The organism is Streptomyces luteolus, assembly GCF_029968015.1.
In the GTDB taxonomy this organism is placed as follows: domain Bacteria; phylum Actinomycetota; class Actinomycetes; order Streptomycetales; family Streptomycetaceae; genus Streptomyces; species Streptomyces luteolus.
This window is the reverse complement of record NZ_JASCIS010000023.1, coordinates 1-55,642: the sequence shown is the minus strand read 5'-3', so window position 1 is coordinate 55,642 and position 55,642 is coordinate 1. Positions and strand designations below refer to the sequence as shown.

Here is a 55,642-nt window from a genome sequence, read left to right as displayed (position 1 = left end):
TCAAGGCGTTCGAGGACGATGTGACCGGGCAGGCGGTGAATCCCGGGGTGCTCGGTGGTGTGGTGGTCGGTCTGATCACGGCGAAGGTGTGGGAGAAGTACCACCGCACGCGGCTGCCGGACTGGCTGGGCTTCTTCAGCGGGCGGCGGTTCATTCCGGTGCTGATGTCGTTCATCTGCGTCGGGCTCGCGGTGGTCTTCGGGTACGGCTGGCAGCCGATCGGTGATGCGTTCAACGCGTTCGCGGAGACGTTGTCGAGTTGGGGTGCTTGGGGTTCGGGCATTTTCGGGGTGATCAACCGGGCTTTGATCCCGTTCGGTATGCACATGCTGTTGAACACGTTCGCCTGGTACCAGTTCGGGAGTTTCACGCCGCCGGACGGCGAGGAGGTGCACGGTGACGTGTTCCGGTTCCTCGCGGGCGACCCGGACGCCGGCATGTTCACCACCGGCTTCTACCCGATCATGATGTTCGCGCTGCCGGCGGCTTGTCTGGCGATGGCGCACTGCGCCCGCCCGGAGCGCCGGAAGGTCACGTTCGGGATGATGATGTCGCTGGCTCTGACGTCGTTCGTGACGGGTGTGACGGAGCCGATCGAGTTCTCGTTCGTCTATCTCGCTCCGGCGCTGTACGCGATCCACGCGCTGCTCACGGGTGTGTCGATGGCGGTGACGTGGGCGCTGGGGATCCGTGAGGGGTTCACGTTCTCGGCGGGGTTGTTCGACTACGTACTGAACTGGAATCTCGCGACGAAGCCCGCGCTGCTCATCCCGGTGGGGCTGTGTTTCGCGGTGGTGTATTACGTGCTGTTCCGGGTCGTGATCACGAAGTTCGACCTGAAGACGCCGGGGCGCGAGTCGGACGAGGAGATCGCGGAGATGGACCGGGAGAACTACAAGTGAGGGGCCGGTAACGGGTCGTACTGGCCGTACGGCCGTGCGGTCGTGCGGTCGTGCGGTCGTGCGGACGTGCGGACGTGCGGACGTACGGCAGGCCCGGCTGAGCCCCAAGGGCCCGGATCGCGAGCGGCGATTCGGGCCCTTCGTCATGTATGCCCGTTCGTTATCGCAGTGCGGCCGGGAACGGGTTCCTTATCCCGCGCTCACCGTGTTACAACAGGTCTACACCACTATTGGTGTAGACCACGCGGCCTGTGGCCGCGTCCCCTGAGCGACGCCGCCGTCCCCACATGTCCCCTGGCGGCGCCATGCCCACTGGAGGAAGTTGTGTCCACGGCTGCCGCACCCGCGGCCGACAAGAAGAAGGGCGCGGGCCTGATGGCCGTGCTCCAGCGCATCGGCCGCAGCCTCATGCTCCCGGTCGCGGTCCTGCCGGCCGGCGCGCTGCTGATCCGCCTCGGCCAGGACGACATGCTGGGCCGGGCCTCGTTCCCCGACTTCATCACCAAGATCGCCGGTTACATGGCGGCGGGTGGTGGCGCCCTGATCGACAACATGCCGATGCTGTTCGCCGTGGGCATCGCCATCGGCTTCGCCAAGAAGTCGGACGGCTCCACCGCACTCGCGGCCGTCGCGGGCTACCTGGTCTTCTCCAAGGTCCTCGGCACCTTCACCGACCCGAACGCCAAGCAGGTCGCGGCCATCGCCGACAACGGCAAGGCGGTCCTGGTCGACGGCCCGGTCAACGCCGGAGTCCTCGGCGGTGTCGTCATGGGCATCGTCGTCGCCCTGCTCTACCAGCGCTTCTACCGTACGAAGCTGCCCGACTGGGCCGGCTTCTTCGGCGGCCGCCGCCTCGTCCCGATCCTGTCGTCGTTCGCGGGTCTGGTCATCGGCATCGTCTTCGGCCTGATCTGGCCGGTGCTCGGCGCCGGTCTGCACAACTTCGGTGAGTGGCTGGTCGGTTCGGGCGCGGTCGGCGCGGGCATCTTCGGTGTCGCCAACCGCGCGCTGATCCCGGTCGGCATGCACCACCTGCTCAACTCCTTCCCGTGGTTCCAGGCGGGCGAGTTCGAGGGCAAGCACGGCGACATCGCCCGCTTCCTCCAGGGCGACCCGACCGCCGGACAGTTCATGACCGGCTTCTTCCCGATCATGATGTTCGCCCTCCCGGCGGCCTGCCTCGCGATCGTGCACTGCGCCCGCCCGGAGCGCCGCAAGGTCGTCGGCGGCATGATGTTCTCGCTCGCGCTCACCGCGTTCGTCACCGGTGTCACCGAGCCGATCGAGTTCACGTTCATGTTCATCGCGCCGGTCCTGTACGCGATCCACGCGGTGCTCACCGGTGTCTCGATGGCGTTGACCTGGGCCCTCGGTATGAAGGACGGCTTCGGCTTCTCGGCCGGAGCGATCGACTTCTTCCTCAACCTGGGCATCGCGTCCAACCCGTGGGGTCTGGCCCTGGTCGGCCTCTGCTTCGCCGCCGTCTACTACTTCGTGTTCCGTTTCGCGATCACGAAGTTCAACCTCCCGACGCCGGGCCGCGAGTCCGACGAGGAGCTCGCCGAGCTGCAGAAGGCGGAGGCCAAGTAGGCCTCAGCCGCTCTCACCGGAAGCCGCTCTCGCCGAAAGCCGCTCTCACCGGAAGCCGCTCTCGCCGAACGGGACGAAGGGCCCGGCCGTAGTCGACCTACGGCCGGGCCCTTGCCGTTTTCGACCGGTTAGCGTCGAGACAGACCCGTACGCCCATCGCCTGGAGCGCCCCATGACCACCCGCATCCTCGACCTCGACCGCGAGCGGCTCGCCGCGCTGCGCGGCCGGGAGCTCACCGCGGCCGTCGCCGCCGCCGAGGGCCGCACGATGATCGGCGAGGTGTTCGCCGAGCGGGCCGCCCTGATCCCCGAGCCGGGCGGGCGCGGGGTGCACAACCTGGAGCTGGTGTCGGCGTTCGGCGCCGACATCGTCGTACTGAACCTGATCGAGCGGGCCTGGGACGGGGAGCGGTTCGAGCTGCCGGGGCTCGGCACGTTCGCCTCGCTCACGGAACTCGCCGCGTACGTGGGCCGGCCGGTCGGTGTGAACCTGGAGCCCGGGGACGTGCCGGAGATCCGGCGGGCCAGGCCGGAGCACGCCAAGCGCCTGGTCGACCTGGGCGCCGCGCTGCTGTGCATCACCGCCAACCCCGGCACCGGCGGCTCCTTCGACGGGATGGCCCGGGTGACGGAGGAGCTGCGCGCGGGCCTCGGGGACGACGTGGCGCTGTGGAGCGGCAAGATGCATCACGCCGGCCATCCGGAGCGGGTCACGAAGCAGCGGCTTGTGTCGCTGGTGGAGGCTGGCGCGGACGGTGTGGTCATGCCGCTGCCGGGCACCCTGCCCGGTGTCACGCGGGAGCTTGCGGCCGACGCGGTGGCGGCGGTGCAGCGGGCGGGCGCGGTGGTGATGGGCGCGATCGGTACGAGCCAGGAGGGCGCGCACCAGAATGTGGTGCCCCAACTCGCCCTGACCGCAAAGGAGGTGGGCGTCGACGCCCATCACTTCGGTGACTCGTTCATCCCGGGCATGTGCGACCCGGAGCTGCTCTACGCGTACTCGGTGGCGATCCGCGGCCGCCGCCACACCTGGAACCGGATGGCTCTGGGCGGCCGCGGCTTCCGCGCCTGACTTCTGGGGCCCGCGGGCTAGATCTCGTAGACCGCGCCCGCCCTGGCCACCTCGACCGGCCCGTCGAACACGGCACGGGCGTCCGTCAGGTTGATCCGCGGGTCGGTCCACGGCGGGATGTGGGTGAGGACGAGTCGGCCCGCGCCCGCGCGGCGTGCGGTCTCGCCGGCCTCGCGGCCGTTGAGGTGCAGGTCCGGGATGTCCTCCTTGCCGTGCGTGAACGAGGCCTCGCAGAGGAACAGGTCGGCGCCCTCGGCGAGTTCGTCGAGGCCGTCGCAGACGCCGGTGTCACCGGAGTACGTGAGCGTCTTCCCGCCGTGCTCGACCCGGATCGCGTACGCCTCCACGGGGTGGGCGACCTTCTCGGTGCGCACGGAGAACGGGCCGATCTCGAAGGCGGCCGGCTTCAGCGTGTGGAAGTCGAACACCTCGCTCATCGACGAGGCGGACGGGGTGTCCGCGTACGCCGTGGTCAGGCGCTGTTCCGTGCCCTCGGGACCGTAGACCGGGAGCGCGTCGCAGCGGCCGCCCTCGTGCCGGTAGTACCGGGCGACGAAGTAGCCGCACATGTCGATGCAGTGGTCGGCGTGCAGATGGCTGAGGAAGATCGCGTCGAGGTCGTAGAGACCGCAGTGGCGCTGCAGCTCGCCCAGGGCGCCATTGCCCATGTCGAGGAGCAGCCGGAAGCCGTCGGCCTCGACGAGGTAGCTCGAGCAGGCCGAGTCCGCGGACGGAAACGAGCCCGAGCAGCCGACGACGGTGAGCTTCATGGAGCGGGAACCTCCGTGCTGGCAGGAAGGACGGGGGTTGTGCGGTCAGTCGAGCGTAAGGCGCAAAAGCCCGCGTCACTCCTCCGTGCCGGGCTGTTGTGGGGGAACTCACCACCGTTGTCACCGGATCGGGCGGCGTGGGCCGGGTGGTGTGGGGGTGGGCGTCGCAGGGAGTGGGGGGCGCCGGTACGGTCGGGGCATGGACACGTCGTGGTGGCTCGCGCTCGCTGCTGTCGTGGCCGTCGCCCTCGTTGTCGCGGTCGCGGACGGGTGGGGGCGCTTCCGTACCAGGCCCGGGGGTCGTACGCGTCCGCCGGCCGGGCCGCGTGTGCTGCCGAAGCGGCGGCCGCAGCCGCGGGAGATCTGGTGGGCGACGGTGCCGTACGAGGACGGGCCCGGCGGAAAAGACAGGCCCTGTCTGGTGCTTTCGGTGCACGGTAAGCGGGCCGTCGTCGCGAAGATCACCAGCAAGTACCACGACGAGCGGGCCGGAGTGATCCCGCTGCCGCCGGGTTCGGTCGGCGACGCGCACGGGCGGCCGAGCTTCCTGGAGACGGACGAGTTGCGGGAAGTCCCGCTGTGGGACTTCCGGCGCCGGGTCGGGATCGTGGACCCGGCGCTGTGGGATCAGGTCGGGTATCTGGCGGAGTAAGTGACCGGGCGGATCCGGGACGACCCGGACCCGCCCGGCACTCAGAACCTCACGCCCACAGCTGGCCGTGCAGGGCCTCGACCGCGGCTTCCGTCGACTCGGCGGTGTAGATGCCGGTCGACAGGTACTTCCAGCCGCCGTCGGCGACGACGAACACGACGTCCGCCTGCTCCCCCGCGGTCTGCGCCTTGCGGGCGACGCCGATGGCCGCGTGCAGGGCCGCGCCGGTGGAGACGCCCGCGAAGATGCCTTCCTGCTGCAGGAGTTCACGTGTACGGGTCACCGCGTCCTGCGAGCCGACGGAGAACCGGGAGGTGAGGACCGACTCGTCGTAGAGCTCGGGGACGAAGCCCTCGTCGAGGTTGCGCAGGCCGTAGACCAGGTCGTCGTAGCGCGGTTCGGCGGCCACGATCTTGATGTCCGGCTTCTGCTCGCGGAGGTAGCGGCCGACGCCCATGAGGGTGCCGGTGGTGCCAAGGCCCGCCACGAAGTGGGTGATGGAGGGCAGGTCGGCGAAGATCTCGGGGCCCGTGCCGGCGTAGTGGGCGCCCGCGTTGTCCGGGTTGCCGTACTGGTAGAGCATCACCCAGTCCGGGTGCTCGGCGGAGAGCTCCTTGGCGACGCGTACGGCCGTGTTGGAGCCGCCCGCCGCGGGGCTGGAGATGATCTCCGCGCCCCACATGGCGAGCAGTTCGCGGCGCTCGGACGAGGTGTTCTCGGGCATGACGCAGACGATGCGGTAGCCCTTGAGCTTGGCCGCCATCGCGAGCGAGATGCCGGTGTTGCCGCTGGTGGGCTCCAGGATCGTGCAGCCGGGCGTCAACCGGCCGTTCTTCTCGGCCTGTTCGATCATGTGGAGCGCGGGGCGGTCCTTGATCGAGCCGGTCGGGTTGCGGTCCTCCAGCTTGGCCCAGATGCGGACGTCGTCGGAGGGCGAGAGCCGCGGCAGCCGTACGAGCGGGGTGTTGCCGACGGCGGCCAGGGGCGAGTCGTACCGCATCAGTGGCTTCCGCCGGCCACGGCCGGGAGGATCGTGATGCTGTCGCCGTCGGCGAGCTTGGTGGAGATGCCGTCCAGGAAGCGGACGTCCTCGTCGTTCAGGTACACGTTCACGAAGCGGCGCAGCTGGCCCTCGTCCACCAGGCGGGCCTGGATGCCCGAGTGGCGGGACTCGAGGTCGGTGAAGAGCTCGGCGAGGGTGTCCCCGCTGCCCTCGACGGCCTTCGAGCCGTCGGTGTACTGGCGGAGGATGGTGGGGATGCGGACCTCGATGGCCATGGCTGGGGCTCCTGTCGAAGGAAGTCAGGTCGGTGGGCGCGCGGCAGTACGCGCAAGAGCGGTGGTGGTGCGCTTCGGAGCGCCGCGGCCCGCGGCCGTGCGGCGGCAGGGTTCAGCGTGGACAGATGGCGCTGTTGAGCCTGCACAGGTCGACGTGAAGGCGCGCCACGAGCAGCATGCCCGGCGTCTTGTCACTCACGTCGTGGAAAACCATGCGGTCATCGTATCGATTCCCGGTCCGGGTTCTGGAATGTGATCTCGGATACTGGACGATTCTCGTTCACCACTCGGACAGCGTCGGGTGCCACGAGGGGCCCATGCGGGACCGTTCACGGCCCTGCAACCCCTGTGACCACGAAAGAAGCCGCACAGAAGCCGTACAGAAGCCGGTCAGTACGCCTCGACGACCTTGACCTCCTCCTCGCTGACTTCGCCGTCCACGATCCGGTACGAGCGGAACTGGAAGTCGCCGAGACCGTCGGCGTCGGCCGTCGAGACCAGGACGTAGTGGGCGCCGGGCTCGTTCGCGTACGAGATGTCGGTGCGGGAGGGGTAGGCCTCGGTGGCGGTGTGCGAGTGGTAGATGACGACGGGCTCCTCGTCCCGGTCGTCCATCTCGCGGTACAGCTTCAGCAGGTCGCCCGAGTCGAACTCGTAGAAGGTGGGCGAGCGGGCCGCGTTGAGCATCGGGATGAAGCGCTCGGGCCGGCCCTCGCCGACCGGGCCGGCGACCACGCCGCACGCCTCGTCGGGGTGGTCCTCGCGCGCGTGGGCGACGATCTGGTCGTGCAGGGCCTGGGTGATGGTCAGCATGCGCATGAGGATAGGCAGATGGGCCGCGGATCCGAGATCCACGGCCCATCTGGTGAGACGACCACTGAGACGAAGCTGAGATGAAGAGACGGCGGCTGAGACGGCGGCCGAAGGCGGCTGAGACGGCCGCCGGGCCGTCCGGCCGGTTCAGCTCTTGCTGTCCTCCAGGGCCGGGGCGGCCGCGCGCTTGCGGCGCTGGATGGCGAGGTAGCCGACGCCGAGGACGAGCGCCCAGACCGGGGCCGCGTAGAGCGAGATCCGGGCGTCCTTGTCGATGCCCATGAGCACGATGACCAGGCCGATGAAGGCCAGGGCGAACATGCTCGTGTACGGGGCGCCGGGGGCCTTGAAGCTGGACTGCGGGAGCTCGCCGCGGTCGGCCTTGCGGCGGTACTTGATCTGGCTGATCAGGATCATGATCCAGGCCCACATGCCGGAGATCGTGGCGAAGGAGACGACGTAGTTGAACGCCTCGCCCGGGTCCACGTAGTTGATCCAGACGCCGACCAGCATCAGCGTGGCCGAGAAGCTCGTGCCGACGAGCGGGAGGCCGTTTTTGGTCAGCTTGGTGAAGACCCTCGGCCCCTGGCCGTTGAGGGCGAGCTGGCGCAGCATGCGGCCGGTGGAGTACATGCCCGAGTTGCAGGAGGAGAGCGCGGCGGTGAGGACCACGAAGTTCACGATCGCGGCGCCGACGCCGAGGCCCATCTTCTCGAAGGCGGCCACGAACGGGCTGACGCCGGGCTGGAAATGCGACCACGGCACGACCGAGAGGATCATGATCAGGGCGCCGATGTAGAAGACGGCGATGCGCCACGGCACGGTGTTGATGGCCTTCGGCAGGACCTTCTTCGGGTCCTTCGACTCGCCCGCGGTGACGCCGACCAGCTCGACGGCGAGGAAGGCGAACATGACCATCTGCAGGGTCATGAGGGTGGAGCCGATGCCGTTGGGGAAGAAGCCGCCCTGGTTCCAGAGCATGCCGACGGAGGCGGTGTCGGCGGCGTCGGAGAAGCCGATGGTGAGGATGCCGGCGCAGATGAGGATCATGCCGATGATCGCGGTGACCTTGATCATCGAGAACCAGAACTCCAGCTCTCCGAAGAGCTTCACGGAGATCAGGTTCGCGCCGAACAGGATGACGGTGAATATCAGGGCGAACACCCACTGCGGCTGATCGAGCCAGCCGTCGGCGTTCCTCGTCCAGAACTGCATGTACTGGGCGGCGGCGGTGACCTCGGTCATGCCGGTGATGACCCAGAACAGCCAGTACGTCCAGCCGGTCACGAAGCCGGCGAAGGGGCCGATGAACTCCCGGGCGTACTCCGAGAAGGAGCCCGCGACCGGGCGGTACATGAGGAGCTCGCCGAGCGCCCGCATGATGAAGAAGATGACCAGGCCCGCGATGGCGTACGCGAGGATCAGGCTCGGGCCCGCCTTGTGGATGCCCTTGCCCGCGCCGAGGAACAGGCCGGTGCCGATGGCACCGCCGATCGCGATCATCTGGATCTGCCGGGCTCCGAGCCCGCGCTGGTATCCCTCGCCGCCCTCGGGCGACTCGTCGCCGTGCACGGCCTCATTGCCGTCGTGCTCTTTGTCGACCTGCACCGAGGTCATGATGTGCGCCTTTCTCCATCGATCCGTGCCGTACGTCGTACTGGCCCGGATCGGGTCCCGATCCCCCCGGATGTGGCTGGAGCTGTGCCTATCGGCGTTCGGCCGACGGGGCGCCCTCGCGGCGCATGGGTGGCGCACCGCGAGCGATCGTGAAGATTTACCACGTCGAACGACGACCTCCGTATCGCTCTAAGTGACCGACGCCACAGGCATTACGGGGCATAGCGCCCTTGCGGCGGCAATACCGGCCAGGCGCTTAACGGGATCGTTATCCGGTCTTGAGGGTCCGTTGAGCGAACACTTCTCGACGCGGCGGACGAGGCGGGAGAGGGCGGACATGCGACATGCGTACGGGCCCGCGCCCACCGCGAGCGGTGAGTGCGGGCCCGTACAAGGCGCGGGCAGGTCAGGGCTTCAGCGCGGCGGCCTCGGCGTCGACCTCGGGCTCCGGCTCCTCGATCCCGGCCTTGCGGCGCTTCACGTACTCCAGGAAGGAGTTCAGCTCCCGCTTGACCACGGGGACCAGGAGGTAGAGGCCGATGATGTTGAAGACGGCCAGCATGAACAGGACCGCGTCGGCCATGTCGATCAGCGCCTGCAGGGTGAGCAGCGCACCGGCCATCGTGAACAGGGTGTAGAGCACCTTGTAAGTGATCTCGCTGGCCCGGCTGCGCCCGAAGAGGTACGTCCACGCCTTGAGTCCGTAGTAGCCCCAGGTGAGCACGGTCGAGATGGCGAAGAGCAGCACCGCGAGCGTCAGGACGTACGGGAACCAGGGCAGTACGGTCGCGAAGGCGTCGGAGGTGATGGTGACGCCCTCGGCCTCCTCGTTGCCGACCTTCCAGCTGTCCGGTCGGGCGATGACGATGGTCAGGGCGGTCATGGTGCACACGACGACCGTGTCGATGAACGGTTCGAGGAGCGCCACCAGGCCCTCGCTCGCGGGGTGCTTGGTCTTCACCGCGGAGTGCGCGATGGGCGCGGAGCCGAGACCGGCCTCGTTGGAGAACGCGGCCCGCTTGAAGCCGACGATCAGGGCGCCGATCACACCACCGGCGACACCCTGGGGGTTGAAGGCGCCCTCGATGATCTCCGCGACGGCGGTCGGCACGGCGGAGACGTTGACCAGGATCACGACGAGGCAGGCCACGATGTAGAGCCCTGCCATGGCGGGGACCAGACGGCTGGTGACGGCGGCGATGGAGCGGATGCCGCCGAGCAGCACTATGCCGACGAGCGCGGCGATCAGGAGACCGAAGAACAGCGCGCCCGTGGAGGAGCCGAGGGCCCCGCTCTCGCCGCCGGTCACGGAGACCAGCTGGGCGTAGCCCTGGTTGACCTGGAAGAGGTTGCCGCCGAAGAGGCCGAAGAACAGGATGCCGAGCGAGGCGAGCACGGCGAGCACCTTGCCGAGCGCCTTGCCGCCGCGGCCGAACCGCTCGGCGAGCCCCTTGGGCAGGTAGTGCATCGGGCCGCCGGAGACGGTGCCGTCGGCGTGCACCTCGCGGTACTTCACGCCGAGGGTGACCTCGACGAACTTGGTGGCCATGCCGAGCAGACCGCAGAGGATCATCCAGAACGTGGCGCCCGCGCCGCCGATGCTGACGGCCACGGCGACACCGGCGATGTTGCCGAGGCCGACGGTGCCGGAGACGGCCGCGGTCAGCGCCTGGAAGTGGTTGACCTCACCGGCCGACCCCGCCTCGTCGTACTTCCCGCGCACCACGTCGACGGCGAGTCTGAACTTGCGCAGCTGTACGAAGCCGAACCAGGTGGTGAAGACCAGTCCGGCGACGACCAACCAGGCCACGATGAGCGGCAGTTCGGTGCCGCCCACCGGGACGGAGTAGAAGACGACCTCGCCCAGCCAGGCGGCTACGGGCTCGAAGAATCCGCTGACAGCCTTGTCGACGGATTCGGTCATGGAATCGAGTGACATGCGATACCTCGATGGCGCGGGCTGCTGCACGACAGAAGGGGCAGCAGGGCAGGAGTGCGGGCTTGAGCGAACGCCGTTGTCCGATCGGCGACTTGGGACGTGCCTGATCCGGACCGGAGCAGGTGGTGCCTGGGTCGTGCTCACGCCGCACGCATGCGCGGGGGCATGCGGCGTACGCGTTACGTGCGTCATGCGTTACTGGCGGTGCGCCAGCTCTTCGGTCCGGCCAGGGGTGGGGCCGAAAGGAAGTTGCGAATTCCTACCACGACTTGACGAGGTCTTTACGTGACGCACGTCACGCCCCAAAACGGGAAAAGACCCCCACCAGCCAGGGATGGGGGCACGCGTGACGGGATCGTTATTCGGACATCGCGTCCGGTAATCGATGCATCACCGCCAGCGATACGGGACGTACCCTCCCGGAACCTGCCGGGTCCGCCCGTTTCGCCGCGAGATCAGTGCATCTGCCATGTATGTCGGGGCGTCGCCCTGAGTCAGGACTTCAGGGCATCAGCGTCTCGACGAGCGTCTCCTGCAGCCCGCCGAGCCAGAGGTACGCCATCACCATCGGCTTGCGCGGATCGGTGTCCGGCAGCTGGTACAGCAGGTCCGTGTCCTCCTCGGCGATCACGTCGAGGCGGGCGGCAAGCGCGAGCCGCAGGTCGTTGAGCGAGCCGAGCCACTGCCGGGACTCGTCGGCCGACAGCTTCAGCACGGCGCCGCGCTCGCCGCCGACGGTGAGCGCGTCGAGGGAGCGCACCACCGCGAGGGCGTTCTCCCGCTTGCCCGCACGCAGGTCGTTCTCGGTGAAACGCCTGAACTCGGCGGAGTACTCCTTGTGTTGGTCGTCCGGGACGGACTCCGGGTCGCCGTACGCGTCGGGGAACAGGCGCTGCAGGACCGGGTCGGTCGGGGGTTCGCTCGGCCCCTCGGCGAAGAGGTCGGCGAGCGGGTCCCCCTCGCCGTCGGCGCCGCCGGGGCCCGGCCCGATCAGTTCGAGCAGCTGCACGGCGAGCGAGCGCAGGATGGAGATCTCGACCTCGTCGAGCGCGACGGCCGCGCCGCCGCCCGGGATCGGTTCGAAGTGGCCGGCCATCAGGTGCGGTCCTGACTCATCGTCGCCCACAGTCCGTAGCCGTGCATGGCCTGGACGTCGCGCTCCATCTCCTCGCGGGTGCCGCTGGAGACCACGGCGCGGCCCTTGTGGTGGACGTCGAGCATCAGTTTGTGCGCCTTGTCCTTCGAATAGCCGAAGTACGTCTGGAAGACATACGTCACGTAGCTCATGAGGTTCACGGGGTCGTTGTGGACGATCGTGACCCAGGGGACGTCGGGTTCCGCGACAGCGGAGACCTCCTCCGCCGATTCGGGGCGCTGGACCTCTACGGGAGACACATCAGGAGCCACACTCACCTGCCCCATGCTGCCACTTGGGCCCCCTCCCCGCACAAACGGCTCTGCCCTGGAGGGGTTACGGCACGGCGCGGCGGGGCCTGCGTCACCATCGGACGCCAGAAATCGTCAGAGTGACGAAATAGGGGTAGCATCCAGGTCCATGAACAGTGGGGCTACGGATGGTGGGGCCATGAACGCCATGAATTCTGCGGACCTCGGGCTGCCCGTGGACGTGCCGTCCACGGCGCTCTTCACGGACCACTACGAGCTGACGATGCTGCAGGCCGCCCTCAGGGCGGGCACGGCCGAGCGGCGCTCCGTCTTCGAGGTGTTCACGCGCAGACTCCCCGAGGGCCGCCGGTACGGGGTCGTCGCGGGTACCGGGCGCGTCCTGGACGCGGTGGAGAACTTCCGCTTCGACGAGGGCGTGCTCCGCTTCCTGCGCGAGCGCCGGGTCGTGGACGAGCCCACCCTGGAGTGGCTCGCGAACTACCGCTTCCAGGGCGACATCTGGGGCTACCCGGAAGGCGAGGTCTACTTCCCGGGCTCGCCGATCCTGCGGGTCGAGGGCTCCTTCGCGGAGTGCGTGCTCCTGGAGACCGTGATCCTGTCGATCCTCAACCACGACTCGGCGATCGCGGCGGCCGCCTCCCGGATGTCCGCCGCCGCGGGCGGGCGCGGCCTGATCGAGATGGGCGCCCGCCGCACCCACGAGCTGGCCGCGGTGGCCGCGTCCAGGGCCGCGTACGTCGGCGGCTTCGAGGCCACCTCGGACCTGGCCGCGGGATTCCGCTACGACATCCCGACCGTCGGCACCTCCGCGCACGCCTTCACGCTGCTCCACGACAGCGAGCGGGACGCCTTCACCGCCCAGGTGGACACGCTCGGCCGGGGCACGACCCTGCTCGTCGACACGTACGACGTCACCGAGGCGGTCCGCCTCGCCGTCGAGGTGGCCGGGCCCGAGCTCGGCGCCGTCCGGATCGACTCCGGCGACCTGCTGCTGGTCGCGCACCGGGTACGGCAGCAGCTGGACGAGCTCGGCGCCACGCACACCAAGATCGTGGTCACCTCCGACCTGGACGAGTACGCCATCGCCTCGCTCGGCGCCGCGCCCGTGGACGCGTACGGCGTGGGCACGCAGCTGGTCACCGGCTCCGGGCACCCGACCTGCTCGATGGTCTACAAACTGGTGGCGCGGGCCAGGTCCGCCGACCCGAAGGCGCCGCTCGAACCGGTCGCGAAGAAGTCGCTCGGGTCCAAGGCCTCGCGCGGCGGCCGCAAGTGGGCCGCGCGCCGCCTCGACGAGGACGGCGTCGCCGAGGCCGAGGTCGTCGGCACCGGGCCGATCCCCGCCGAGCTCGCCGACCGGCAGCTGCTCGTCGAGCTGGTCAAGGGCGGTGCGGTGGTGGCCCGCGAGCCGCTGGACGCGGTACGGGCCCGGCACAAGGCCGCCCGCGACCTGCTGCCGCTCTCGGCGACCCAGCTGTCGCGCGGCGAGGCGGTCATCCCCACGGAGCACGTCTCGCCCTGAGCGCCCGCATGAACCCCCAGAGAAGGGGAATGCAAGGGCCGTCCCCCCAGAACCATCCGAAGTACCGCAGAACCTGAGAACCCGAGAACCCGAGAACCCGAGAACCCGAGAACCCGAAGAATCCGAAGAACCCGAAGAATCCAGCCGAAGGACACCATCATGCGCCGCGCCCTGATTGTCGTGGATGTGCAGAACGACTTCTGCGAGGGCGGCAGCCTCGCGGTCGCCGGGGGCGCGGACGTCGCCGCGGCGGTCACGGATCTGATCGGCCAGGCGGCCGGTGCGGGCTACCAGCACGTGGTCGCCACCCGTGACCACCACATCGCCCCCGGCGACCACTTCTCCGACCACCCGGACTTCGCGCAGAGCTGGCCCGCGCACTGCGTGGCCGGCACCGAGGGCGTCGGCTTCCACCCGAACTTCGCCCCCGCGGTCGCCTCCGGGGCGGTCGACGCGGTCTTCGACAAGGGCGCGTACACGGCGGCGTACAGCGGCTTCGAGGGGGCCGACGAGAACGGGACCCCGCTCGCGCGGTGGCTGCGGTTGCGGGAGGTGACGGAGGTCGATGTGGTGGGGATCGCTACGGATCACTGCGTGCGGGCCACCGCGCTGGACGCTGCCCGCGAGGGGTTCCGTACGAAGGTCCTCCTGGACCTGACCGCGGGGGTCGCCGAGGCGAGTACGGAGCGGGCGCTGGGGGAGCTGCGCGAGGCGGGCGTGGAGCTGGCGGGCAAGCCGGTGGTTTGATCCCCTCCCCGCCCCTTCCCGAAAGCTTGCAGCGGCTGTCGTTCGGCTGACCCGCCGTCGTGGCTGGTCGCGCAGTTCCCCGCGCCCCTTTCGGGGCAGGGAATCAAGCCGCCCGCGCCCCCCGAAGCAGTGCCCGGATCGGATGCCACAGCTCATCCGCCTCATCCGGCGCCGTGCGCCATATCAGGCCGTCCGGGTGGTGCAGGACCGCCGTCACCTCGTCCGGCGTCGGCGGAGCCGTCTGGCCCCGCAGATACACCGCACGCAACCCCAGATTGCGGAGCCTGGTCAGGGCCCGCGCCCGGTTCGCGGCGTGCACGAGGACCCGTACGTGCCCCTGCTCGCCCAGTGGGCTCGGCAGGGTCAGGGCCACTACGACGCTGCCTCCCGGCAGCTTGCTGAAGCCTCCTCCAGCCATCACATCACACCCCCGTGAGACGTTGCGTAGGTCGTTGCGTAGGTCATTGCGTCAATAAGGAAGTCGCTGGACGCACCTAAACACGATCGGCCGTGACCCCGCTAGAGGGTCACGGCCGATACGTATCTGACCTGCGAAAATACGGCTCAGCTCTGCTGGGGGCCGACCTGGACCGTGATCGTCTCGCCGCTCTTCGGCTCCTTCACGATCGCGATCCGAGTGTTGGTGTCAGTTACCTTCACGCTTCCCGTGGGGTTCGCCGGGTCGTAGTACGAGACCCAGTGACCGTCGTCGAAGACGGAGACCCCGGCGCGCGCGGGGATCCTCTTCGCGACGCCGTCCTTGTGCAGCGTGAGGGCGTCCGTGCGGTACCGGCTGAAGCTGGAGTCGAAGGACTGGATGCGGTTGCGCATCAGCGTCCCGTCACCCCACTTCTCCGCCTTCGGGTGCGCGTCGACGGGCAGGAGCAGGCCCTTGCCGGGGTGCACACCGGTGTTGTTGTCCGCCTGCGAGGTGTCCCACTGCCAGATCATCAGGCCGTTCTGGTACGGGAAGTGCTCGACCCAGTTCTCCCGCGTCTTGGCCCAACCGAAGTTGTACGGGCCGGACTTGAGGGTCTTGTCGTACGACACGTACTGGCGGTTCTCGGCGATGTAGTACTGCGGGTAGTCCTTGGTGAAGGACTCGCCGATGCGGTCGAAGCCCTTCTTCGTCCAGCCGTTGTCGTCGCCCTCGGCGTCGTCCGAGAACAGCTTCTCGCCGTCCGCGGTCACCGAAATGCCGTCCGCCGCGAAGCCCTTGAGGGACGTGCCGCCGTCGGTCTGGTAGCGGAAGCGGAGGTCGATCTTCTTGCCCGCGTACGCGTCGAGCGGGAAGTTCAGCTTCTTGTAGCCGTCCGAACTGCCGGTCAGGGCGGGCTTGTCGCCGCCGTCGCGCGGGATCGGCTTGCCGTCGGCGGTGCCGTCGACCGGGGTGTAGCTCGCGCCGCCGTCCGTGGAGACCTCGGCGTAGGCGTAGTCGTAGTTCGCCTCGATGTCCCACCAGCCCGAAAGGTCCAGGGAGGCCTTGGACTTGCCGGTCAGGTCGACCGTACGGGTCAGGGTGTTCTTGAGGTCGTCGCCCTGGCCGCTCCACCACTGCTTGGTGCCGTCGGCCGGCTTGGTGATGGTGGTCGTGACGGCCTTCGTCGGCAGTTCGACGACGAGGGCCTGCTTGTTCCTGGTGTTGTACTCGGCGTAGCCCAGCTTGTGCGTCGACTTGGTGCCGGCCTTCGCCGTGTCGTAGTCCAGCCAGCCCAGTTGCAGCTTGTCCCAGGCGGTCATGTCGCCGGGCAGGTCGCCGATGCTGTCCTTGCCGCGGCCGAGCCACGAGCCGGAGGACATGAGCGACCAGTAGGACGTGGAGTTCTCGCCCTTGCCGGAGGTGTCGTAGAGGTCGGGCAGGCCGAGGTCGTGGCCGTACTCGTGGGCGAAGACGCCGAGTCCGCCGTTCTCCGGCTGCATCGTGTAGTCGCCGACCCAGATGCCGGTGTCGCCGATCTCGGTGCCGCCCGACTTGTTCTCGGCCGGTCCGGTCTTGCCGGCGTCGGTGCCGTACGCGTACCAGCGGTGCGCCCAGATGGCGTTCTCGCCCTCGACGCCGCCGCCCGCGGACTCGTCCTCGCCCGCGTGCACGATCTGGAAGTGGTCGATGTAGCCGTCGGCCTCGTTGAAGTTGCCGTCGGCGTCGAAGTCGTAGCGGTCCCACTCGTCGTACTTGGCGAGCTGGGCCTTGATCTCGGCGTCGGTCTTCCCGGCGGCCTTCTGGTCGGCGGTCCACTGGTTGACGCCGTCGCGCACCGCGTCCCAGACGTTGGCGCAGTTGGTGTCGCCGCAGTAGTTGGAGCCGTAACGGGCCTCGTTCCAGTCGACCTTGACCCAGTCGGAGACCTCGCCGTCGACCGAGTAGCGGCCCGAGGACTGCTTCTCGAAGTACTTCTTCACGGACTGCTTCTTCTTGTCCTTCGAGAAGTACAGGTCCTGGAAGTGCTCGCGGTTGTAATCCGCCTGCCAGGCCGTGGAGTTGTCGTCCTCGCGGTCCGGCTCGGCGATCTTGTTGTGCAGCGGTCCCGGTTTGCCGCCGTACTTCTTGACCGGCTTCTCGGGCCCGTCCGGGCCGTCCGGGTCGTACATCGTGGTGTCGTCGACCTTGTCGCCGAACTCGACCAGGATCGTGAAGATCTTGTCGGTCTTCTCCCGGCCGAGCTCCACGTACTTGCCGTCGTCCAGCTTCACCACGTTCGAGGCGCCGCGCTTGGTCGCCTTGGCCTCGCCGGATATGAGCTGGTTCAGCGCGTCCTCACGCTGCTGCTCCTGGCGTTCGCTGTACGGGCCCTCCAGGTCGTGCTCGTCCCGCTCGCCGTGGCCCGCGTGGCCGTCGCCGGGCGCCGGGTCGTGGCGCTCGACTCCGGCCGCCGACCGGCGCCCCGTGTCGTCGTCGGCCTGGGCGATGCTGTACGCCGACGCCGTCGCGCCGACCGCCGCGAGCGCCGTCACCACGGCGGCAGCGCGAAACGTCCGGCGTCTGCCGGACCTGGTCCTCTGGATCACTTCGTACTGTCCTCCCCCGCGACCGCGCCTGCGGAGCCTGCGGATGGGGGGTCAAAGGGATCCGGGCGCAGTGCCGCGTCACAAGTGACGCCATTCGACCGGAGTTGCGCGCGAAAAGACAGACCTTGACTTGAACCGGTCAAGTGCGTTAAGCGGTGGCGGAGTTCTGGTATCCGGACGCCAACCGCCGTACGAAGGCGGCGCCCTGGGGCGCGTTCGTCTCGATGCGTGGACGATGGCGTGAGTCTGTGCGCCCCTCATGCTTCGGCGCTCCGCCCGCCGTGCCCAAGGTCACGCTTACTCGGCTGTTCGCTCGGGAATCCAGCGGAATAGCATGAGTTGACCGCGTGCTTGCTCTTTCCGAGACGTTCACCGCACCCCCGCATCTGCTGTCCAGAGGACGACGGAGTTCGCCATGCCCCGCCCGACCGCCGCACAGCTCGCCTACGGTTCCGCCACCGTGGTCTTCGCGACCCTCGCCATGCTGCTGCTCTCCCAGACGCGTTCGGGCATCGGCGTCGCCGTGATCGCCGTCGCCGCCCTCGCGCTCGGACTGCTCGTCGCGATGACCGTGCCGATGCCGGGCGCCGCGCCCCGGGTGCGGGCAGCCACGCAGCGGCCGGTGGCGGGCCCGGAGCCCCTCGCCGTACGACCTGTGGCCGGTGCCGCCGAGCCCCGTGTGACCGAGCACTCCCTGCGCAGCTGAGCTCTCCGACTCCCGTTCCCCGGAGCGGAGTTCGGGCCCGCGCACGGCACGCCGACGGGCCCGCGACACCTTCCGTCGCGGGCCCGTCGGCGTGCCGTGTGTCCTGGCTCTCGGTCAGCCCGTGCTGACCACCACCGTCTTCGCGGCCTTGTCGTGCAGGCCCTGCTTGTACGGCTTGTCGAAGAAGCTCCAGCCGCCGCAGATCGCGGTCCAGATGAAGTAGCAGCAGAACGCGAACGGCAGCCACAGCACGGCCGCCCGCACCAGCGAGGTCTGCAGGCTCGGCGTCGCCCCGTTGTCCAGATTCGCCGTCCGCAGCTTCATCAGCTGCTTGCCCGGCGTCTGCCCGCTCCTGGACGTGAACCAGGTGTCGTACGCCATGTAGAGGATCGCGGAGAGGACCGATCGGCCGAAGGTCGTGCCGTACTCGACCTCCGCGGTGTCGATCTCCACCTTCGTCCAGCCGAACGCCCAGGAGAGCAGGGCGACCACGATGCCGACGATGAGCATGTCGACGATCCGGGCGAGGGTGCGGCGCCCGCTGTCGGCCAGCGGAGGCATCCCGGCGAGCGGGTCGGCTCCGCCGTGACCCCCGCCGTACGGATCACCGCCGTAGGGCGGCGGGCCTCCACCGGGCGGTGGCGGACCCCCGCCGGGCGGAGGCGGACCGAAGCCGCCGGTGTCGCCGCCACCGGGAGGAGGCGGGGGCGAGCCGTACGGCGAGTCGTATGGGGAGCCACCGCCGCTTCCCGCGGGCGGCTGCTGCGGCTTGCTGAACGGATCGTCGTCCGGCGGAGGGCCCTGGCCGGGCGGCGGCGGTGGAGTGGTCATGCTGCCGAGTCGACCGCGATCACCTGCGGTGTGCATCCGCGGGGGGCTGAACGGGGTACTTCCCTTGCCCTCGTCCGGGGATCGGGAAACTGGGGGCTGCGCCCCCAGACCCCGCTCCCTTCCTCGGCCTGCGGCCTGGTCCTCAAACGCCGGACAGGCTGGTTTCTTACCCGGCGACGAAAGTCCGGGCCGCCTTGTCGTGCCAGCACTGGCGCCACGGGCGGTCCCACGTGCACCAGAGCACGCCGAGGACGCCGATCACCAGGACGCCGGGGATGCTGTAGACCAGCCAGCGGCGCAGGGCCGCCGAGAAGGTCGGGGCGACGTGCTCCTCGATGTCCCGGACCTCGACCTTGAGCAGCTTCTTGCCGAGCGTGAAGCCCCACTTCGACGTGGGCAGCGCCTCGTACAGCGCGCCGAAGACCAGGAGCACGGCGAGGACGATGCCGAAGTACAGGGACGTCGTGCCGTCGAGCAGCCACACCGTGGTCTCCACGCCGGACAGCTTCGCTTCCTGGATCTTGCCGTCGATGTGCTCGACGGCGCTGCTCACCAGCGGAAACGCGACGGCACCCGTGACCCCGCCCACGACGGCCGTGTCGATCAGACGGGCCGCGAGCCGCTTGCCGAGACCGGCGGGCCGGGCCGCGGCCTGGGCCTGCGCGGCCGCGAGGAACGGGTCCTCGGCGACCGGCTTGAACGGGGTGACCGGGCCGGCCTCCGCCTCCGGCCCCTGCGCGAGGTGCTGCACCTGCTGCGGCCAGGACGCGGCACCGCCGCCCGCGCCGGAGCTGACCGGGGCGCCGGACTGCTGCTGCGGGTAGCCGTAACCGGAGGCGGGCGCGGGGTGGCCGGGGGCGCCCTGCTGCGGGGTCGCGGGCTGCGGGTAGCCGTAGCCGGACGGGGCGTTCTGGGGCGGCGTGGGCTGCACCGGGTTCTGCTGGCCGGGCAGCGCGCGGATCGCCATCGTGCCCGGCTCGGCGGGCCGACTGGGCTGGTTCTGGCTGCCGGGCTGGTTCTGGCTGCCGGGCTGGTTCTGGCCGGGCGGGTTCTGGCCGGGGCGGACCGCGCGGACCATCATCGTGCCGTCGGCGGGCGGCTGCTGCCCCTGGCCCGGGTCGGCCGCGGGCTGCTGCTGTTCGCCCTGCGGGGCGCGGCCCGGCTTGAGGGCGCGGATCGTGACCGTGCCGTCGGTGCGCGGGGCCGGACCGGGGTGCGCGGACTGCTGCTCCTCGACGGGCTGTTGCTGGGCGGCGTGGGCCGCCTGCGCCGCCTGCTGCTCGTGCTCGCCGCCCCAGGAGACCCGGCCCTGCTCGGCGCCGAAGCCGGTCTGCCGGGAGGCGTCGGCCTGCCAGGCGGAGGCGGGCTCGGGCTGCTCGGGCTGCTCGGGCCGGTCGTACGCCTGGGCCGCGTCGAGGGCGGGGTCGGCCGCGGGCCCCGCGTCGAGGAACATCGGGCCGGTCTCCTCGGCCGGGGCGACCTGCTGCTCGGGGACGACGCCCGGCGCGGGCTCGGCGCCCCCGGGCGGCACCGGCATCGGCTCACCCTCGGCGGGTGCGGGGCGGCTGGTGCCGGGCACCCAGGCGGCGCCGTTCCAGTACCGGATGTATCCGGGGATGGAGGGGTCCGGGTAGTACCCACTCGTGGGGCTGCTGTCGCCGGGGGCCGGGGTGGGGGCGCTCATGGTCCGTCCGTAGTCCCGTATCTGTCTGGAGGGTGTTGTGGAAGTCCCACATCTATCAGACCGCCCGGGGGCACCGGGCGGGTCCCGTCGTTCCGTCCACTTTCCGGGCACATTCGGTGCCTGGGAAGAGTCCCGGAAAAAAACTTAGGAAAGTCGCGTAAGCAACGTCGGGCCGCGCGCTCTCTCCTCGTGCGGGCCTGCTCCACGGCCCCGCCCGAAGCGGAAGAGCGGAAGAGAGGCACGACATGCACACCATGGTGGAACGCGAACTCGAACTGAAGCTGGTCCTGTCCCCGGAGCGCAGCATCGCCGTACCGGCGCGGCTCACCTACCGCACAGACGACCCGTACGCCGTGCACATCACCTTCCACGTCGGCTCCGAGCAGCCGGTGAACTGGACCTTCGCGCGTGAACTCCTTGTCGAGGGCGTCTTCCGGCCGTGCGGCCACGGGGACGTACGGGTGTGGCCGACGAAGATGGACGGGCGCGGCGTCGTCCTGATGGCGCTCAGCTCGCCCGACGGCGACGCCCTCCTGGAGGCCCCGGCGGCGGCCGTCTCGGCATGGCTGGAGCGGACGCTGCGGGTGGTCCCGCCCGGCTCGGAGCCGGACCACCTCGGCATCGACGACGGCCTGGCGGACTTGCTCGCGCCGACCCCCGCGGACGACCTGTGGCTGCGCGACCCGTGGCCCTCGGACGAGTCCAAGGACGGCGAGTGAGCCGGGTGCCGGGCGGGAAGCCCGAACAGGCCCGGGATCAGAACAGCTTGCCGGGGTTGAGCAGGCCGAGCGGGTCGAAGGTCCGCTTGATGCCGCGCTGCAACTCGACGCCCACGGGGCCGATCTCGCGGGCCAGCCACTCCTTCTTGAGGACGCCCACGCCGTGCTCTCCGGTGATCGTGCCGCCGAGCTCCAGGCCGAGCGCCATGATCTCGTCGAAGGACTCGCGGGCGCGCCGGGACTCGTCCGGGTCCTGGGCGTCGAAGCAGACCGTGGGGTGCGTGTTGCCGTCGCCCGCGTGCGCGCAGACCCCGATGGTCAGGTCGTACTTCTCGGCGATACGGGCCGTGCCCTCCAGCATGTCGGCGAGGCGGGAGCGGGGCACGCAGACGTCGTCGATCATCGTGGTGCCCTTGACGGCCTCAAGCGCGGTGAGCGACAACCGCCTTGCCTGGAGCAGGAGTTCGGACTCGGCGTGGGTGTCGGCGGGCACCACCTCGGTGGCCCCGGAGGCCGCGCACAGCTCGCCGACGGCGGCCAGGTCGGCGGCCGGGTCCGCGGTGTCGAAGGCGGCGAGGAGCAGCGCCTCAGTGGTCTCCGGCAGGCCCATCTGCGCCAGGTCGTTGACGGCCCTGATGGTCGTACGGTCCATCAGTTCGAGGAGCGAGGGGACGCACCCCCCTTCCATGATCTTGCACACGGCCGCGCAGGCGTCGGCCGCCGAACCGAACTCGGCGGCGAGCGCGAGCTGCTGCGGCGGCTCCGGCTTCAGCGCGAGCACGGCGCGGACGACGATGCCGAGGCTGCCCTCGGAGCCGACGAAGAGGCGGGTGAGGTCGTACCCGGCGACGCCCTTGGCGGTGCGGCGCCCGGTCCGCAGGAGGCGGCCGTCGGCGAGGACGACGTCGAGCCCGAGGACGTACTCGGCGGTGACCCCGTACTTCACGCAGCACAGGCCGCCGGAGGCCGTGCCGATGTTGCCGCCGATGGTGCACTGCTCCCAACTGCTGGGATCCGGCGGGTAGTAGAGGCCGTGCTCGTTCACGGCGCGGGAGAGGGCGGCGTTGACGACGCCCGGCTCGACCACGGCGATCCGGTCGACCGGGCTGATCTCCAGGATGGCGTCCATCCTGGTCAGCGAGAGCACGATGCAGCCGTCGGAGGCGTTGGCGGCGCCGGAGAGGCCGGTCCGGGCACCCTGCGGGACGACGGGGACGCGCAGCGCGGTCGCGGTGCGCATCACGTGCTGCACCTCTTCGACCGTGCGCGGCAGTACGACGACGGCGGGGGCGCCCGCCTCGCAGAAGCTGGCCATGTCGTTCGCGTACGCGGCGGTGACGTCCGGGTCGGTGAGGACGGCTTCGGCGGGCAGGCCCTCGCGCAGTCGGGCGACGAGGTGACCGGGGTTGCTCTCGGAGACACCGTTCATGATCCAAGGGTCGCACCGGGGGCCATCGGTGTGAACCCGTCTGCGTCGCCCGGCGCATGCCGCGATGCGTTCGTCGTATGGGCCCACTTTCTGACGCACAGTGTGCGCCATGGAGATCGATCAGGATGCGCGTCAGGACTCGCGGGCGCCGCGCCGGCGCCGGGCCTCCTCCCCGCGCCGGGTGCTGCTCGCCTCGGTCGCGGGTGCCGTGGTCCTGGCCGGTGTGGTCACGCTCGTACCGCTGCTGCGGGACGGCGCGCCGCCGCCCGCGCTCGGCCCGGTGGGGCGGGCGCAGGCCGCGTACGGGGCGGGGGTTCCGGCGGCGCTGCCCGATCTGGCCGCGCTGATCGGCGACCGCGAGGCGCATCTGCGGCGCCATCCGGGCGACGAGGAGTCCTGGGCGGTGCTCGGCTCGGCCTATGTCGAGCAGGGCCGCAGGACCGCCGACCTGGCGTATCTGACGAAGGCCGACGAGGCCCTGAAGCGGTCCCTGGCGGCGCGTTCCGGCGAGGCGGGCAACGTGGAGGCCCTGGCCGGGATGGCGGTGCTCGCGAACGCGCGGCACGACTACCGCGCGGCGAAGAAGTACGGCGAGGCCGCGGTGGCGAGGGCGCCGGAGCGCTGGACGCTCTACCCGCTGCTGATCGAGGCGTACGGCTGGGTCGGCGACCACAAGGCGGTCGGCAAGGCCCTGGAGAAGCTGCAGAAACTGCGGTCGGGCAGCGCCGTGATGGCCCGTACCGCGCAGGTCTACCGGGACCGCGGCTGGCGTGAGGACTCGGCGGCGATCCTGTCGGACGCGGCGGCCCTCGCGGAGACGCCCGCCGAACAGGCCGCGTACCAGCACCGGTTCGGGGAGCTGATGTTCGAGCGCGGGGAGCCGGCCGCCGCGCTCAACTACTTCGAGGCGGCGCTGCGCACCGAGCCCGAGCACCACGCCTCGCTGGCGGGCAAGGGCCGCGCGCTGGCCGCGCTCGGCCGGACCTCGGACGCGACCATCAGCTACCAGGCGGCGATCGCGAGGATGCCGCGCCCCGAATACGCCCTGGAACTGGGCGAGTTGTACGAGTCGCTCGGCATGGAGCCCGCCTCGCAGGCGCAGTACGAGCTGCTGCGCGCGCGGGTCGAGGAGGAGAGCAAGGCCGGCGTCAACCACGCCCTGGTCCTCGGCCGCTTCGAGGCGGACCACGGCGACCCGGAGGCGGCGGTACGACGGCTGACCGCCGAGTACAAGCGCCAGCCCGGCCGGGAGGTCGGCGACGCCCTCGCCTGGGCGCTGCACCGCGCGGGCAAGAGCAAGAAGGCCCTGCCGTACGCGACGCGGGCGATGAAGGACGGCCCGATGAGCGCGCTGTTCGCGTACCACCGGGGCGAGATCGAGCGCGAGGTCGGCAAGTACGGCGCGGCCCGCCGCCACCTCCAGCAGGCGATGCGCGTCAACCCGCACTTCTCACCGCTGCTCGCGCCCTCCGCATCGGCGGCCCTGGACGCCCTCGGCGAGCCCCCGGAGGGCGGCCCGGCGAACATGCACGGGGGGCCGACGGCACCGCCGCCGGAGCCTGCGGCGCCGACGCGACCGGCTGCCCCCGACTCTCCGGCGCCGAAGCCGAGCCCGACGGCCACGCGTTCCCCGTCGCCGTCGGCCTCGCCTTCGAAGTCGTCCAAGCCGTCGAGGTCGCCCTCGCCCACGAAATCAGCCCGCTCAGAGCCAGAGAACGAGCCCAAATCAAGCCCGTCCGGCGCTTGAGGCCGAGCCCAAATCCAGCCGGTCCGGCGCTTGAGGCCGAGCCCAAATCAAGCCCGTCCGGCGCTTGAGGACGAGGCCGAAGGCCGAAATCAAGCCCGTCCGGCGTTTGAGGACGAGCCCGGAGGGCGATCGACCGAGCCCCGGACGACGTCCACCTGAACCCCGACCTACAAGTTGCCCCGCTTAGCCTGCTCCCGCTCAATCGCCTCGAACAGCGCCTTGAAGTTCCCCTTGCCGAAGCCCATCGACCCGTGCCGCTCGATCATCTCGAAGAACACGGTCGGCCGGTCCTGCACCGGCTTGGTGAAGATCTGCAGCAGGTAGCCGTCCTCGTCCCGGTCGACCAGGATCTTCAGCTCGCGCAGCGTCTCCACGGGCACGCGGGTCTCGCCCGCCCACTCGCCGAGGGTGTCGTAGTACGAGTCGGGGGTGTCGAGGAACTGGACGCCGCCGGCGCGCATCGTGCGTACCGTCTCGACGATGTCGTTGGTGGCGAGGGCGATGTGCTGGACGCCGGCGCCGCCGTAGAACTCCAGGTACTCGTCGATCTGCGACTTCTTCTTCGCGATCGCGGGCTCGTTGATCGGGAACTTGACCTTCAACGTCCCGTCCGCGACGACCTTCGACATCAGCGCGCTGTACTCGGTGGCGATGTCGTCGCCCACGAACTCCTTCATGTTCGTGAAGCCCATGACCTTGTTGTAGAAGGCCACCCACTCGTTCATCTTGCCGAGCTCGACGTTGCCGACGCAGTGGTCGATGGCCTGGAAGGTCCGCTTGGCCGGCGGCTCCACGATCGGCGCGGCGGCCTCGAAGCCCGGCAGGTACGGCCCGTCGTAGCCGGACCGCTCGACGAGGGTGTGCCGGGTCTTGCCGTACGTGGCGATCGCGGCGCGGACGACCGTGCCGTGCTCGTCCTTGGTGTCGTACGGCTCCTCGATGCCGGTGGCGCCGTGCTCGATCGCGTACGCGTAGGCGGCGCGGGCGTCCGGGACCTCGATGGCGAGGTCGACGACGCCGTCGCCGTGCTCGGCGACATGGGCTTCGAGGAAGCGGCCCCAGTCGGTGGCGGCCTTGATCACGGAGGTGAGGACGAACCGGGCGCCGCCGTTCTCCAGGACGTAACTGGCCGTCTCGCGGCTGCCGTTCTCGGGTCCCGAGTAGGCGACGAGCTTCATGCCGAAGGCGGTCGAGTAGTAGTGCGCGGCCTGCTTGGCGTTGCCCACGGCGAAGACGACCGCGTCCATTCCCTTGACCGGGAAGGGGTCGGCCTGCCGGGCGGTGTGGGGGGTGGTGACCTGCGTGGTGTCAGTCATGTTCGCAGGTTCTCTCCGTTCCACAAGGTGCGCAATAGTTCGCTGCTCCTCTGGTCAATGTGCCTAGCGGAGCGCCAATATGTCCGGACGATCTGTGCAGGATGACTACCGGGAGTGTGATCCACGCCATGTCTCTGGGAAAGCCGGTCGGACCCACCGTCGACGAGCTCGACGGCCGCCTCATCGTGCTGCTGGCCCGGGAGCCCCGGATCGGCGTCCTGGAGGCGTCACGGCGGCTCGGCGTGGCCCGCGGCACGGTGCAGGCGCGGCTCGACCGGCTTCAGTCGAACGGAGTCATCCGCGGCTTCGGCCCGGACGTCGACCCGGCCGCGCTCGGCTATCCGGTCACCGCGTTCGCGACCCTGGAGATCAAACAGGGCCAGGGAGCCGACGTACGCGCCCACTTGGCGACCGTGCCCGAGGTGCTCGAACTGCATACGACGACCGGCAGCGGGGACATGCTCTGCCGGCTCGTGGCCAGGTCGAACGCGGATCTCCAACGTGTGATCGACCGGGTTGTGGGTTTTGATGGCATCGTCCGGGCCGCCACGGCGATCGTCATGGAGAACCCCGTCCCGCTGCGGATCATCCCGCTGGTGGAACAGGCGGCGTCGCTTCATTCCCGTAAGGATGTTTGAGTCGACACGGAAGAGCCGAGGTGTACGGGGTGAACTTCTGGGATTACCTGGGCAACCGGCACCAGCAGCTGCTGACCGACGCCTACCAGCACGCCAGCGCGGTCTTCCAGTGCATGGTCGTGGCCACGGTGCTCGGCGTGATCATCGGAATCGTCACGTACCGCAGCGACTGGGCCGGCTCGCTCGCCACCACGACGACCTCCACGATCCTGACGGTCCCGTCGCTCGCCATGATCGGTCTGCTCATCCCGATCGTCGGGCTCGGCGTCGCGCCGACCGTGATCGCCCTGACCTTGTACGGGCTGCTGCCCATCGTGCGGAACTCGATCGTCGGGCTGCGCGGGGTCGATCCGTCCCTGGTGGACGCCGCCAAGGGCATCGGGATGTCGCGGGTGGCACGCCTTTTCCGGGTGGAGCTGCCGCTGGCCTGGCCGCCGATCCTCACCGGCATCCGGGTCTCCACGCAGATGCTGATGGGCATCGCCGCGATCGCCGCGTACGCGTCGGGTCCCGGCCTCGGCAACGAGATCTTCCGCGGCATCGCCTCCCTGGGCAGCAAGAACGCGCTGAACCAGGTGCTCGCGGGCACGCTCGGGATCATCGTCCTGGCGCTCCTTTTCGACGCCGCGTACGTCCTGATCGGACGGCTGACCATTCCGAGGGGGATCCGTGCCTGACTCCGTGCCTGACTCCGTGCCTGACTCCGAGCCTGAATCCGTGTCCGAGACCGCGACCGCGACCAGTACGGCGACGGCCACCGCGTCCACGGCGAAAGCGACCACCGGCGCCACCATCGAGCTGGAGAACCTCACCAAGCGCTACCCGGGCAGCCCCAACCCGGCGGTGGACGAGGTCAACATGGAGATCAAGGCGGGCGAGCTCGTCATCTTCGTCGGCCCCTCCGGCTGCGGTAAGTCCACGACGCTGAAGATGATCAACCGCCTGATCGAGCCGACCAGCGGCCGGATCCGCATCAACGGCGAGGACGTCACCGACATGGACCCGGTGAAGCTGCGCCGCAAGGTCGGATACGCGATCCAGTCCTCCGGGCTCTTCCCGCACATGACGGTCGCGCAGAACATCGCCCTGGTGCCGAAGATGGTCGGCTGGTCCAAGTCTAAGATCAAGAGCCGGGTCGAGGAGATGCTCGACCTCGTCGGCCTGGACCCGGGCGAGTTCCGCGGCCGCTATCCCCGCCAGCTCTCCGGCGGCCAGCAGCAACGCGTGGGCGTGGCACGGGCGTTGGCGGCCGACCCGCCCGTACTCCTGATGGACGAGCCGTTCGGCGCGGTCGACCCGATCACCCGCGACCACTTGCAGGACGAGCTGATCCGGCTCCAGCACGAGCTGCACAAGACCATCGTGTTCGTCACGCACGACTTCGACGAGGCCATCAAGCTGGGCGACCGGATCGCGGTCCTGAGGGAGCGCTCGCACATCGCCCAGTTCGACACCCCGGAGGCCATCCTCACCAACCCCGCCGACGACTTCGTCTCCGGTTTCGTCGGCGCGGGCGCGGCCCTGAAACGGCTCAACCTGACCCGCGTACGGGATGTGGAGGTGCGGGACTACCCGACGGTGACGGTGGACGATCCGCTGCAGGACATCTTCAACAAGCTCCGCTCCGGCAACACCAACGAGATCCTGCTCCTGGACAAGCGCGGCCGCCCGTACAAGTGGCTGCGGCGCGGCGACCTGATGCGCGCCCGCGGTTCGCTCGCCCGCGCGGGCACCCTCGTCCACGACACGGTGACCCGGGACGCCACCCTGCGCGACGCGCTTGAGGCGGTGCTCACGGACAACGCGGGCCGGGTCGCGGTGACGGGACGGCGGGGGGCGTACGAGGGCGTCGTCGACATGGAGACGCTGATGAACTCCGTGCACGAACTCCTGGAGGCCGACCGCCTGGACGCGGTCGAGCACCAGCACGAGCTGGAGGAGCAGCGCGCCGAGCACACCCACCGCGAGCAGGAGGGCGCCGATACAGGCGGGGAGGAGCGGGCGTGAACACCTCCCGCGGACCGTCGAGCCCCACGCCGCCCGCCCGGCCGGAGGGTGAGCACGAGGTCAAGGGCGTGCCGTTCCGGGACGTCGGCGAGGCGGAGGAGGCGGCCGCGCCCGAGCCGCCCGCCAAGGAGCCGCCGCGGATCACCTGGCAGAAGCTGACGTTCCTGCCCGCGGTCCTGGCGATCGTGCTGCTGATCACCTGGCTCTGGTTCCAGAACGCCGAGCTCGACTCGATCGCGGAGAACGCGCTGGCCGACGGCAATGTGTGGCTGCGCCTGCGCCAGCACGTCCAACTCACCGTGATCTCCACGTTCTTCGTGCTGATCATCGCGATCCCGCTGGGCATCCTGCTGACCCGCAAGCCGCTGCGGAAGGCGGCCCCGGTCGCGATGGCCCTGGCCAACATCGGGCAGGCGACCCCGGCGATCGGTCTGCTCGCGCTGCTCGTGATCTGGATGGGCATCGGACAGAAGGCCGCCCTGTTCGGCATCGTGATCTACGCGGTCCTCCCGGTCCTGTCCAACACGATCGCCGGTCTGAAGGCCAACGACCCGACGCTCCTGGAGGCCGCCCGCGGCATCGGCATGTCCCCGCTCGGCGTGCTCCGCAAGGTCGAACTCCCCCTCGCCGTACCGCTGATCCTCGCGGGCGTGCGGACCGCGCTCGTCCTGAACGTCGGCACGGCGACGCTCGCCACGTTCGGCGGGGGCGGCGGGCTCGGCGACCTGATCACGACGGGCATCACCAACCAGCGCATGTCGGTCCTGGTGCTCGGCTCGATCCTCACGGTGGCACTCGCCCTGCTCGTGGACTGGCTGGCGTCGCTCGCCGAGCTGTTGCTGCGCCCACGGGGTCTGGAGGTGGGGTCATGAGGCGGCGTACGAGCGCGATCGGTCTCGCGGCGGCCGCGGTCCTGGTCCCGTCGCTGCTCGCCGGGTGCGGGCTGACCAGCGGCTCCCCGATGGTCGACGACGTCAAGCCGGGCACGGTGGGCAAGGGCCGGCCCCTGGAGGGCGCCGATCTCACCGTCACGTCCAAGGAGTTCACCGAGCAGCTGATCCTCGGCCAGATCACCGGTATCGCGCTGCAGGCGGCCGGAGCGAAGGTGCTGGACCGCACCGGCATCCAGGGTTCGATCGGCGCCCGCGAGGCGGTCAAGAGCGGCGACGCGGACCTGATGTACGAGTACACGGGCACGGCCTGGATCACGTACCAGGGCAACACCGAACCGATCGACGACCCGCGGAAGCAGTGGGAGGCGGTGCGCGAGGCGGACAAGAAGAACGGCCTCACCTGGCTGCCGCCGTCCGAGCTGAACAACACCTACGCACTCGCCATGAACCAGGCCAACGCGAAGAAGTACAAGACGAGGACGCTCTCGGACGTGGCGGCGCTCGCGAAGTCCGACCCGAAGGCGGTCACGCTGTGCGTGGAGAGCGAGTTCGCCTCCCGCAACGACGGCCTGCCGGGCATGCAGAAGGCGTACGGGATGAGCATCCCGCCCGCCAACATCACCAAGATGGACACCGGCATCATCTACACGCAGGCCGCGAAGGGCACGTGCACGTACGGCGAGGTGTTCACGACCGACGGCCGCATCAAGGCGATGGACCTGACGGTGGTGGAGGACGACAAGCGGTTCTTCCCCAACTACAACGCCGCCCCCGAGATCAACACCGACTCGCTGAAGGAGTTCCCGGAGATCGCGGAGGTCCTGGCCCCGATCACGGCCAAGCTCAACAACGACGTGGCCCGCGAACTGAACGCCCGGGTGGACGTGGGCGGGGAGGACCCGCATTCGGTGGCTCTGGACTGGATGTTGGCTGAGGGGTTCGTCAAGGAGGGGTAGGGGGTTGGCGGGGCGCGCCCGTCACCGCACAAAGAGTTCGTTGCAAAGAAAGCGTTGCAACGTAGTCTTTGCATGGCTACGCTCAGGGCATGGCAGAGCCGAACGAGCACACCGTCCGAGATCTCGACCCGCGTTCACTGCGAGGGCTGGCGCATCCTCTGCGGGTGCGACTGATGGTCGCGCTGCGCGAAGGACCCGCCACGGCCTCCCAACTGGCCGACCGACTGGGCGAGTCCAGCGGGGCGACCAGCTACCACTTGCGCCAGCTCGCCGCGTACGGGTTCGTCGAGGACGCGCCCGAGCACGGCAAGGGGCGGGAGCGATGGTGGAAGGCCGCCCATCAGGGCATCCGGATCGGTGACTCGATCAAGCTCGACGCCTCCCCGGAGACCCGGGGCGCCGTCTCGACCCTGATGCACGAGAACGCGAGCCTGCACGCCCAGGAACTCTCCACCTGGCTGGGGACCATGCACGACTGGCCCGAGGAGTGGATCGTCGCCTCCGACGTGAGCGACTACAAGCTGCGGCTCACACCCGAGCGGACACGCGAGCTCAACGACAAGATCCACGCGCTCATCGAGAGCTACCAGGACGAACCTCCGGGCGCCCCGAACACCGCCCAGGTCCGGCTCCATCTGCATACGCTGCCACGCACCTTGGAGGACACGGAATGAACCCGATCGACCCGCACACCCACCTGCTCCTGCACACCCAGCGCGCCGCCGAACTGCAAGCCGCCGCCTACCGTCCGGTCCCGCGTACCCCCTTGCGCACTCAACTCGGCTGGTTACTCGTCGAGTTGGGGCTCAGGCTGGCTACCCCGCGGGTTCCTGGTGTGGTGGCGGTCAGCAGCTAGGGACCTTGCCGCCCTTGTCGAGCGCGCGGAGCGCGTCCACCGTGCCGTCGAGGGTGGTGACCGGGATCAGGCGTACGCCGTCGGGGAGTTCGGACTTCGCGTCGGCGCACTCCGGCTTCGGGACCAGGAAGACGCTCGCGCCGTCGCGGCCCGCCGCCTGCGTCTTCAGGGCCACGCCGCCGACCGGGCCGACCTTGCCGTCGGCGGTGATCGTTCCCGTACCGGCGATGGTGCGGCCGCCCGTGAGGTCGCCGCCGCTGCCGTCGCCGTCCAGCTTGTCGATGATGCCGAGCGTGAAGAGGAGTCCGGCGCTCGGGCCGCCGACGTCCTCCATCTGCAGCTCGACCCGTACGTCCTTCGGGCTCTCGTCCAGATAGTTCAGGGCCGCCGCGACCGCGTCGTCCTGGGACTTCCGCATCTCGCCTCGGTTGTGCTTCTCGATCTCCTCGGTGGTGTCACCGGTCGGGTAGACCGCCTCGCGCGGCAGCACGGCGCGGTCGGTGCGGAACCAGGCGTCGACCACATCGCCCAGGTCGACCTCCGTGTCCGGGGCCGTCGCCGCGATCGTCGTCATCAGGAGCTTGCCCTTGGTGGGCCGCGTGGGCGCGCCCTCGACGGTGATCACCTGTTCGCCCTTGTGATCGCCGAGCACGTCCTCGGTCGAGCCCGGCTGCGCCACGGCGAACGGCAGCGGCGCGAAGACGGTCACCCCGACGAGCGCCAGTACGGGGACGGCGCTGATGGCGAGAGCGGTACGGCGGGGGAGGGCGGCGAGGCGAGAGAGCACGGGGTCAATCTAGTCCGTGCGGGACCCGGCACCGTGGTCCGGGGTTCGGCCCTCCGCGGCTACCGCAGCGCGTCCGCGACCTCCTTCGCCGCGTCGAGGACCCGCTCCCCCACCCGCTCCGGCACGGAGTCCGCCAGCATCACGACGCCGACGCTGCCCTCGATGCCCGTCACCCCGATCAGCGGTGCCGCCGCGCCGCTCGCTCCGGCTTCCAGCTCGCCGTGGGTGAGCGTGTAGCCGGGGTCGTTGAGCAGGCCCTGGCGGGCGGAGAGTATCGCCTTGCCCGCGGCGCCCCGGTCGAGCGGATGCCGGAAGCCCGTGCGGTACGCCACGTGGTAGTCGGTCCACGTCGGCTCGACCACCGCCACGGCGAGCGCCTCCGCGCCGTCGACCATCGTCAGGTGCGCGGTGGCCCCTATGTCCTCGGCGAGGGCGCGCAGCGCGGGCAGGGCGGCCTCGCGGACCAGCGGGTGCACCTGCCGGCCGAGGCGCAGCACGCCGAGGCCGACACGGGCACGGCCGCCCAGGTCACGGCGGACCAGGGTGTGCTGCTCCAGGGTGGCGAGCAGTCGGTAGACCACGGTGCGGTTGACCCCGAGCTTGTTGGACAGTTCGGTGACGGTCAGGCCGTGGTCGGTGTCGGCGAGCAGTTTGAGGACCCGCAGGCCTCGGTCGAGCGTCTGGGAAGTCTCCGCGGTCACGACGCCCTCTCCTTAGAGGTGAGTCGAAAAGAGGCGGTCCGGGGCGCGCTCGCCCCGTGCCGCCCGGCACCGGCTGCGCTCCGAGGCGGCGTTGCCACGGGGCGTGTGCGTTTCCGGGGGACAGTAGCGAGCCCGTCCCGCTCAGCGGAAGACTTTGTCCAGAATCCGGGCACCCTGGTCAACGGACCGGCGTCGATCAGTTGCGGTATGCCCCTTAGGAGCCAGTTGCGGTATGCCCTTTTGGAGCCTTTGGGGACCTTGGCCATCCGGTGGCGTGCCCGGTTCGGGACCTCTGGCGCGCGACCGGGGACCTTTGCGGCCGCCACTGGTGCCGTACGCACATTACGTTGACGCTCAGCCGGTGCCACCCCCGGTGCACCCGAGCCGTTCCAGCTCCCGAGCCGTCACAGCAAAGGCCGCCGCACATGAAGCTTCGCCGTACCGCCCCCTGTGTCGCCGTCGCCGCCGCCACCGGTGCGCTCCTGTGGGCCGCGCCCGCCGCAGCCGCCTCTGCCACCCCAATCGCCTCTGCCACCTCAGCCGCCTCTGCCGCCTCTGCCGCCTCCGGCCCGCTCGCCCCGGCCCCGGCCTCGCCCTCAAAGGTCGCCGTGGTCGCGGCCCGCAGCGGGCCGGCCGAGCCGCTGCCCGAGCCGGACTCCGGTACGCAGTGGATCATCGGGGCCGGTGCGCTGACCCTGGCGGTCGGCACGGGCATGGTCGCGCTCGGCCGCCACCGGCCGGGCCGGAAGGGGTGACCGGGCGGGCGCGCGGCCCCAACTGCCCCTCCCCCGGGCTCACTTGCCCGGGAGCCCGGCTCACTTCATCCGGGTGGCCCACTCCTGTACCTTGGCGATCCGCTGCCGGATCTGGCCCGCCGTGGCCTCCGCGCTGGGCGGGCCGCCGCACACCCGGCGCAGCTCGGTGTGGATCACGCCGTGCGGCTTGCCCGACTGGTGGACGTAGGCGCTGACGATCGTGTTGAGCTTCTTACGGAGTTCCAGGAGCTCCTTGTGGGAGACGACCGGGCGGCGCTCGGCGGGCAGTTCGAGCAGGTCGGCGTCCTCGTCGGGCCTCTTCCGGCTGTGCGCGATCTGCCGGGCCTGGCGCTTCTGCAGCAGCATCTGCACCTGGTCGGGTTCGAGCAGCCCGGGAATGCCGAGGTAGTCCTGCTCCTCCTCGCTGCCCGGGTGGGCCTGCATGCCGAACTCGGCGCCGTCGTAGAGGACCCGGTCGAAGACCGCGTCGGACTCCAGCGCCTCGAAGGGCAGCATGTCCTGCTCGCCGGTGTCCTCGTCCTCCTGCTTGTTCGCCTCGTCCAGCTCCTTCTCGGACTCGGCGTACGGGTCCTCCTCGCCGTCCTTCTTCGGCTTGTCGAGGACGTGGTCGCGCTCGACCTCCATCTCGTTCGCGAAGCCGAGCAGGTCGGGGATGGTCGGCAGGAACACGGAGGCGGTCTCGCCGCGCCGCCTGGACCGTACGAAACGGCCTACGGCCTGGGCGAAGAACAGCGGGGTCGAGATCGTCGTCGCGTACACGCCGACCGCGAGGCGGGGCACGTCGACGCCCTCGGACACCATGCGGACGGCGACCATCCAGCGGTCGTCGCTCCCGCTGAAGTCGTCGATCCGCTTCGAGGCCCCGGTGTCGTCGGAGAGGACGAGCGTGGCCTTCGTCCCGGTGATCTCGCGGATCAGCTTGGCGTAGGCGCGGGCCGAGTCCTGGTCGGAGGCGATGACGAGGCCGCCCGCGTCCGGGATGCCCTTGCGGACCTCGGTGAGGCGCTGGTCGGCGGCCTTCAGGACGTTGGGCATCCAGTCGCCGCGCGGGTCGAGCGCGGTGCGCCAGGCCTGGCTGACGGCGTCCTTGGTCATCGGCTCGCCCAGGCGGGCCGCGATCTCGTCCCCCGCCTTCGTGCGCCAGCGCATGTTGCCGCTGTACGAGAGGAAGATGACGGGGCGGACGACTCCGTCGCCGAGGGCGTTGCCGTAGCCGTAGGTGTAGTCGGCGGAGGAGCGCCGGATGCCGTCGTTGCCCTCCTCGTACTGGACGAAGGGGATCGGGTTGGTGTCCGAGCGGAACGGTGTGCCGGTGAGGGCGAGGCGGCGGGTGGCGGGCTCGAACGCCTCCAGGCAGGCCTCGCCCCAGGACTTGGAGTCACCGGCGTGGTGGATCTCGTCGAGGATCACGAGGGTCTTGCGCTGCTCGACGCGGTTGCGGTGCAGCATGGGGCGCACGCCGACGCCCGCGTAGGTGATCGCGACCCCGTGGTACTCCTTGCTCAGCGGGCCCGCGCTGTACTCCGGGTCCAGCTTGATGCCTATCCGGGCCGCGGCCTCCGCCCACTGCTTCTTCAGGTGCTCGGTCGGCGCGACCACCGTCACCTGCTGCACGACGTGGTGGTGGAGCAGCCAGGAGGCGAGGGTCAGCGCGAACGTCGTCTTGCCTGCGCCGGGCGTCGCGACGGCGAGGAAGTCCCGCGGCTGCTCCTGGATGTACCGGTCCATGGCCCCCTGCTGCCAGGCCCGCAGCTTGTTCGCGGTGCCCCAGGGCGCGCGGCCGGGGAAGGCGGGGGAGAGGTGGTGGTTGGAGGTGGCGGCGGTCGAAGTAGTCACGGTCTCCGTCGGGGTTCCTGCGCGCGCGGCGCTCGGCTACGTATGACAACCGGGCCACCTTACCGGTGCGGGTTCACGGATCGGGGTGCCCTCTGCCCGGCCGACCGTGGGTGGGACTGGGGTCACATGGGTGGCGTGGAGGGTCGGGAGTGGCGTGCGCGAGCGAGTGCTTGCACGGCGGCTTCCTGGTCGGGCCCGAGGTCCACCTGGAGATCGGGCATGTTCAGACCTCGTCCATGGGGTGCCGCCAACGGAGACCGGGGAAGCGGGCGAAGCCTCGGTCCGCGCTGTAGAACGTCGCGCCGGTCTCGATGGCCAGCGCGGCGAGATAGGCGTCCGGAATCAGGTTTCCGCGCGCTCCCACTTTGCGGCACAGGCGCTCGAAGATCTGCCAGTGCCGCTCACCCTCGCGCAGCGGGACGGAGGCCGGTGCTTCGCGCAGCGCCTCCACGAACTCCAGAGCCGTCGACACGGGCGCCGGCTCCGTGAAGATCTTCGGATGCGTGACGATGCGCACGAGACCGCTCGTCACCACCGAGCTGATCCCCACCGGCTCTTCGCCGTTGAGCCGCTCGGCCAGCCAGCTGTGATACGCCTCGTGGCCCTCGGCGTCCTCGCGGAAGGCGTACACGAGGACGTTCACGTCGCAGAGGATCACTCGGTGCCGTCCATCAGGTCGAGCAGCGAGCCGTTGTCGCCGAGATCGACGCCGGGACGCACACCGCCAGTCCCGTACGTCGGCAGCTTGACGATGCTCCGTGCGGCTGCGACGTCCCGCGCGAACGAGGCACGCATCGCATCCTCTATCACCGCACTCACCGAGACGCGCCTGCGCGCCGCCCGCTCCTTGGCGTCCTGGATCAGGTCTTCGGGGAGGTCGACCGTGGTTCTCATACATCACAGCGTACGGCGCGTGCATCATGATGCGCAAGGCATGCGTCACGATGCATCGCGCCGACGCTCAGCGCGCGGTACGGGCGGCGCAGCACTCCGCTCTCGTGCTCCGCCTCCAGCGGGATGCCGGTGCCGGTGTCCCGTTCGGTCACCGGTGTCCCGTTCGGTCATACGTGAACTCGCGCGTCACTTCCCATCGGCCGCGTCCACCAGTGCCTGGACGTCGAGCTTGCCCATGCCGAGCATCGCCTTCATCGCGCGCCCGGACCTGGCCGGGTCCGGGTCGGTGATCAGCTCGTCCAGGACGCGCGGGACGATCTGCCAGGACAGGCCGTACTTGTCCTTGAGCCAGCCGCACGGGCCCTCCTGGCCGCCGTCAGCGGTGAGCGCGGACCAGAGCCGGTCGACCTCCTGCTGGTCGTCGCAGTCGACGTAGACCGAGCTGGCCTCGGTGAACTGGAACTCGGGGCCGCCGTTGAGGCCCATGAACTCCGTCCCCGCGAGCTCGAACATGACCACCATGACGCTGCCGGGCTCCCCCGGCCCGACCTCGCTGTAGCGCTGCACCTGGGTCACGCGGGAGTCGTCGAACAGCGACGTGTAGAGCTCAGCGGCCTCCTCGGCCTGGCCGTCGAACCAGAGACATGTCTTGATCTTCTGCGGCTGTGCACTCATTGCGCTCATGGGGATGCCTTTCGACGTGGCGCGGGTCCGCCCGCACGCCTCACGGGGGTAGACCCCGGGCACCCCGCGAACTCATCGCCCAGCCCGCGAAGCGGCCTCGGCCTCCTGCTCGTGCTCCCAGACCTGGAGCGTGTACGTACGCCCCTTCTGCGTCACTTCGGTCGGCGGTACGTCGGCACGGAGCCGGTACCCCGCCGCCCGGGCCACCCCGGTGCTGGCCGCGTTGTCCGCCTCGATCTGCAGCCGGAGCCGGCGCAGGCCAAGGGTGGTGTGGGCGTACTCCGTGAGCAGCCGGGTCGCGCGCAGGGCGAGGCGGCGGCCGCGGTGGGCGGCGCCGATCGCGTACCCGAGCGTGACCGCACCGGCCGGGCGCTCCGCGCCGAGCGAGGCGAGCAGCACCTCGCCGAGCGGCGTCACTCCGTCCTCGGTGACGACGAGCTGGAGGCGCGTGCCGTCGGCGCGGGTGTCGCGGGCCCGGTCGAGGTAGGCGCGGGCGGCGGCCAGGTCGAAGGGCGAGGCGAGCGGGGTGCGGTGGGCGATCCCGGGTTCGTCGAAGAGCTCCGCCATCGCGGGCACGTCGTCCTCGGTCCACTCCCGCAGGACGAGCCCGTCACCGCGGAGGACAACGGGCGTGGCGGGGAGGGTCGGCACGGGGTCCGGGGCCTGGTCCGAGTCCGGGTTCGGGTTCGGGTCCTGATTCGGGTCCGCCGCGGCCCCTTCTCGTACGTACGACTCCCCCTGTCCTCGTACGTACAACTCCCCCTGCACGAGCGCCTGCTGTGCACCTTCCACAGCATCTCCACCTTCGGTGTGCATGAAGCTCATCTACCCCTTCCGGCCTGCGTCTACCCTGCACGAACGGCACGCCCCACAGGTAACGGGAAACTCCTCCCGCCCCCTGCGTCGCAGCGCTTCGCCCGCCTCGCCCCGAATCGTCGCCTGTGGGCCCGGGCACCGCCACACCGGGGGCACCGGGGCCTTGCGGCATGATGTGCGCATGGCAAGCACGGGGGATCTCATAGCGGGCCGGTACCGCATCGGAGCACGGCTCGGCCGCGGCGGTATGGGCACCGTCTGGCGTGCGCAGGACGAGTTGCTCGGCCGCGCCGTCGCCGTCAAGGAACTCCACGTCGACGACGGACTGCCGTCCATGGACGCGGAGATGCAGCGGGAGCGGACCCTGCGCGAGGCCCGTTCGGTGGCCCAGGTGCGCCACCCCAACATCATGGTGCTGCACGACATCGTCGAGCACGACGCCCAGCCGTGGATCGTGATGGAGCTGATCGACGGCCGCTCGCTCGCCGACCGCATCGCCCTCGAAGGACCCGTCTCCCCCGCCGAGGCCGCCCGGGTCGGCCTCGCCCTGCTCGACGCCCTGCGCGCGGCGCACGCCTCGGGTGTGCAGCACCGCGACCTCAAGCCTGCCAACGTCCTGATCGAGGCGCGCACCGGGCGCGTGGTCCTCTCCGACTTCGGCATCGCGCAGGTCGCGGGCCAGACGACGCTGACGGAGACCGGCTCGTTCGTCGGCTCGCCCGAGTACACGGCGCCCGAGCGCATGTCGAACCGCCACACCGGCCCCGAGTCCGACCTGTGGTCCCTCGGCGTGCTGCTGTGCGCGGCGGTCGACGGCGAGTCCCCGTTCCACCGCGACTCGGTCGCCGGGGTCCTGCACGCGGTCGTGATGGACGAGATCCGCATCCCGGCCGCCGCGGGCCCGCTCACCCCGGTCGTACGCGGGCTCCTGGAGCGGGACGTGCAGCGCCGGGTCGACCTCGACGAGGCGGAGCGGATGCTCTGGCCCCTGGCCGAGGACGCCGCGACCGCCCCGCTGGCCACCGCCGGCGCGCGCGCCGGCGCCGGCGCCCCGGTCGACCCGCGCCTCGCCCATGCCGCGAAGCCCCCGGCGCCGCCCACGCACCGCGGGGCCGCGCGGGCACCGCAGCCGCCGACCCCGCGGGACCCGCAGTCCCCGTCCGGCTCCGCGACCGAGCCCGCCGACCCGCTCGTCGCCTCGTCCCGGACCGAGCCGCCGCCCTCCCGGCGCCCCCGGGTGCGTACCGCCGTCCTCGCGGCCGCCCTCGCCGTGGCGCTCGCGGCGGGCGGTACGGGGTTCGGGCTCTGGTACGCGGGCCGCGACCAGGGCAGGGACCCCTCGGCCGCCGGGAAGGTGCAGGCCGACCCGACGCCGACGGCCGAGAGCCCGAAGGGCGACCGCGTACCGGACGCGTCCCCGAACCCCGCCGCGCCGGACGGGGCGAAGTCGACCGGGCCCACCCAGAAGGAGAAGCCGGGCGGCGGCGACGCGGACGGCGCCCCGGACGACGGCGGCTCCGACGCGCCCGCCGACGACCCGGCACCCGCCGGGTACCGCACGGTCACCGACCCGCTGGGCTTCAAGGTCGCGGTCCCCGACGGCTTCACCCGCTCCTACGAGGCGCCGCGCGTGTACTACTACTCCCCCGGCAAGAAGTTCCGCCTCGGCTTCCACCCCCAACCCCAGGACCCCCAGGGCCCGTTGGCGGTCATGCGGCAGGCGCACGAGGACGGCCCGGACGACTACCCCGGCTACCGCGACGGCTCGGTCACCGAGACCACCCACGGCGGCAACCCCGCCGCGCTCTGGAGCTTCGCCTGGGACGGCACGGCGGCGGACGGCGGACCCCGCAAGACGTACGACCTGAGCTGGGACGAGGGCGGCAAGATGTACGACCTGTGGATCTCGGGCCCGAGCGCCCAATCGGCCACGGCGAAGCGGCACTTCGATGTGGCGCTTGAGTCGTTCGCGGCTGGGGGGTAGGCCGCTGGCCGCCCAGTACTTCTCCCCTCCCACCCCTTCCCGAACTGGGGGATTTCGTGCCCCGATAGGGGCGCGGGGAACTGCGCGACCAGCAACGACGGCGCAGCAGTCGAACGACAGCCTCGGATCGGGGGCCTGGGGGCCTGCCCCCAGTTCGGGAAGGGGCGGGGTGGGGAAAAGTACGGGCGGATCTTGTGAGGGCCCCCGCAGCGAGCGCGCCGCTCTATAAACTCGCCCGCGTGGCGATCATGCGCGAGTTATCCGCAGATGCAGACGCACGTACAGGCGCAGGTTCAGACGCAGGTTCAGACGCAGGTGCCGACGCAGACGCACACGCAGACGCACACGCAGACGCACACGCAGATGCAAACCCGCAACTCCGATTAGCCCTCCTCGGCCCCCTCCACGCCTGGCACGGCAGCGCCCCCGTGGACCTCGGGCCGGTCCGCGAGCAGGCCCTCCTCACCGCCCTGCTCCTGCGCCCCGACCGCACCGTCACCCGGCAGCAACTCCTCGACGGCGTCTGGGGTTCCGAACCCCCCGGCACCGGCACCAAGGTGATCCCGGTCTACGTCCACCGGCTGCGCAAACGCCTCGACACCCCCGGCCAGGGAGCCCGCGCCGCCGAATCCGTGCTCGTCACCGTCCGCGGCGGCTACCGCTTCACCCCTGCGAACGCCCCGGGCGGCGCCTGGGTGGACGTCGTCCGCTGCGAGGAGCTCGCCGCCGAGGGGCGCGCCGCGCGCGAGGCCGGGGACCTGGACGCCGCGGCCGCCGCCTGGTCCACGGCCCTCGGCCTGTTCCGCGGCGAGCCGCTGGCCTCCGTGCCCGGCCCGTTCGCGGAGGGCGAGCGGCACCGGCTGACCGAGCAACGCCTCGTACTGGCACAGGACTTGGCGGCGGCACGGCTGAGGCTCGGGCGGCACGCGGAGGCGGTGGGCGAGCTGTACGCGCTGGCCGCGGAACACCCGTACAACGAGGCCCTGGCCGCGCTCCTCATGCGGGCCCTGTACACCGCGAACCGGCAGTCCGACGCCCTGGACGTCTACGCCGCCGTCCGCCGCCGCCTCGTCGACGAGCAGGGCGTGGACCCCGGCGCCGAGCTGCGGCAGGTGCACGAGGCGGTGCTGCGCGGCGACGGCTCCCGGCTTCCCGGTACGGACGCCGCCACCGCGGCGCGCGCTCCGCGCAGGCGGCGGCGCAGTGAACTCCCCGTGGACAACGGCAAGTTCGCCGGGCGGGACCGCGAGATCGCCCTGCTCGTCGCGGACGCCGACGCGGGCGTGGTCACCGTACGGGCCGTGGACGGCATGGCCGGGATCGGGAAGACCGCGCTCGCGGTGCACGCGGCGCGCCGCCTCGCGGACCGGTACCCCGACGGCTGCCTCTTCGTGGAGCTGCACGGCCACCGCGAGGACCACGAGGCGGCGGGCCGGCAGCGCGTGCTGCGGCGGCTGCTGCGCTCGGTGGGCGCGGGCGAGGGCGAGGACTCCGAGGACCTGGACGAGCTGGCCGCGTCCTGGCGCGCGGCGACGGCCTCGCTGAGACTCCTCCTCGTACTGGACGATGCCTCCGCCGCCGAACAGGTGCGCCCCCTGCTGCCCGCAGGGCCCGGCAGCATGGTCCTGGTGACCAGTCGGCAGCGCCTGACCGGCCTGGACGCGGACCGCCGGATCTCCCTCGCACCGCTCGCCCCCGACGAGGCGGCGGACCTGCTGACCCGCATCGTCGGCGGCGCGGGCACCGAGCGCGAGCGGGCCGCCGTACGCGAACTCGCCGCGCTCTGCGACCGGTTGCCGCTCGCCCTGCGCATCGTCGGGGCCCGCGTCCAGGACCGCCCGCTGTGGGCCGTCGAGGCGCTGGCCGCCCGCCTCACCGACGACGAGCGGCGCCTCGACGAACTCGCCGTGGAGGACCGCAGCGTCGAGGTCGCCTTCCAGCTCTCGTACGGGCAGCTCCCGCCCGGCGAGCAGCGCGCGTTCCGGGTCCTCGGGCTCTCCCCGACCGTGCAGTTCGACCGCCTCACGCTCGCGGCCCTGCTCGGCCTGCCTCCCGCGGAGGCCGAGCAGGCCCTTGAGCAGCTGGCCGACGCGAGCCTCGTCCAGCAGGTCACCGCCGACCGCTACCGCCTGCACGACCTGGTCGCGGTCTACGCCCGCCGCGTCGCCGCCGGCCGCCCCGACGAGGCGGCGGCCGCCCGCGCCGGGATCTTCCGGCTCTACGTGACCGCCGCCCGCCGCGCCAGCGACTGGGGCACCTCCGTCCCCGACGCCCACGACACCGGCCCGTTCACCGACTGGGAGGACGCCGCGGCCTGGCTGGACGCGGCGGGCACCGAACTCGTCGACGTGGTCGGGCAGTCCGTCGCCGCGGGCCACGCCGACGACGCCTGCCGGCTCGCCGAGGGCCTCGTCGACTACCTCACCCGCCAGGGCCGCTTCCACGAGTGCCGCACCGCCCTGGAGACCGCCCTCCCCCTGGCCGACCACTCCCCCGAGCAGCGCCTCGCCTCCGCCCTGCGTACGGGCATGGGCATCATGTACGGGCTTCAGGGCCGCTACCAGGAGGCCCGCGGCTGGTTCACGCAGGCCCTCGACCTCAGCCGCAGCGCCGACGACCCGCACGAGCAGGCGCGCGCCTCGGCCGGACTCGGCACGTTCGCCAACCTGGAGGGCGACGCGGCCGAGTCCATGACCCACTTCGCCGAAGTCGCCCGCCTGGTCGGCTCGTTGGAGCACGACGACTGGCTGATGGGCTCCGTGATGACCCGCGTCGGCGACATCCACCACCAGCTCGGCGAGCACGACAAGGCGTACGACCGCTACACCGACGCCATCGCCCTCGCCGAGCGCTCCGGCAGCCCCCGCCTCCTCGGCAAGACCCTGCTCCGCCTCGGCCGCCTCCAGCTCGACCTGGGCAGGCCCGCCGACGCCGCGGGCGCGCTCGGCAAGGCCGAGGACCTGGCCCGCCGCCTCGGCGACGTCCCCCTGCACTCAGCGGTACTCGACCGCCTCGCCACCGCCGAGGCCCACCTCGGCCACCCGGAGGCGGCGGCCGACCTCCGCCGCCGCGCCCGCGCGCTCCTGGACGAGCAGACCGGCACCGACTCGGAGATCGCCATCCGCCACCAACTCGTCTGGTACGGCGCGGCGACGGAGGACCTGACCTCGGCCCGCGACTTCTTCTCCCGCTCCACCGACCTCCCGGTCACGGAGGAGGGCCGGTCCCGCATCCGCCGCGTCCTGGATGCGCTGGGGAGGCGGGGGCGGGACCGGAGCCTCTAGATCAGCCGCGCGGCGGGGCGGGCGTGCCGTCCGGGTTGAGCCACTGGACGCCGCTGGGGCTGTCCTCGGTCATGGTGCGCTCGATGGCGTTGCCGCCCTCGGCGTAGTTCGGGTGCAGCTCGAAGTAGCCGGGGGCGTTCAGGATGTTGGCATCGCACACCGGGTCGCCGTTGATGCAGTACCGCGTGACGGGGATCCCGTTGAAGTCCGTCGGACCCGCGCCGGCCGACGTGGCGACGCCGGGCACGCCGATCCCCTTGGGGACGACCGCAAAGAAGCCGGTGCCGGGCTGCATCGGGTCGGCGTAGAGCTTGCCGTCGACCTGCTCCTTCGGGATGCCGGTCTCGCCGCGGGAGATCTTCTGCAGCACCTCGTCCGCGACGTGCGCGCCCTGCGAGTAGCCGACGATCCTGAGCTGCGCGTCGGGGTGCGCCCGGTGCGTCTCCTCGGCGACCTTCAGCGTCTCCTCGATACCGATCCGCACGCTGGTGTCGTACGTCGGCGCGGTGAGGGCCTCGGGGTTGATCTTCCCGTTCGGTTCGACGAGCGAACCGGTCGGGCCGATCACCGGTCCCCACGACGCCGGGTAGCACACCTTGATCGCCCGGTCCCCGAGCTGGTGGGCCGCGTTCGCGGGGTCGTAGGTGTAGGTGCACTCGGGTGCGGGCTTCGTCGGTCCGGTACCGCCGACCTGGATGTAGTAGCGGTCCGCGTCGGCGGCCTGCGCGGCCCCGGGGAACGCGACGACCGTCCCGGCCGCGAACGCCGCACTGGCGGCGGCAGCCCCGAGAACCCGCCTCATCCTGCTGGTCTTGGCCATGGCCTGATCTCCCCCTAGGAGTGTGAATGGAAGCAACTCACAAGCTAGGGAGGGGTGTTGGCATCAGGATGACATGGCGATGACTTAGCTGGTGACGAAGCGGACGAGACCGGCCCAGGTGTCCACACCGACCGCCAGCGTGGGCCCCTGCGGGGCCTTGGAATCCCGGATGTGAACGGTGCCGGGGGTGGTGGCGACTTCGACGCAGTCGCCGGACTCGTTGCTGCTGCTGAAGCTGCTCTTGAACCACTTCAGCTCGCTCATGCGTCTCCCAGCGAAGCGTTGACGAAGCGGACGAGTCCTGCCCAGCTGTCTGTGCTGACCGAAAGCCTCGGCCCCTTCGGGGCCTTGGAGTCCCGGATGTGGACCGTGCCGGGGGTGGTGGCGATCTCGACGCAGTCGTTGATGTCACTGCTGCTGCTGAAGCTGCTCTTGAACCACTTCAGCTCGGACCCATCCTCAGTCATGTCTCTCCCAACAGTTCCTCGATGAAGTTCAGGGACTCCCGTGGCGTGGAGGCCTGAGCACGAAGCAGTCCGTAGCGCAGTTCAAGGATACGAAGCTGCTTCGGGTCCGACACCGGGCGGCCGTTGAATGCCCCAGGGGATCGCCCCAGCGCCGTGCCATCAGCGAATTTCAGCACCTCGATCCCCCCTTCCGTACTGGCGTGCTCCTCCACCCTTGTCGGCATCACCTGAAGCGTGACGCTACTCAACTTGCCTAGCTCAAGCAGCCGTTCGAGCTGGCGGCTCCACACACTCTTACCGCCCAGCCGCCGCCGAAGCGTCACCTCTTCCAGTACGAAGCCAATGACCGGAGCAGGCGAGCGTCCGTAGATCGACTGGCGGCTCAACCGGGCGGCGACCCCCCGGTCCAGTTCTTCCGCGCCGTACGCGGGCTGCTGCATGCCGAACAACGCCCGCATGTACTCCTCAGTCTGCAAAAGCCCATGCAAGTTGTGGTTGCAGTACAGCATCAGCTCGACAGCCTGCTCCTCCAGCTTGGCCAACTCCCTTACCTTCTTCGGGTATCGAGCCTTCCGCATCGTCTCCTTCATGTCCGAGACGAAGCCCTGCGCGCCCAGCACCTCGTCCGCCTTGTCCAGGTACTCGGGGCGCGGGATGCGGGCCCCGCGTTCCACCTTCCGCACCTGGTCCTCGCCGTAGCCGATCGCCTCCGCGAACTCCGGTACGCGCAGGCCGCGCCGCTCTCGCCACCACCTCTGCTGGCGGCCGAACTCCTCGACCACCGACGCGATCTCGTCGTCCGGGTCGACATCCCAGCCCGCCTCGTCCGCCTGCTCGCTCACCCGTCCCCACCTCCGTGATTCCGTACGCGCCACAACGCGCAGTCGTACCCCCGCGTCACCGGGACAGCCGGGACAGCGCGGGACAACGGCGGGACAGAATCCGTACGCACCGTCGTAATTGCTGGGCAGCGTACGCACGGGTGGCCACGCTGAGTGACGTGAATTCCGAAATCGAGCAGCGAATCGCTCAACTCAGCACCCCCGCACGGCACTTCACCGTGCTGCTCTCTCCCACCCCGCGCGGCGCGCGCCTCGCCCGGCGGCTCGCGGTCGCGCACTTCACCGAGTGGGGGTGCCACGTCGACAGCGTGCACGCCGCCGAGCAGGTCGTCGCCGAGCTGGCCAACAACGCCGCGCTGCACGGGCGCGTGCGGGGGCGGGACTTCCGGCTGCGGCTCGGCCTCTCGGGCGGCACCCTGCGGGTCGAAGTGACGGATGCGCGCTACGAGTTGGGCGTACGAGACGTCGACACGTCGCCCGACCCGTACGCGGAGGGCGGGCGCGGGCTGCTGATCGTCGGGGCGTTCGCCCGGCGCTGGGGTGTCGCGCCCGAGGCGGCGCCCTCCAAGACCGTCTGGGCCGAGATCGAGTGATCACTCAAGTGGGTGACGCGGCCCGACTTGCCTTGTGCATATGCCAGTTGCCGCAGCAGGCTCGCGGTCATGAACGACCACATGGCCGAGCAGCATTCCAAACTCTCCCTCACCGCGATCGGGCTCGCCACGCACATCCAGTCGCTGCCCGAAGGCGCGGAGGTCGGCATCAGGGCGCTGGCCGCCCGGTTCGCCGAGGGGGAGGTCCGGATCGCCGCCGCCCTGCGCGAGCTGGAGGCCCACGGATACCTATCCCGTACGCGAGCGAGGCTGCCCTCCGGACGGATCGTCACGCGCACGGTCTGGCACAACAACCTGCTCACGACCGGCCTCCGCCCACGAATCCCGGAGCAGCGACGGCCCCAGCCTTGAGGAAGTCCGGAAGGAGCCACTCATGGGCGAGCCCCTGAAGACCATGGTCGACGGAGTCGAGGTCGGAACGGCGGCACGAGACGTAACGGATCGCCTACGCGCCGCCCGGAGGGTCACCCCTCCTGAACAACCGCCGCCTGCGGCCGAATCGGCAGCCGGTTCACCGCGCGTCCCGTGGCCGCGCGCACCGCGCCCGCCACCGCTGCCGGGGACGTGACCACCGGGGCCGCCGAGGCGGGCTTCGCGCCGAAGGGGGCGACGACGTCGCGCTCCTCCACCAGCTTCACGATGCGGATGTCCGGCGTGTCCAGGGCCGTCGGCAGCGCGTAGCCCGTCAGGTCGGGGTGGCGGATCAGGCCCTTCGGGGTGCGGAGGTTCTCCGTCAGGGCCGCGCCGACGCCCTGCGTGACGCCGGCCTCGATGCGGGCCCTGAGCTGGGCCGGGTTGAGGACGCGGCCCACGTCCTGGGCGACGGCCAGTTCGACCACACGCACCGAGCCCATCTCCACGTCCACGTCGACCACGGCGCGGATCGCGCAGAACGCGAGGCCCACGAACGCGTCGCCCTGGCCGGTGTCGTCCAACGGCTCCGTCGGGTGGGGGCGGCACTGGGCCGTGGCCCACAGTTCCTTGCCGTCCATGGCTTCCGTGACCGTGGTGGACAGGACTCCGTCGTACGACGTGATCTTGCCGTCGGTGATCTGGAGCAGCTCCGTGGACATGCCGAACTTGGCGGCCAGGGGTTGCAGGAGCTGGGTGCGGACCATTTTCGCGGCGCGTTCCACCGCTCCGCCCGAGACCCACGTGTGGCGGCCTCGGCAGGCCGGGCCCGCCGGGGGCTGGTCCGTGTCCACCGACGCCACGTGGACCTCGTCGATGCCCAGGGTCTCCTGGACGATCTGCCGCGCGAGCGTGGAGAAGCCCTGGCCCGTGTCGACCGCCGCGCAGATCACCGTGGCCACGCCGTCCTGCACCTTGACCGTGGCCGTGGAGACCTCGTCCGCGCCCTCCGCGCCCAGCATGTGCACCATGCCGAGTGCGTAGCCGACGCCCCTGCGGATGGCGGCGGGCTCGCCCGCGCCCTCCAGGCCGCCGGGCAGCAGCCACTCCTCCTCCGGAGTGTCCTTGGGGAGAGGAGGGAGGTCGAAGTCCCTTACGGAGCGCAGGAGTTCGGCGACCGGCGCCGGGCACGTGACCGTCTGCCCCGTGGGCAGGATGTCGCCCGTCGCGAGGACGTTGCGAAGGCGTAGCTCGGCCGGGTCGAGGCCCAGCTTCCCGGCCAGCTTGTCCATCTGCGCCTCGTAGGCCGCGCACACCTGCATGGCGCCCTCGCCGCGCACATGGCCGGAGGGCGGATTGTTCGTACGGACCGCCCAGCCCTCGATGAAGGCGTGCGGGACGACGTACGGGCCGCAGGCGAAGGAGACCGCGGCGGCCAGGGATTCCGACGACGCGTCCGCGTAGGCGCCCGCGTCCAGGAGGATCTGCGCCTCCACCTTCACCAGGCGGCCCTCGGCGTCGGCGTGGTGGCGGTAGCGGAGGAGCGTGGGGTGGCGGTGGGCGTGGCCGAGGAAGGACTCCTCGCGGGTCGCCGTCAGCTTCACCGGGCAGCTGGTCCGCAACGCCAGGAGCCCGAGCGGGAGTTGGAAGCCGGGGTCCTCGCGGTCGGCGGTGGCGCCGGGCACGCCGGTGACGACGACCTTCACGCGGTCCGGCTCAAGGCCGTAGCAGGCGGCGGCCAGATCGCGGTCGGTGTGCGGGTCGGTGGAGGCGACGTACAACTCGACGCCGCCGTCGGGGCGCGGCACCGCGAGGCCCGCCTCGGCGCCGATGGGGGCCGGGTCCTGGCGGCCGATGCGGTACAGGCCCTCCACCACGACCTCGCCCGCCGCCTCCGGGTCGCCGTAGCGCAGCGGGATGTGGCGGATCAGGTTGCCGTCGGGGTGCAGGGGTTCGGCGGCGAAGGCCTGCTCGGGGTCGGTGATCGGGTCCAGGACCTCGTACTCGACCTGGATCGCGGCCGCGGCCATACGGGCCGTGTCGGGGTGGTCGGCGGCCACGGCTGCGATGGGCTCGCCATGGTGGCGGACCACATCCGCGGCGAAGACGGGCCGGTCGTGCACGCGGCGGCCGTGGGCGGCGTCGCCGGGGATGTCGGCGGCGGTGACGACCGCGCGTACGCCGGGCATCGCCGTGGCCTCCGAGGTGTCCACGGCGACGATGCGGGCGTGCGGGTGCGGCGAGCGGAGCAGCGCGGCCCACAGCAGGCCCTCGGCCCACAGGTCGGAGGCGTACGGGAACGTGCCCTCCGTCTTGGCCTGCGCGTCGGCGGGCTGCAGCGACGCGCCCAGGCCGTGCTCGGGCCGCGGCGCATCGGCGGGCGCCGTGGTGCTGACGGCGCGGGTGGTCGCCGTGGCGGCCCCTTCGTTGCTCACGCCGCTCCTCCGTCCTGGGCGTCCGGGTCGTTCTGGGGGTTCTGGCCGTTCTGGGCGTTCTGGGCGTTCTGGTGCGGGAAGTGCTGCGGGTGGACTCCGCCGGCGCCCGGCGGGGCTTGGTGCGGGATCCGTGCGGCGGCGTCGGTGTCCGTCGACTGTGCCTCCCCGCCCGCGAGTTCGCCTTCGGCAGCGGTGGACGCGCGGCGCTCGGCGACGACCTCGCGTACGGCGTCCAGGACTCCGCGGTAGCCGGAGCAGCGGCAGAGGTTGCCGCAGAGCGCCTGCCGGGCCTCGCGCTCGCTCGGGTCGGGGTTGCCCTCCAGGAGGTCGTGCACGGTCATCGCCATGCCTGGTACGCAGAAGCCGCACTGCACGGCGCTCCCGCAGGCGAGGGCGCGCTGCACGTCGGAGGGCCTGCCGTCGGTGGCGAGCCCCTCGACCGTACGGACCTCGCTGCCCGCAGCGGTCGCGGCGGGCACCAGGCAGGACGCGACGAGCCGCCCGTCCACCTGCACCGCGCACGCCCCGCACTCGCCCTGCGAGCAGCCGTCCTTGGCCCCGGCGAGCCCGAGCCGCTCGCGCAGCACGTAGAGCAGCGACTCCCCGATCCAGGCGTCCGGGACGGGCCGGTCGACGCCGTTCACTCGCAGCACGTACGAGGCGAGCGGGTGCTCGTCGTGCGGCGGTACGGCGGGCTGCTCCTGGGTGCTGCTGACGGCGGGGGTCGTCTCGGGTTCGGGTGCGGGCTCGGGTTCCGGTGAGGGCTCGGGCTCGGGTTCAGGTACGGGCTCGGGGTCCGGGTCAGGCGCGGGGTCGGCTTCCGCTGCGGGTGCGGGCTCGGGCTCGGGCTCGGGCGCGGGCGCGGGCTGGGGCTCGGCGGTCAACTCGCCCTCTTCGGCCGGGACTTCGTCCACCGCATCCGCCGCGGCGGCCGCCTCCACCGGAGGCACGTCCCGTACGATCCCCAACTCGGCCGTCGTCTCGGCGGGGGACTCCTCGGGCGCGACCGGCTCGGGCGCGACCGGCTCGGGCGCGGGCTCCGGCGCGCTCGCCGCCCAAGGCGCCGGGGCGCCCCCCGGCAGGGTCGCCGGGGCTTCGCCGCCCCACTGCTCGATCAGCGAGGACTGCGTGAACTCGCCCGACTCGTCCGGGAGTTCACCCTGCGCGAGCGGGATCGACCACTGCCCGGTGACGTTGTCGTGGCTCTGCGGGGCTTGGGGGGCTTGGGGGGCCTGCGGTGCGTACCCCGTGAACTCCTCGTACGGCTGCTGCGCATACCCGGACGGGTCCTGGTACGGAGCCGGGTCCTGGACGGCGTACCCGCCGTACTCGCCGTACTCGCCGTACTCGCCGTACCCGCCGAAGTCGCCCTGCGGCTCTGGCCAGCTGACCTGCTCGGGGGCGGGCTGTGCCGGACCGGCGCCCATCGTGGGGACGACGAACGCGCTGGTCGCGGCCGGGTCGGTGGCCGCGCCGCCGGTCACGGAGATGTGCGGCGGCACGTAACCGCCGGGTGCGGCGAGCGGGGTGGTCGTGCCGCTCTCCTCGAAGTCGGCGAGGCCGAAGCCCTCGGGGATCTGCACGAACGCCGTGGCGTCGGCGTCGTACTCGCCCTGCGGCGTGGGCTGCCAGCCGCCGCCGTCGTGGTCGACACCGCCCCCGGTGTTGCCATGGGTGTCGCTCACGACAGCGCCCTCCCCAGTGCTCGTCGGGCCAGCACGGCGACGGTGCGCCGCAGATGCAGTACGGCGGGCGGCAGTTCTTCGCGCGTGCCGTCCGGCGCCTGGTCGGGAATACACGCGGCGGCGACATAGTCACCGAAGGCGTGCAGGGCCTGGGGGTCGAGGGCGCGTTCGGCGTCCCAGTCGATCAGCGACGCCACCCAGTCCTCGGCGTCCAGGGGGCGCAGCGGCATGGGAGCGATGGCGCCGACCGCGCAGCGCACACCGCGTCGCGCCGGGTCGAGGACGAGGGCGACGGAGGCGGTGGCGCGGCCGGGGCCGGTGCGTCCGGTCGCCTTGAGGAAGACCTGCGGGGCGTGCAGGAGCGGCACGCGCACAAAACCGATCAGCTCGCCCGCGCGCAGCATGTCCATGCCCGCGAGCAGGTGCGATACGGGCACTTCGCGGCGGGAGCCGCCGGGTCCGGCGATGACCAACGTGGCCTCTAGCGCGGCCAGTACGGGCAGCGAGTCGCCGGTCGGCGCGGCGGAGGCGATGTTGCCGCCGAGGGTGCCCGCGTTGCGCACGGTGGGCGGGCCCGCGGCGCGGGCGGCGGCGGCGAGCGCGGGCATGAGGGCGGCGAAGTCGGGGCGGCCCATCCGGGCGTGGGTGAGTCCGGCGCCGAGCAGGGCGTGCCCGTCCTGGTACTGCCAGCCGCGGATCTCGCTGATCCGGCCGAGGCCCACAAGGGCCGCGGGCCGCAGGAGTCCGGAGTTGACCGAGGCCATCAGATCGGTGCCGCCCGCCACGGGCACGGCGGCAGGCATGGCGGTGAGCGCCGCCACCGCCTCGTCCAGCGTGGCAGGCAACTTCACCGCATGTGCAGCCTGTGCCGCCTGCGGCGACTGCGGTGCGTGCGTGGTCAAACCGGCTGCCCCTTCCCTACGGCCGAGCAAGTGAGCCAGGGTGTTGCCTACTGCGCCGTACGGTACGTGCTCACAGGCCGGACGTGGCAACTCTGGCACATCTTCCGGGCCGCCCGACGAGGGGGTCCGCTAGGAGCAGTTCGTACGTTTTGCGCCATGCGCGACGGATGCGCGCCGCGTGGTGGCGGCGAGGGCAACTACGCTCCCAGGGCCGCACCCCCGGGGCGTGCGGGTCACCGGTGGCCTCACACGTTCGGGGGCGCTCCCTCGATCGGGCGGCCGAGCACGCCGGGGCGCCGCTGCCACGGGTGAGGTCCGGAGGGTGGCCGGTAGTCGACGCCGAGGGCGTCAAGTCGGGCCCGGTGGGCGGTCATTCGGCGCTCGAACCCCGCGAAGTCGCGCTCGGCCGCGGGCGGCAGGGAGCTCCAGGCGACCTCGGCGAAGGCGACGAGGCGCGGGAAGACCTGGTAGTCGACGCGGGAGCGGGTCTCCATCACCTCGGTCCAGACGTTGGCCTGGGTGCCGAGTACATGCCGGGCCTCCTCGGCCGTGAGCTGCGGCGGTACGGGCTCGAACCGGTAGACGTCCTCAAGCGTGCGGACGTACCCGATCGGCACCGGCTCGTCCTCGCCGCCGTCCTGCCGGTGGTCCAGGTAGACCTGCTGCTCGGGGCACATGACGACGTCGTGGCCCGCCCGGGCGGCCGCGATGCCGCCCGCGTACCCGCGCCAGGAGGAGACGGCCGCTCCGGGCGCGAGGCCGCCCTCCAGGATCTCGTCCCAGCCGATGAGGCGGCGGCCGCGCGCGGTGAGCCAGCCGTCGAAGTGCCGGATGAACCAGGACTGCAGCTCGTCCTCGCCGCCGAGCCCGAGCTCCTTGATGCGGGCCTGGGCGGCGGGCGACTGCTTCCACTGGTCCTTGGGGCACTCGTCGCCGCCGATGTGCACATAGGGCGAGGTGTCGGCGGGGAACAGGTCGAGGACTTCCTCCAGGACACCTTCGTAGAACCGGAGTACGGCCTCGGTGGGGGCGAGGACGTTCGGGTTGATGCCCCAGGTGTCCCAGACGCCGAGCGCGGAGGTGTCGACGACGTCGGTGTTGCCGAGCTCCGGGTAGGCGGCGATGGCGGCCTGCGAGTGGCCGGGGATGTCCACCTCGGGGACGACGCGGATGTGCCGCTCGCGGGCGTACGCGACGATCTCGCGGATGTCGTCCTGGGTGTAGAAGCCGCCGTGCGGCCGGTCCTCCCAGAGCGGGGAGGCGCGGTGGCCCCATTTGGTGCGCGGGCGCCAGGAGGCGATCTCGGTGAGCTTCGGGTAGCGCTCGATCTCGATGCGCCAGCCCTGGTCGTCGGTGAGGTGGAAGTGGAAGACGTTCAGCTTGTGCGCGGCGAGCAGGTCGAGTTGGCGCAGGATGTCGTCCTTGGGCCGGAAGTGCCGGGCCACGTCGAGCATCATGCCGCGCCAGCCGAAGCGGGGCGCGTCCTCGATGACGGCACCGGGCACGGTCCACCGCCGGCCGGGGTCGAGGGGCGCCCGGCGGAAGGCCTCGGGGCCGAGGAGTTGGCGCAGGGTCTGGGCGGCCCAGAAGACTCCGGCGGCGTCGGTGCCGGTGAGGGTGACGGCCTCGGCGTCGATGTGCAGCCGGTGCGCCTCGGGTACGTCGCCCAGGTCCGCGGGGGCGATCGGGGCGATCCGGAGGCGGATCGCGGGACGGTCGGCCCCGGAGGCGGCGGGGGCGAGCGGGAGTCCGGTGGCGGCGCCGAGGGTGGCGCGCAGCCAGCGGGCGGTGCGTTCGGTGCCGGGGGCGGCGTCGATGACGGTCGACTCGTCGAGGACGAAGATGTCGGCGGTGCTGCGGGCGGTGGCGGGGGCCGGGATGAGGTCGGCGAGTGTCATGCGGTCTTGCCTAGCACGCACGGGACGCCGTCGTCCGGGGCTCGGGAAACTGGGGGCTGCGCGCCCCCAGACCCCGCTCCCTCTTCGGCCTGCGGCCTCGTCCTCAATCGCCGGACGGGCTACTTATTGCCCTTGCCGTCCTTGCCCTTGTCCTTGTCGCCGCCGGCGCCCATGGACTCGTAGATCTCCTTGCACATGGGGCATACCGGGTACTTCTTCGGGTCGCGGCCCGGGACCCAGACCTTGCCGCAGAGTGCGACGACGGGGGTGCCGTCGAGCGCGCTCGCCATGATCTTGTCCTTCTGGACGTAGTGGGCGTAGCGCTCGTGGTCGCCGTCGCCGTGCGACACCTGTGGTGTCGGCTCTACGAGGGTCCCCGTACCTGCCCCGCGCTCGGGCTCTTGAGTGCTCATAACTGCCAAGGGTACCCAGGCCTCCGGTCAGTTGAGCGACGGATCGTCCGGGTACGTGGCCACCATCGCCAGTTCGCTGCGCTGCCGTCGCAGGACCTCCCGCCACAGCCGCTCGGGCACCGGCGACGACACGTCCCCCGGTTCGGACTCCACGACGTACCACGCGCCGTCCGCCAGCTCGTCCTCCAGCTGGCCCGGGCCCCAGCCCGCGTACCCGGCGAAGATACGCAGGGAGCCGAGGGCCGCCGCGAGGAGTTCCGGCGGGGTCTCCAGGTCGACCAGGCCGATCGCGCCGTGCACGCGGCGGAAGCCGAGCGGGTCCCTGCTGCCGGTGCGGGGCGTGCCGCCCGCCGGGGTCTCCTCGTCGCCGGGGATCACGCCGACGCCGAGCGCGGAGTCGAGGGAGACCGGCCCGCCCTGGAAGACGACCCCGGGCTCACCGGCGAGACCGGCCCAGCCCTCCAGGATGTCGCCGACACCTACGGGGGTGGGGCGGTTCAGGACCACGCCGAGTGAGCCCTCGTCGTCGTGGTCGAGCACGAGCACGACGGCGCGGTCGAAATTCGGGTCCGCCAGGGCCGGTGTGGCGACGAGCAGCCGCCCTGTGAGCGAGGACACCTCGGTCATGGCAGACATGATCCCGCATCTTCGCCCTCAGTGGGGAGCGGGCGGCACCATGTGAGCCGTCGCAGCTCACAGCGCAGGGATGCACACCCCGCGCATATGTCGCGCACATGTCGGGAGCGCCCGATTTCGGTGACCGTATGCGCAGGAAAAGGCACGGTTCGTGTTGTGGCGAAGTCATGACGTACGAGACCGCCCTTGGCCTTACGGGAAGGGGGTAGGAGCCCATTACCCTGTCTCTTCGGCCCCTGCCCACCCTTATCGGAACGCGAGATAGATGACCGTCAACGGCATTGACGACGTACTGCTTGTCCACGGCGGAACCCCGCTCGAGGGCGAGATCCGGGTCCGCGGCGCCAAGAACCTGGTGCCCAAGGCCATGGTCGCCGCGCTGCTCGGCAGCGGTCCGAGCCGCCTGCGCAATGTCCCGGACATCCGCGACGTGCGGGTCGTGCGCGGCCTGCTGCAGCTGCACGGCGTGACCGTGCGCCCCGGTGAGGAGCCGGGTGAACTCGTCCTCGATCCCTCGCACGTGGAGTCCGCCAACGTCGCGGACATCGACGCGCACGCGGGTTCGTCCCGTATTCCGATCCTGCTCTGCGGCCCGCTCCTGCACCGCCTGGGCCACGCGTTCATCCCGGGGCTCGGCGGCTGCGACATCGGCGGCCGCCCGGTCGACTTCCACTTCGAGGTGCTGCGGCAGTTCGGCGCGACGATCGAGAAGCGGGATGACGGCCAGTACCTGACGGCCCCGCAGCGGCTGCGCGGCACGAAGATCCGGCTGCCGTACCCGTCGGTGGGCGCGACCGAGCAGGTGCTGCTCACGGCCGTGCTCGCGGAGGGTGTCACGGAGCTGTCCAACGCGGCCGTGGAGCCGGAGATCGAGGACCTCATCTGCGTGCTGCAGAAGATGGGCGCGATCATCGCCATGGACACCGACCGGACGATCCGCGTCACTGGTGTCGACAAGCTCGGCGGCTACAACCACCAGGCCCTGTCCGACCGTCTGGAGGCCGCGAGCTGGGCCTCGGCGGCGCTGGCGACCGAGGGCAACATCTACGTACGCGGCGCACAGCAGCGCACGATGATGACCTTCCTCAACACGTACCGCAAGGTCGGTGGCGCCTTCGAGATCGACGACGAGGGCATCCGCTTCTGGCACCCGGGCGGCCAGTTGAAGTCCATCGCCCTGGAGACGGACGTCCACCCCGGCTTCCAGACCGACTGGCAGCAGCCGCTCGTCGTCGCGCTCACGCAGGCCACCGGCCTGTCCATCGTCCACGAGACGGTGTACGAGTCGCGCCTCGGCTTCACGTCCGCGCTGAACCAGATGGGCGCGCACATCCAGCTGTACCGCGAGTGCCTCGGCGGCTCGGACTGCCGCTTCGGTCAGCGCAACTTCCTGCACTCGGCGGTGGTTTCGGGCCCGACGAAGCTGCAGGGTGCGGATCTGGTCATCCCTGACCTGCGGGGTGGCTTCTCGTACCTGATCGCCGCGCTTGCCGCGCAGGGGACGTCTCGGGTGCACGGGATCGATCTGATCAACCGGGGCTACGAGAACTTCATGGAGAAGTTGGTCGAGCTGGGCGCGAAGGTGGAGCTGCCGGGCGGGGCGCTGGTCTGATCACTCCGACCGTACGTCGACGGAGCGGCACCCTGGTCGTGGGTGCCGCTCCGTTGCGTTTTCCCCTCCCCGCCCCTTCCCGAAATCCTGCGGAGCTTCGGGGGCTCC

Annotated in this window: 54 protein-coding genes (1 of these 54 cut by a window edge); 22 read left to right on the top strand and 32 right to left on the bottom strand. The window is 70.9% G+C overall.

The features are described from left to right. The 3 genes from QIT00_RS22530 to QIT00_RS22520 form a co-directional block, all read left to right on the top strand. Nucleotides 1-902 carry the 3' portion of a PTS transporter subunit EIIC gene (locus QIT00_RS22530; protein WP_282537162.1) on the top strand. Its footprint begins 340 nt before the window's first position, so only the last 902 of its 1,242 coding nucleotides appear in the window; its start codon lies off the left edge, out of view; its stop codon occupies nucleotides 900-902. 375 nt (nucleotides 903-1,277) lie between these two features. Beyond that, nucleotides 1,278-2,492 (top strand): PTS transporter subunit EIIC, encoded by a 1,215-nt coding sequence (locus tag QIT00_RS22525; RefSeq protein WP_282537226.1) that lies wholly within the window; start codon nucleotides 1,278-1,280, stop codon nucleotides 2,490-2,492. 172 nt (nucleotides 2,493-2,664) lie between these two features. Beyond that, nucleotides 2,665-3,564, top strand: a complete 900-nt coding sequence (locus QIT00_RS22520) for a DUF7916 family protein (protein WP_282537161.1) — start codon at nucleotides 2,665-2,667, stop codon at nucleotides 3,562-3,564. Nucleotides 3,565-3,581: 17 nt separating this feature from the next. On the opposite strand, the gene QIT00_RS22515 is transcribed toward QIT00_RS22520, so the two are convergent. Further along, the gene (locus QIT00_RS22515; RefSeq protein ID WP_282537160.1) at nucleotides 3,582-4,334 is read right to left on the bottom strand and encodes an MBL fold metallo-hydrolase; all 753 of its coding nucleotides are present in this window, start codon (nucleotides 4,332-4,334) and stop codon (nucleotides 3,582-3,584) included. Nucleotides 4,335-4,533: 199 nt separating this feature from the next. Between QIT00_RS22515 and QIT00_RS22510 the strand changes: the two genes are divergently transcribed. Further along, nucleotides 4,534-4,986 (top strand): type II toxin-antitoxin system PemK/MazF family toxin, encoded by a 453-nt coding sequence (locus QIT00_RS22510; protein WP_282537159.1) that lies wholly within the window; start codon nucleotides 4,534-4,536, stop codon nucleotides 4,984-4,986. A 49-nt stretch (nucleotides 4,987-5,035) separates the two neighbouring features. Here QIT00_RS22510 and QIT00_RS22505 read toward each other — a convergent pair whose 3' ends face one another. The 8 genes from QIT00_RS22505 to clpS form a co-directional block, all read right to left on the bottom strand. Further along, nucleotides 5,036-5,986 (bottom strand): PLP-dependent cysteine synthase family protein, encoded by a 951-nt coding sequence (locus QIT00_RS22505; RefSeq protein WP_282537158.1) that lies wholly within the window; start codon nucleotides 5,984-5,986, stop codon nucleotides 5,036-5,038. Then, the gene (locus QIT00_RS22500; protein WP_282537157.1) at nucleotides 5,986-6,264 is read right to left on the bottom strand and encodes a MoaD/ThiS family protein; all 279 of its coding nucleotides are present in this window, start codon (nucleotides 6,262-6,264) and stop codon (nucleotides 5,986-5,988) included. The genes QIT00_RS22505 and QIT00_RS22500 overlap by 1 nt, the downstream gene beginning before the upstream one ends. A gap of 112 nt (nucleotides 6,265-6,376) precedes the next feature. Next, the gene (locus QIT00_RS38780) at nucleotides 6,377-6,478 is read right to left on the bottom strand and encodes a putative leader peptide (protein WP_349017200.1); all 102 of its coding nucleotides are present in this window, start codon (nucleotides 6,476-6,478) and stop codon (nucleotides 6,377-6,379) included. A gap of 176 nt (nucleotides 6,479-6,654) precedes the next feature. Next, the gene (locus tag QIT00_RS22495) at nucleotides 6,655-7,077 is read right to left on the bottom strand and encodes a M67 family metallopeptidase (protein WP_282537156.1); all 423 of its coding nucleotides are present in this window, start codon (nucleotides 7,075-7,077) and stop codon (nucleotides 6,655-6,657) included. A 147-nt stretch (nucleotides 7,078-7,224) separates the two neighbouring features. After that, nucleotides 7,225-8,694, bottom strand: coding sequence for an amino acid permease (locus QIT00_RS22490; RefSeq protein WP_282537155.1), 1,470 nt, complete (start codon nucleotides 8,692-8,694; stop codon nucleotides 7,225-7,227). A 406-nt stretch (nucleotides 8,695-9,100) separates the two neighbouring features. Beyond that, nucleotides 9,101-10,633, bottom strand: a complete 1,533-nt coding sequence (locus tag QIT00_RS22485) for an alanine/glycine:cation symporter family protein (protein ID WP_282537154.1) — start codon at nucleotides 10,631-10,633, stop codon at nucleotides 9,101-9,103. 502 nt (nucleotides 10,634-11,135) lie between these two features. Beyond that, nucleotides 11,136-11,729 (bottom strand): DUF2017 domain-containing protein, encoded by a 594-nt coding sequence (locus tag QIT00_RS22480; protein ID WP_282537153.1) that lies wholly within the window; start codon nucleotides 11,727-11,729, stop codon nucleotides 11,136-11,138. Then, on the bottom strand, nucleotides 11,729-12,055 hold the full coding sequence (gene clpS, locus QIT00_RS22475) for an ATP-dependent Clp protease adapter ClpS (protein WP_282537152.1): 327 nt from the start codon (nucleotides 12,053-12,055) through the stop codon (nucleotides 11,729-11,731). The genes QIT00_RS22480 and clpS overlap by 1 nt, the downstream gene beginning before the upstream one ends. A gap of 172 nt (nucleotides 12,056-12,227) precedes the next feature. Here clpS and QIT00_RS22470 point away from each other — a divergent pair, with 172 nt between their 5' ends. Both QIT00_RS22470 and QIT00_RS22465 read left to right on the top strand, forming a co-directional pair. Further along, nucleotides 12,228-13,562, top strand: coding sequence for a nicotinate phosphoribosyltransferase (locus QIT00_RS22470; protein ID WP_282537225.1), 1,335 nt, complete (start codon nucleotides 12,228-12,230; stop codon nucleotides 13,560-13,562). A gap of 159 nt (nucleotides 13,563-13,721) precedes the next feature. Further along, on the top strand, nucleotides 13,722-14,309 hold the full coding sequence (locus tag QIT00_RS22465; RefSeq protein ID WP_282537151.1) for an isochorismatase family protein: 588 nt from the start codon (nucleotides 13,722-13,724) through the stop codon (nucleotides 14,307-14,309). Between the two features lie 103 nt (nucleotides 14,310-14,412). Here QIT00_RS22465 and QIT00_RS22460 read toward each other — a convergent pair whose 3' ends face one another. After that, the gene (locus QIT00_RS22460) at nucleotides 14,413-14,727 is read right to left on the bottom strand and encodes a hypothetical protein (protein WP_282537150.1); all 315 of its coding nucleotides are present in this window, start codon (nucleotides 14,725-14,727) and stop codon (nucleotides 14,413-14,415) included. Between the two features lie 146 nt (nucleotides 14,728-14,873). Further along, a complete protein-coding gene (locus tag QIT00_RS22455) occupies nucleotides 14,874-17,264 on the bottom strand; it encodes an immune inhibitor A domain-containing protein (protein WP_282537149.1) in 2,391 nt (796 codons plus the stop codon). A gap of 466 nt (nucleotides 17,265-17,730) precedes the next feature. Between QIT00_RS22455 and QIT00_RS22450 the strand changes: the two genes are divergently transcribed. Then, nucleotides 17,731-18,021 (top strand): hypothetical protein, encoded by a 291-nt coding sequence (locus QIT00_RS22450; RefSeq protein ID WP_282537148.1) that lies wholly within the window; start codon nucleotides 17,731-17,733, stop codon nucleotides 18,019-18,021. 114 nt (nucleotides 18,022-18,135) lie between these two features. Here QIT00_RS22450 and QIT00_RS22445 read toward each other — a convergent pair whose 3' ends face one another. Both QIT00_RS22445 and QIT00_RS22440 read right to left on the bottom strand, forming a co-directional pair. Next, complete coding sequence (locus tag QIT00_RS22445; RefSeq protein ID WP_282537147.1) at nucleotides 18,136-18,852, bottom strand: RDD family protein; 717 nt, start codon at nucleotides 18,850-18,852, stop codon at nucleotides 18,136-18,138. Nucleotides 18,853-19,018: 166 nt separating this feature from the next. Next, on the bottom strand, nucleotides 19,019-20,536 hold the full coding sequence (locus QIT00_RS22440; RefSeq protein WP_282537146.1) for an RDD family protein: 1,518 nt from the start codon (nucleotides 20,534-20,536) through the stop codon (nucleotides 19,019-19,021). A gap of 245 nt (nucleotides 20,537-20,781) precedes the next feature. Here QIT00_RS22440 and QIT00_RS22435 point away from each other — a divergent pair, with 245 nt between their 5' ends. Further along, nucleotides 20,782-21,255, top strand: coding sequence for an SsgA family sporulation/cell division regulator (locus tag QIT00_RS22435; protein ID WP_282537145.1), 474 nt, complete (start codon nucleotides 20,782-20,784; stop codon nucleotides 21,253-21,255). Between the two features lie 37 nt (nucleotides 21,256-21,292). Here QIT00_RS22435 and QIT00_RS22430 read toward each other — a convergent pair whose 3' ends face one another. After that, entirely contained in the window at nucleotides 21,293-22,684 is a 1,392-nt protein-coding gene (locus QIT00_RS22430) for an FAD-binding oxidoreductase (RefSeq protein ID WP_282537144.1), read from the bottom strand. 109 nt (nucleotides 22,685-22,793) lie between these two features. Here QIT00_RS22430 and QIT00_RS22425 point away from each other — a divergent pair, with 109 nt between their 5' ends. Continuing rightward, a complete protein-coding gene (locus tag QIT00_RS22425) occupies nucleotides 22,794-24,431 on the top strand; it encodes a tetratricopeptide repeat protein (protein WP_282537143.1) in 1,638 nt (545 codons plus the stop codon). A gap of 167 nt (nucleotides 24,432-24,598) precedes the next feature. On the opposite strand, the gene hppD is transcribed toward QIT00_RS22425, so the two are convergent. Continuing rightward, the gene (gene hppD, locus QIT00_RS22420; protein WP_282537142.1) at nucleotides 24,599-25,747 is read right to left on the bottom strand and encodes a 4-hydroxyphenylpyruvate dioxygenase; all 1,149 of its coding nucleotides are present in this window, start codon (nucleotides 25,745-25,747) and stop codon (nucleotides 24,599-24,601) included. Nucleotides 25,748-25,875: 128 nt separating this feature from the next. On the opposite strand from hppD, the gene QIT00_RS22415 reads away from it, so the two are divergent. The 7 genes from QIT00_RS22415 (at nucleotide 25,876) to QIT00_RS22385 (ending at nucleotide 31,097) form a co-directional block, all read left to right on the top strand. Beyond that, nucleotides 25,876-26,385, top strand: a complete 510-nt coding sequence (locus QIT00_RS22415; protein WP_282537141.1) for an Lrp/AsnC family transcriptional regulator — start codon at nucleotides 25,876-25,878, stop codon at nucleotides 26,383-26,385. 29 nt (nucleotides 26,386-26,414) lie between these two features. Beyond that, entirely contained in the window at nucleotides 26,415-27,062 is a 648-nt protein-coding gene (locus QIT00_RS22410; RefSeq protein WP_282537140.1) for an ABC transporter permease, read from the top strand. A 40-nt stretch (nucleotides 27,063-27,102) separates the two neighbouring features. Continuing rightward, entirely contained in the window at nucleotides 27,103-28,392 is a 1,290-nt protein-coding gene (locus QIT00_RS22405; protein ID WP_282537139.1) for a betaine/proline/choline family ABC transporter ATP-binding protein, read from the top strand. Next, entirely contained in the window at nucleotides 28,389-29,264 is an 876-nt protein-coding gene (locus QIT00_RS22400) for an ABC transporter permease (protein ID WP_282537138.1), read from the top strand. The genes QIT00_RS22405 and QIT00_RS22400 overlap by 4 nt, the downstream gene beginning before the upstream one ends. Then, nucleotides 29,261-30,241: a glycine betaine ABC transporter substrate-binding protein gene (locus QIT00_RS22395; protein WP_282537137.1), complete on the top strand. Its 981-nt coding sequence runs from the start codon at nucleotides 29,261-29,263 to the stop codon at nucleotides 30,239-30,241. Before QIT00_RS22400 ends, QIT00_RS22395 begins: the two co-directional genes overlap by 4 nt. Nucleotides 30,242-30,330: 89 nt before the next feature. After that, complete coding sequence (locus QIT00_RS22390; protein WP_282537136.1) at nucleotides 30,331-30,915, top strand: ArsR/SmtB family transcription factor; 585 nt, start codon at nucleotides 30,331-30,333, stop codon at nucleotides 30,913-30,915. Further along, a complete protein-coding gene (locus QIT00_RS22385; RefSeq protein ID WP_282537233.1) occupies nucleotides 30,912-31,097 on the top strand; it encodes a hypothetical protein in 186 nt (61 codons plus the stop codon). Before QIT00_RS22390 ends, QIT00_RS22385 begins: the two co-directional genes overlap by 4 nt. Here the strand turns inward: QIT00_RS22385 and QIT00_RS22380 are convergent. Together QIT00_RS22380 and QIT00_RS22375 are read right to left on the bottom strand one after the other, a co-directional pair. Continuing rightward, entirely contained in the window at nucleotides 31,087-31,884 is a 798-nt protein-coding gene (locus QIT00_RS22380; protein ID WP_282537135.1) for a S16 family serine protease, read from the bottom strand. The two genes, QIT00_RS22385 and QIT00_RS22380, sit on opposite strands and share 11 nt — an antisense overlap. Nucleotides 31,885-31,943: 59 nt before the next feature. Then, nucleotides 31,944-32,585: an IclR family transcriptional regulator gene (locus QIT00_RS22375; RefSeq protein ID WP_282537134.1), complete on the bottom strand. Its 642-nt coding sequence runs from the start codon at nucleotides 32,583-32,585 to the stop codon at nucleotides 31,944-31,946. 425 nt (nucleotides 32,586-33,010) lie between these two features. Here QIT00_RS22375 and QIT00_RS22370 point away from each other — a divergent pair, with 425 nt between their 5' ends. Then, on the top strand, nucleotides 33,011-33,340 hold the full coding sequence (locus QIT00_RS22370; protein ID WP_282537133.1) for a hypothetical protein: 330 nt from the start codon (nucleotides 33,011-33,013) through the stop codon (nucleotides 33,338-33,340). A 60-nt stretch (nucleotides 33,341-33,400) separates the two neighbouring features. On the opposite strand, the gene QIT00_RS22365 is transcribed toward QIT00_RS22370, so the two are convergent. The 5 genes from QIT00_RS22365 to QIT00_RS22345 form a co-directional block, all read right to left on the bottom strand. Then, nucleotides 33,401-35,197 carry a DEAD/DEAH box helicase gene (locus QIT00_RS22365; RefSeq protein ID WP_282537132.1) on the bottom strand — a complete coding sequence of 599 codons (1,797 nt, stop codon included), beginning with the start codon at nucleotides 35,195-35,197 and terminating at the stop codon, nucleotides 33,401-33,403. A 223-nt stretch (nucleotides 35,198-35,420) separates the two neighbouring features. Beyond that, on the bottom strand, nucleotides 35,421-35,840 hold the full coding sequence (locus tag QIT00_RS22360) for a type II toxin-antitoxin system VapC family toxin (RefSeq protein ID WP_282537131.1): 420 nt from the start codon (nucleotides 35,838-35,840) through the stop codon (nucleotides 35,421-35,423). An 11-nt stretch (nucleotides 35,841-35,851) separates the two neighbouring features. Beyond that, a complete protein-coding gene (locus QIT00_RS22355) occupies nucleotides 35,852-36,091 on the bottom strand; it encodes a ribbon-helix-helix domain-containing protein (RefSeq protein ID WP_282537130.1) in 240 nt (79 codons plus the stop codon). A 186-nt stretch (nucleotides 36,092-36,277) separates the two neighbouring features. Further along, nucleotides 36,278-36,775 (bottom strand): VOC family protein, encoded by a 498-nt coding sequence (locus QIT00_RS22350; RefSeq protein WP_282537129.1) that lies wholly within the window; start codon nucleotides 36,773-36,775, stop codon nucleotides 36,278-36,280. 72 nt (nucleotides 36,776-36,847) lie between these two features. Then, nucleotides 36,848-37,567, bottom strand: coding sequence for a GNAT family N-acetyltransferase (locus QIT00_RS22345; protein ID WP_282537128.1), 720 nt, complete (start codon nucleotides 37,565-37,567; stop codon nucleotides 36,848-36,850). A 205-nt stretch (nucleotides 37,568-37,772) separates the two neighbouring features. Between QIT00_RS22345 and QIT00_RS22340 the strand changes: the two genes are divergently transcribed. Further along, the gene (locus tag QIT00_RS22340) at nucleotides 37,773-39,575 is read left to right on the top strand and encodes a serine/threonine-protein kinase (RefSeq protein ID WP_282537127.1); all 1,803 of its coding nucleotides are present in this window, start codon (nucleotides 37,773-37,775) and stop codon (nucleotides 39,573-39,575) included. Nucleotides 39,576-40,003: 428 nt separating this feature from the next. Next, entirely contained in the window at nucleotides 40,004-42,859 is a 2,856-nt protein-coding gene (locus QIT00_RS22335; RefSeq protein ID WP_282537126.1) for an AfsR/SARP family transcriptional regulator, read from the top strand. Nucleotide 42,860: 1 nt separating this feature from the next. Here QIT00_RS22335 and QIT00_RS22330 read toward each other — a convergent pair whose 3' ends face one another. The 4 genes from QIT00_RS22330 to QIT00_RS22315 form a co-directional block, all read right to left on the bottom strand. After that, nucleotides 42,861-43,679 carry a cutinase family protein gene (locus QIT00_RS22330; protein WP_282537125.1) on the bottom strand — a complete coding sequence of 273 codons (819 nt, stop codon included), beginning with the start codon at nucleotides 43,677-43,679 and terminating at the stop codon, nucleotides 42,861-42,863. Between the two features lie 84 nt (nucleotides 43,680-43,763). After that, the gene (locus tag QIT00_RS22325) at nucleotides 43,764-43,943 is read right to left on the bottom strand and encodes a DUF397 domain-containing protein (protein ID WP_282537124.1); all 180 of its coding nucleotides are present in this window, start codon (nucleotides 43,941-43,943) and stop codon (nucleotides 43,764-43,766) included. Next, nucleotides 43,940-44,146, bottom strand: coding sequence for a DUF397 domain-containing protein (locus QIT00_RS22320; RefSeq protein WP_282537123.1), 207 nt, complete (start codon nucleotides 44,144-44,146; stop codon nucleotides 43,940-43,942). Before QIT00_RS22320 ends, QIT00_RS22325 begins: the two co-directional genes overlap by 4 nt. Further along, nucleotides 44,143-44,988, bottom strand: coding sequence for a helix-turn-helix domain-containing protein (locus QIT00_RS22315; RefSeq protein ID WP_282537122.1), 846 nt, complete (start codon nucleotides 44,986-44,988; stop codon nucleotides 44,143-44,145). Before QIT00_RS22315 ends, QIT00_RS22320 begins: the two co-directional genes overlap by 4 nt. Nucleotides 44,989-45,146: 158 nt before the next feature. On the opposite strand from QIT00_RS22315, the gene QIT00_RS22310 reads away from it, so the two are divergent. Both QIT00_RS22310 and QIT00_RS22305 read left to right on the top strand, forming a co-directional pair. Next, complete coding sequence (locus tag QIT00_RS22310) at nucleotides 45,147-45,581, top strand: ATP-binding protein (RefSeq protein ID WP_282537121.1); 435 nt, start codon at nucleotides 45,147-45,149, stop codon at nucleotides 45,579-45,581. A 69-nt stretch (nucleotides 45,582-45,650) separates the two neighbouring features. Then, entirely contained in the window at nucleotides 45,651-45,953 is a 303-nt protein-coding gene (locus tag QIT00_RS22305; RefSeq protein WP_408909827.1) for a hypothetical protein, read from the top strand. A gap of 113 nt (nucleotides 45,954-46,066) precedes the next feature. On the opposite strand, the gene QIT00_RS22300 is transcribed toward QIT00_RS22305, so the two are convergent. The 6 genes from QIT00_RS22300 to QIT00_RS22275 form a co-directional block, all read right to left on the bottom strand. Further along, entirely contained in the window at nucleotides 46,067-48,388 is a 2,322-nt protein-coding gene (locus QIT00_RS22300) for a xanthine dehydrogenase family protein molybdopterin-binding subunit (RefSeq protein ID WP_282537120.1), read from the bottom strand. Next, nucleotides 48,385-50,073 carry a (2Fe-2S)-binding protein gene (locus QIT00_RS22295; protein WP_282537119.1) on the bottom strand — a complete coding sequence of 563 codons (1,689 nt, stop codon included), beginning with the start codon at nucleotides 50,071-50,073 and terminating at the stop codon, nucleotides 48,385-48,387. The genes QIT00_RS22300 and QIT00_RS22295 overlap by 4 nt, the downstream gene beginning before the upstream one ends. Then, nucleotides 50,070-50,975, bottom strand: coding sequence for an FAD binding domain-containing protein (locus QIT00_RS22290; protein ID WP_282537118.1), 906 nt, complete (start codon nucleotides 50,973-50,975; stop codon nucleotides 50,070-50,072). The genes QIT00_RS22295 and QIT00_RS22290 overlap by 4 nt, the downstream gene beginning before the upstream one ends. Nucleotides 50,976-51,220: 245 nt before the next feature. Next, entirely contained in the window at nucleotides 51,221-52,873 is a 1,653-nt protein-coding gene (locus tag QIT00_RS22285) for a beta-N-acetylhexosaminidase (protein WP_282537117.1), read from the bottom strand. 119 nt (nucleotides 52,874-52,992) lie between these two features. Next, a complete protein-coding gene (locus tag QIT00_RS22280; RefSeq protein ID WP_282537116.1) occupies nucleotides 52,993-53,286 on the bottom strand; it encodes a DUF3039 domain-containing protein in 294 nt (97 codons plus the stop codon). 27 nt (nucleotides 53,287-53,313) lie between these two features. Continuing rightward, a complete protein-coding gene (locus QIT00_RS22275; protein ID WP_282537224.1) occupies nucleotides 53,314-53,913 on the bottom strand; it encodes a YqgE/AlgH family protein in 600 nt (199 codons plus the stop codon). A gap of 274 nt (nucleotides 53,914-54,187) precedes the next feature. Here QIT00_RS22275 and murA point away from each other — a divergent pair, with 274 nt between their 5' ends. Continuing rightward, entirely contained in the window at nucleotides 54,188-55,534 is a 1,347-nt protein-coding gene (murA, locus tag QIT00_RS22270; protein ID WP_282537115.1) for a UDP-N-acetylglucosamine 1-carboxyvinyltransferase, read from the top strand. The last annotated feature ends 108 nt before the right edge of the window (nucleotides 55,535-55,642 follow it).

Excerpts from the sequence above, each read along its gene's own strand:
- QIT00_RS22525 (WP_282537226.1), top strand. The coding sequence starts at position 1,278 with ATGGCCGTGCTCCAGCGCATCGGCCGCAGCCTCATGCTCCCGGTCGCG.
- QIT00_RS22520 (WP_282537161.1), top strand. The coding sequence starts at position 2,665 with ATGACCACCCGCATCCTCGACCTCGACCGCGAGCGGCTCGCCGCGCTG.
- QIT00_RS22515 (WP_282537160.1), bottom strand. The coding sequence starts at position 4,334 with ATGAAGCTCACCGTCGTCGGCTGCTCGGGCTCGTTTCCGTCCGCGGAC.
- QIT00_RS22510 (WP_282537159.1), top strand. The coding sequence starts at position 4,534 with ATGGACACGTCGTGGTGGCTCGCGCTCGCTGCTGTCGTGGCCGTCGCC.
- QIT00_RS22505 (WP_282537158.1), bottom strand. The coding sequence starts at position 5,986 with ATGCGGTACGACTCGCCCCTGGCCGCCGTCGGCAACACCCCGCTCGTA.
- QIT00_RS22500 (WP_282537157.1), bottom strand. The coding sequence starts at position 6,264 with ATGGCCATCGAGGTCCGCATCCCCACCATCCTCCGCCAGTACACCGAC.
- QIT00_RS38780 (WP_349017200.1), bottom strand. The coding sequence starts at position 6,478 with ATGGTTTTCCACGACGTGAGTGACAAGACGCCGGGCATGCTGCTCGTG.
- QIT00_RS22495 (WP_282537156.1), bottom strand. The coding sequence starts at position 7,077 with ATGCTGACCATCACCCAGGCCCTGCACGACCAGATCGTCGCCCACGCG.
- QIT00_RS22490 (WP_282537155.1), bottom strand. The coding sequence starts at position 8,694 with ATGACCTCGGTGCAGGTCGACAAAGAGCACGACGGCAATGAGGCCGTG.
- QIT00_RS22485 (WP_282537154.1), bottom strand. The coding sequence starts at position 10,633 with ATGTCACTCGATTCCATGACCGAATCCGTCGACAAGGCTGTCAGCGGA.
- QIT00_RS22480 (WP_282537153.1), bottom strand. The coding sequence starts at position 11,729 with ATGGCCGGCCACTTCGAACCGATCCCGGGCGGCGGCGCGGCCGTCGCG.
- clpS (WP_282537152.1), bottom strand. The coding sequence starts at position 12,055 with ATGGGGCAGGTGAGTGTGGCTCCTGATGTGTCTCCCGTAGAGGTCCAG.
- QIT00_RS22470 (WP_282537225.1), top strand. The coding sequence starts at position 12,228 with ATGAATTCTGCGGACCTCGGGCTGCCCGTGGACGTGCCGTCCACGGCG.
- QIT00_RS22465 (WP_282537151.1), top strand. The coding sequence starts at position 13,722 with ATGCGCCGCGCCCTGATTGTCGTGGATGTGCAGAACGACTTCTGCGAG.
- QIT00_RS22460 (WP_282537150.1), bottom strand. The coding sequence starts at position 14,727 with ATGGCTGGAGGAGGCTTCAGCAAGCTGCCGGGAGGCAGCGTCGTAGTG.
- QIT00_RS22450 (WP_282537148.1), top strand. The coding sequence starts at position 17,731 with ATGCCCCGCCCGACCGCCGCACAGCTCGCCTACGGTTCCGCCACCGTG.
- QIT00_RS22445 (WP_282537147.1), bottom strand. The coding sequence starts at position 18,852 with ATGACCACTCCACCGCCGCCGCCCGGCCAGGGCCCTCCGCCGGACGAC.
- QIT00_RS22440 (WP_282537146.1), bottom strand. The coding sequence starts at position 20,536 with ATGAGCGCCCCCACCCCGGCCCCCGGCGACAGCAGCCCCACGAGTGGG.
- QIT00_RS22435 (WP_282537145.1), top strand. The coding sequence starts at position 20,782 with ATGCACACCATGGTGGAACGCGAACTCGAACTGAAGCTGGTCCTGTCC.
- QIT00_RS22430 (WP_282537144.1), bottom strand. The coding sequence starts at position 22,684 with ATGAACGGTGTCTCCGAGAGCAACCCCGGTCACCTCGTCGCCCGACTG.
- QIT00_RS22425 (WP_282537143.1), top strand. The coding sequence starts at position 22,794 with ATGGAGATCGATCAGGATGCGCGTCAGGACTCGCGGGCGCCGCGCCGG.
- hppD (WP_282537142.1), bottom strand. The coding sequence starts at position 25,747 with ATGACTGACACCACGCAGGTCACCACCCCCCACACCGCCCGGCAGGCC.
- QIT00_RS22415 (WP_282537141.1), top strand. The coding sequence starts at position 25,876 with ATGTCTCTGGGAAAGCCGGTCGGACCCACCGTCGACGAGCTCGACGGC.
- QIT00_RS22395 (WP_282537137.1), top strand. The coding sequence starts at position 29,261 with ATGAGGCGGCGTACGAGCGCGATCGGTCTCGCGGCGGCCGCGGTCCTG.
- QIT00_RS22390 (WP_282537136.1), top strand. The coding sequence starts at position 30,331 with ATGGCAGAGCCGAACGAGCACACCGTCCGAGATCTCGACCCGCGTTCA.
- QIT00_RS22385 (WP_282537233.1), top strand. The coding sequence starts at position 30,912 with ATGAACCCGATCGACCCGCACACCCACCTGCTCCTGCACACCCAGCGC.
- QIT00_RS22370 (WP_282537133.1), top strand. The coding sequence starts at position 33,011 with ATGAAGCTTCGCCGTACCGCCCCCTGTGTCGCCGTCGCCGCCGCCACC.
- QIT00_RS22355 (WP_282537130.1), bottom strand. The coding sequence starts at position 36,091 with ATGAGAACCACGGTCGACCTCCCCGAAGACCTGATCCAGGACGCCAAG.
- QIT00_RS22350 (WP_282537129.1), bottom strand. The coding sequence starts at position 36,775 with ATGAGCGCAATGAGTGCACAGCCGCAGAAGATCAAGACATGTCTCTGG.
- QIT00_RS22340 (WP_282537127.1), top strand. The coding sequence starts at position 37,773 with ATGGCAAGCACGGGGGATCTCATAGCGGGCCGGTACCGCATCGGAGCA.
- QIT00_RS22330 (WP_282537125.1), bottom strand. The coding sequence starts at position 43,679 with ATGGCCAAGACCAGCAGGATGAGGCGGGTTCTCGGGGCTGCCGCCGCC.
- QIT00_RS22325 (WP_282537124.1), bottom strand. The coding sequence starts at position 43,943 with ATGAGCGAGCTGAAGTGGTTCAAGAGCAGCTTCAGCAGCAGCAACGAG.
- QIT00_RS22320 (WP_282537123.1), bottom strand. The coding sequence starts at position 44,146 with ATGACTGAGGATGGGTCCGAGCTGAAGTGGTTCAAGAGCAGCTTCAGC.
- QIT00_RS22305 (WP_408909827.1), top strand. The coding sequence starts at position 45,651 with ATGAACGACCACATGGCCGAGCAGCATTCCAAACTCTCCCTCACCGCG.
- QIT00_RS22285 (WP_282537117.1), bottom strand. The coding sequence starts at position 52,873 with ATGACACTCGCCGACCTCATCCCGGCCCCCGCCACCGCCCGCAGCACC.
- QIT00_RS22280 (WP_282537116.1), bottom strand. The coding sequence starts at position 53,286 with ATGAGCACTCAAGAGCCCGAGCGCGGGGCAGGTACGGGGACCCTCGTA.
- QIT00_RS22275 (WP_282537224.1), bottom strand. The coding sequence starts at position 53,913 with ATGACCGAGGTGTCCTCGCTCACAGGGCGGCTGCTCGTCGCCACACCG.
- murA (WP_282537115.1), top strand. The coding sequence starts at position 54,188 with ATGACCGTCAACGGCATTGACGACGTACTGCTTGTCCACGGCGGAACC.